At 48.8% G+C, this 57,671-nt stretch carries 53 protein-coding genes, 3 tRNA genes, 2 rRNA genes and 1 riboswitch; of the genes, 7 read left to right on the top strand and 51 right to left on the bottom strand.

The genetic code is table 11. From position 1 onward, the window contains the following. Positions 1-191: 191 nt before the first annotated feature. The 28 genes from DL94_RS0107900 to DL94_RS0107760 form a co-directional block, all read right to left on the bottom strand. Complete coding sequence (locus DL94_RS0107900; protein WP_028129694.1) at positions 192-1,532, bottom strand: restriction endonuclease subunit S; 1,341 nt, start codon at positions 1,530-1,532, stop codon at positions 192-194. A 176-nt stretch (positions 1,533-1,708) separates the two neighbouring features. Next, the gene (locus DL94_RS0107895; protein WP_028129693.1) at positions 1,709-2,050 is read right to left on the bottom strand and encodes a HepT-like ribonuclease domain-containing protein; all 342 of its coding nucleotides are present in this window, start codon (positions 2,048-2,050) and stop codon (positions 1,709-1,711) included. Further along, positions 2,047-2,358, bottom strand: coding sequence for a nucleotidyltransferase family protein (locus tag DL94_RS0107890; RefSeq protein ID WP_028129692.1), 312 nt, complete (start codon positions 2,356-2,358; stop codon positions 2,047-2,049). Before DL94_RS0107890 ends, DL94_RS0107895 begins: the two co-directional genes overlap by 4 nt. A gap of 33 nt (positions 2,359-2,391) precedes the next feature. Next, positions 2,392-3,816: a class I SAM-dependent DNA methyltransferase gene (locus DL94_RS0107885; RefSeq protein ID WP_028129691.1), complete on the bottom strand. Its 1,425-nt coding sequence runs from the start codon at positions 3,814-3,816 to the stop codon at positions 2,392-2,394. Next, positions 3,813-7,085 (bottom strand): type I restriction-modification system endonuclease, encoded by a 3,273-nt coding sequence (gene hsdR / locus DL94_RS0107880; protein WP_028129690.1) that lies wholly within the window; start codon positions 7,083-7,085, stop codon positions 3,813-3,815. Before hsdR ends, DL94_RS0107885 begins: the two co-directional genes overlap by 4 nt. 108 nt (positions 7,086-7,193) lie before the next feature. Next, positions 7,194-8,525 (bottom strand): NCS2 family permease, encoded by a 1,332-nt coding sequence (locus tag DL94_RS0107875; RefSeq protein ID WP_028129689.1) that lies wholly within the window; start codon positions 8,523-8,525, stop codon positions 7,194-7,196. Between the two features lie 75 nt (positions 8,526-8,600). Continuing rightward, positions 8,601-8,704, bottom strand: a riboswitch (purine riboswitch). Positions 8,705-8,867: 163 nt separating this feature from the next. Continuing rightward, positions 8,868-9,656 carry a hypothetical protein gene (locus tag DL94_RS0107870; RefSeq protein WP_028129688.1) on the bottom strand — a complete coding sequence of 263 codons (789 nt, stop codon included), beginning with the start codon at positions 9,654-9,656 and terminating at the stop codon, positions 8,868-8,870. Between the two features lie 56 nt (positions 9,657-9,712). Beyond that, positions 9,713-10,549, bottom strand: a complete 837-nt coding sequence (locus tag DL94_RS0107865) for a hypothetical protein (RefSeq protein WP_231464615.1) — start codon at positions 10,547-10,549, stop codon at positions 9,713-9,715. A gap of 63 nt (positions 10,550-10,612) precedes the next feature. Beyond that, entirely contained in the window at positions 10,613-11,017 is a 405-nt protein-coding gene (locus DL94_RS0107860) for a hypothetical protein (protein ID WP_028129686.1), read from the bottom strand. Positions 11,018-11,208: 191 nt separating this feature from the next. After that, positions 11,209-12,528 carry a glutamate-1-semialdehyde 2,1-aminomutase gene (gene hemL, locus DL94_RS0107855; RefSeq protein WP_028129685.1) on the bottom strand — a complete coding sequence of 440 codons (1,320 nt, stop codon included), beginning with the start codon at positions 12,526-12,528 and terminating at the stop codon, positions 11,209-11,211. After that, complete coding sequence (gene hemB, locus DL94_RS0107850; RefSeq protein WP_028129684.1) at positions 12,528-13,508, bottom strand: porphobilinogen synthase; 981 nt, start codon at positions 13,506-13,508, stop codon at positions 12,528-12,530. The genes hemL and hemB overlap by 1 nt, the downstream gene beginning before the upstream one ends. A 17-nt stretch (positions 13,509-13,525) precedes the next feature. Beyond that, positions 13,526-15,034, bottom strand: a complete 1,509-nt coding sequence (gene cobA / locus DL94_RS0107845) for a uroporphyrinogen-III C-methyltransferase (RefSeq protein ID WP_028129683.1) — start codon at positions 15,032-15,034, stop codon at positions 13,526-13,528. A gap of 20 nt (positions 15,035-15,054) precedes the next feature. Further along, the gene (gene hemC / locus DL94_RS0107840; protein ID WP_028129682.1) at positions 15,055-15,996 is read right to left on the bottom strand and encodes a hydroxymethylbilane synthase; all 942 of its coding nucleotides are present in this window, start codon (positions 15,994-15,996) and stop codon (positions 15,055-15,057) included. Then, positions 15,956-17,275, bottom strand: a complete 1,320-nt coding sequence (gene hemA / locus DL94_RS0107835) for a glutamyl-tRNA reductase (protein ID WP_028129681.1) — start codon at positions 17,273-17,275, stop codon at positions 15,956-15,958. The genes hemC and hemA overlap by 41 nt, the downstream gene beginning before the upstream one ends. After that, positions 17,229-17,906, bottom strand: a complete 678-nt coding sequence (locus tag DL94_RS0107830; RefSeq protein ID WP_028129680.1) for a precorrin-2 dehydrogenase/sirohydrochlorin ferrochelatase family protein — start codon at positions 17,904-17,906, stop codon at positions 17,229-17,231. Before DL94_RS0107830 ends, hemA begins: the two co-directional genes overlap by 47 nt. 140 nt (positions 17,907-18,046) lie before the next feature. Then, entirely contained in the window at positions 18,047-18,178 is a 132-nt protein-coding gene (locus DL94_RS16535; protein ID WP_255326880.1) for a hypothetical protein, read from the bottom strand. Between the two features lie 50 nt (positions 18,179-18,228). Next, entirely contained in the window at positions 18,229-18,900 is a 672-nt protein-coding gene (locus DL94_RS0107820) for a response regulator (protein WP_028129678.1), read from the bottom strand. A 28-nt stretch (positions 18,901-18,928) separates the two neighbouring features. Next, entirely contained in the window at positions 18,929-20,263 is a 1,335-nt protein-coding gene (locus DL94_RS0107815) for a type II secretion system protein GspD (RefSeq protein WP_028129677.1), read from the bottom strand. Next, entirely contained in the window at positions 20,260-20,826 is a 567-nt protein-coding gene (locus DL94_RS0107810) for a hypothetical protein (protein ID WP_028129676.1), read from the bottom strand. Before DL94_RS0107810 ends, DL94_RS0107815 begins: the two co-directional genes overlap by 4 nt. A gap of 132 nt (positions 20,827-20,958) precedes the next feature. Then, positions 20,959-22,206, bottom strand: coding sequence for a serine/threonine transporter SstT (gene sstT, locus DL94_RS0107805; RefSeq protein ID WP_028129675.1), 1,248 nt, complete (start codon positions 22,204-22,206; stop codon positions 20,959-20,961). Between the two features lie 195 nt (positions 22,207-22,401). Then, on the bottom strand, positions 22,402-23,259 hold the full coding sequence (gene rfbD, locus DL94_RS0107800) for a dTDP-4-dehydrorhamnose reductase (RefSeq protein ID WP_028129674.1): 858 nt from the start codon (positions 23,257-23,259) through the stop codon (positions 22,402-22,404). A 277-nt stretch (positions 23,260-23,536) separates the two neighbouring features. Then, the gene (locus tag DL94_RS0107795) at positions 23,537-25,189 is read right to left on the bottom strand and encodes an RNA-binding domain-containing protein (protein WP_028129673.1); all 1,653 of its coding nucleotides are present in this window, start codon (positions 25,187-25,189) and stop codon (positions 23,537-23,539) included. A 1,101-nt stretch (positions 25,190-26,290) separates the two neighbouring features. Continuing rightward, positions 26,291-27,694, bottom strand: coding sequence for a sensor histidine kinase (locus DL94_RS0107785; protein WP_028129672.1), 1,404 nt, complete (start codon positions 27,692-27,694; stop codon positions 26,291-26,293). 25 nt (positions 27,695-27,719) lie between these two features. Next, a complete protein-coding gene (locus DL94_RS0107780; RefSeq protein WP_028129671.1) occupies positions 27,720-28,412 on the bottom strand; it encodes a response regulator transcription factor in 693 nt (230 codons plus the stop codon). Between the two features lie 99 nt (positions 28,413-28,511). Next, entirely contained in the window at positions 28,512-29,399 is an 888-nt protein-coding gene (locus tag DL94_RS0107775) for a LysR family transcriptional regulator (protein WP_028129670.1), read from the bottom strand. A gap of 112 nt (positions 29,400-29,511) precedes the next feature. Beyond that, a complete protein-coding gene (locus DL94_RS0107770) occupies positions 29,512-30,852 on the bottom strand; it encodes an MATE family efflux transporter (RefSeq protein ID WP_028129669.1) in 1,341 nt (446 codons plus the stop codon). Beyond that, on the bottom strand, positions 30,852-32,051 hold the full coding sequence (locus DL94_RS0107765; protein ID WP_028129668.1) for a YecA family protein: 1,200 nt from the start codon (positions 32,049-32,051) through the stop codon (positions 30,852-30,854). Before DL94_RS0107765 ends, DL94_RS0107770 begins: the two co-directional genes overlap by 1 nt. A gap of 28 nt (positions 32,052-32,079) precedes the next feature. Then, entirely contained in the window at positions 32,080-33,237 is a 1,158-nt protein-coding gene (locus DL94_RS0107760; protein WP_028129667.1) for an N-acetylmuramoyl-L-alanine amidase, read from the bottom strand. Between the two features lie 192 nt (positions 33,238-33,429). Between DL94_RS0107760 and DL94_RS0107755 the strand changes: the two genes are divergently transcribed. Then, complete coding sequence (locus DL94_RS0107755; protein ID WP_028129666.1) at positions 33,430-34,134, top strand: hypothetical protein; 705 nt, start codon at positions 33,430-33,432, stop codon at positions 34,132-34,134. 61 nt (positions 34,135-34,195) lie between these two features. On the opposite strand, the gene nagB is transcribed toward DL94_RS0107755, so the two are convergent. The 7 genes from nagB to uvrC form a co-directional block, all read right to left on the bottom strand. Further along, the gene (nagB, locus tag DL94_RS0107750) at positions 34,196-34,957 is read right to left on the bottom strand and encodes a glucosamine-6-phosphate deaminase (RefSeq protein ID WP_028129665.1); all 762 of its coding nucleotides are present in this window, start codon (positions 34,955-34,957) and stop codon (positions 34,196-34,198) included. A 16-nt stretch (positions 34,958-34,973) separates the two neighbouring features. Further along, the gene (gene tadA, locus DL94_RS0107745) at positions 34,974-35,483 is read right to left on the bottom strand and encodes a tRNA adenosine(34) deaminase TadA (RefSeq protein WP_037371600.1); all 510 of its coding nucleotides are present in this window, start codon (positions 35,481-35,483) and stop codon (positions 34,974-34,976) included. Positions 35,484-35,654: 171 nt separating this feature from the next. Next, positions 35,655-35,942, bottom strand: a complete 288-nt coding sequence (locus tag DL94_RS0107740; protein WP_028129663.1) for a hypothetical protein — start codon at positions 35,940-35,942, stop codon at positions 35,655-35,657. Positions 35,943-36,077: 135 nt separating this feature from the next. Beyond that, positions 36,078-37,046: a malate dehydrogenase gene (locus tag DL94_RS0107735; RefSeq protein WP_028129662.1), complete on the bottom strand. Its 969-nt coding sequence runs from the start codon at positions 37,044-37,046 to the stop codon at positions 36,078-36,080. A gap of 269 nt (positions 37,047-37,315) precedes the next feature. Beyond that, positions 37,316-37,474 carry a rubredoxin gene (locus tag DL94_RS0107730; protein ID WP_026765787.1) on the bottom strand — a complete coding sequence of 53 codons (159 nt, stop codon included), beginning with the start codon at positions 37,472-37,474 and terminating at the stop codon, positions 37,316-37,318. A 215-nt stretch (positions 37,475-37,689) separates the two neighbouring features. After that, entirely contained in the window at positions 37,690-38,553 is an 864-nt protein-coding gene (locus tag DL94_RS0107725) for a PHP domain-containing protein (protein WP_028129661.1), read from the bottom strand. Positions 38,554-38,583: 30 nt separating this feature from the next. Further along, the gene (gene uvrC / locus DL94_RS0107720) at positions 38,584-40,410 is read right to left on the bottom strand and encodes an excinuclease ABC subunit UvrC (RefSeq protein ID WP_028129660.1); all 1,827 of its coding nucleotides are present in this window, start codon (positions 40,408-40,410) and stop codon (positions 38,584-38,586) included. Between the two features lie 274 nt (positions 40,411-40,684). Here uvrC and DL94_RS0107715 point away from each other — a divergent pair, with 274 nt between their 5' ends. Continuing rightward, positions 40,685-42,094: an acetyl-CoA carboxylase biotin carboxylase subunit gene (locus tag DL94_RS0107715; protein ID WP_028129659.1), complete on the top strand. Its 1,410-nt coding sequence runs from the start codon at positions 40,685-40,687 to the stop codon at positions 42,092-42,094. Positions 42,095-42,298: 204 nt separating this feature from the next. Further along, positions 42,299-42,448, top strand: coding sequence for a hypothetical protein (locus DL94_RS16050; protein WP_156031750.1), 150 nt, complete (start codon positions 42,299-42,301; stop codon positions 42,446-42,448). A 75-nt stretch (positions 42,449-42,523) separates the two neighbouring features. Here DL94_RS16050 and rpoN read toward each other — a convergent pair whose 3' ends face one another. The 6 genes from rpoN to DL94_RS15315 form a co-directional block, all read right to left on the bottom strand. Next, positions 42,524-43,888 carry an RNA polymerase factor sigma-54 gene (rpoN, locus tag DL94_RS0107705; RefSeq protein WP_028129658.1) on the bottom strand — a complete coding sequence of 455 codons (1,365 nt, stop codon included), beginning with the start codon at positions 43,886-43,888 and terminating at the stop codon, positions 42,524-42,526. Positions 43,889-43,922: 34 nt separating this feature from the next. After that, positions 43,923-45,200: a hexokinase family protein gene (locus DL94_RS0107700; RefSeq protein ID WP_028129657.1), complete on the bottom strand. Its 1,278-nt coding sequence runs from the start codon at positions 45,198-45,200 to the stop codon at positions 43,923-43,925. 93 nt (positions 45,201-45,293) lie between these two features. Next, complete coding sequence (locus DL94_RS0107695) at positions 45,294-46,193, bottom strand: radical SAM protein (protein WP_028129656.1); 900 nt, start codon at positions 46,191-46,193, stop codon at positions 45,294-45,296. A gap of 46 nt (positions 46,194-46,239) precedes the next feature. Next, positions 46,240-46,632, bottom strand: a complete 393-nt coding sequence (locus tag DL94_RS0107690) for an HI0074 family nucleotidyltransferase substrate-binding subunit (RefSeq protein ID WP_028129655.1) — start codon at positions 46,630-46,632, stop codon at positions 46,240-46,242. Next, a complete protein-coding gene (locus DL94_RS0107685; protein ID WP_156031747.1) occupies positions 46,623-46,913 on the bottom strand; it encodes a nucleotidyltransferase family protein in 291 nt (96 codons plus the stop codon). Before DL94_RS0107685 ends, DL94_RS0107690 begins: the two co-directional genes overlap by 10 nt. A gap of 215 nt (positions 46,914-47,128) precedes the next feature. Then, positions 47,129-48,247 carry an NINE protein gene (locus DL94_RS15315; protein WP_051586383.1) on the bottom strand — a complete coding sequence of 373 codons (1,119 nt, stop codon included), beginning with the start codon at positions 48,245-48,247 and terminating at the stop codon, positions 47,129-47,131. Positions 48,248-48,488: 241 nt separating this feature from the next. Between DL94_RS15315 and DL94_RS0107675 the strand changes: the two genes are divergently transcribed. Next, positions 48,489-48,848, top strand: coding sequence for a helix-turn-helix domain-containing protein (locus DL94_RS0107675; RefSeq protein WP_028129653.1), 360 nt, complete (start codon positions 48,489-48,491; stop codon positions 48,846-48,848). A gap of 39 nt (positions 48,849-48,887) precedes the next feature. Here the strand turns inward: DL94_RS0107675 and DL94_RS0107670 are convergent, their stop codons facing one another. The 5 genes from DL94_RS0107670 to DL94_RS0107645 all read right to left on the bottom strand — a co-directional run bounded on the left by DL94_RS0107670 (position 48,888) and on the right by DL94_RS0107645 (position 54,352). Next, positions 48,888-49,670, bottom strand: coding sequence for a Fic family protein (locus DL94_RS0107670; RefSeq protein ID WP_028129652.1), 783 nt, complete (start codon positions 49,668-49,670; stop codon positions 48,888-48,890). Between the two features lie 2 nt (positions 49,671-49,672). Then, on the bottom strand, positions 49,673-51,691 hold the full coding sequence (locus tag DL94_RS0107665) for an LTA synthase family protein (protein ID WP_028129651.1): 2,019 nt from the start codon (positions 51,689-51,691) through the stop codon (positions 49,673-49,675). Next, positions 51,688-52,455: a DeoR/GlpR family DNA-binding transcription regulator gene (locus DL94_RS0107660; protein ID WP_014423800.1), complete on the bottom strand. Its 768-nt coding sequence runs from the start codon at positions 52,453-52,455 to the stop codon at positions 51,688-51,690. The genes DL94_RS0107665 and DL94_RS0107660 overlap by 4 nt, the downstream gene beginning before the upstream one ends. Before the next feature lie 183 nt (positions 52,456-52,638). Continuing rightward, positions 52,639-53,679, bottom strand: a complete 1,041-nt coding sequence (locus DL94_RS0107650; RefSeq protein ID WP_051586382.1) for an HD domain-containing phosphohydrolase — start codon at positions 53,677-53,679, stop codon at positions 52,639-52,641. A gap of 139 nt (positions 53,680-53,818) precedes the next feature. Then, positions 53,819-54,352: a methyl-accepting chemotaxis protein gene (locus DL94_RS0107645; RefSeq protein ID WP_028129648.1), complete on the bottom strand. Its 534-nt coding sequence runs from the start codon at positions 54,350-54,352 to the stop codon at positions 53,819-53,821. Between the two features lie 217 nt (positions 54,353-54,569). Here DL94_RS0107645 and DL94_RS0107635 point away from each other — a divergent pair, with 217 nt between their 5' ends. The 3 genes from DL94_RS0107635 to DL94_RS0107625 are packed head-to-tail and all read left to right on the top strand — an operon-like array spanning position 54,570 to position 56,875. Further along, positions 54,570-55,646: a MupG family TIM beta-alpha barrel fold protein gene (locus DL94_RS0107635; protein ID WP_028129647.1), complete on the top strand. Its 1,077-nt coding sequence runs from the start codon at positions 54,570-54,572 to the stop codon at positions 55,644-55,646. A gap of 53 nt (positions 55,647-55,699) precedes the next feature. Further along, entirely contained in the window at positions 55,700-56,068 is a 369-nt protein-coding gene (locus DL94_RS0107630; protein WP_081798786.1) for an ArsR/SmtB family transcription factor, read from the top strand. A gap of 33 nt (positions 56,069-56,101) precedes the next feature. After that, positions 56,102-56,875 carry a C40 family peptidase gene (locus DL94_RS0107625; protein ID WP_028129645.1) on the top strand — a complete coding sequence of 258 codons (774 nt, stop codon included), beginning with the start codon at positions 56,102-56,104 and terminating at the stop codon, positions 56,873-56,875. Between the two features lie 87 nt (positions 56,876-56,962). Here DL94_RS0107625 and DL94_RS0107620 read toward each other — a convergent pair. The 5 genes from DL94_RS0107620 to DL94_RS0107600 form a co-directional block, all read right to left on the bottom strand. Continuing rightward, positions 56,963-57,053, bottom strand: a tRNA-Ser gene (locus DL94_RS0107620). A gap of 5 nt (positions 57,054-57,058) precedes the next feature. Continuing rightward, positions 57,059-57,134: transfer RNA gene (locus DL94_RS0107615), tRNA-Trp, on the bottom strand. A gap of 14 nt (positions 57,135-57,148) precedes the next feature. After that, positions 57,149-57,224, bottom strand: a tRNA-His gene (locus DL94_RS0107610). A gap of 23 nt (positions 57,225-57,247) precedes the next feature. Further along, positions 57,248-57,364, bottom strand: a 5S ribosomal RNA gene (gene rrf, locus DL94_RS0107605). Positions 57,365-57,432: 68 nt separating this feature from the next. Beyond that, a 23S ribosomal RNA gene (locus tag DL94_RS0107600) occupies positions 57,433-57,671 on the bottom strand; the annotation flags it as partial.

The raw sequence follows: 57,671 nt of genomic DNA, 5'->3' as shown, positions 1-57,671 counted from the left end.
AAGTCAAAACTCGCTATGCTCAAACAGTAGACTTTTCGACAGGATATTAAGGTGGGCAAAAGAGTTTTTTCTTTACGCTCCCTCGCCTGACGCTCCGCTTTGGCAAGCATTCCCGCTGGCGGCTAGTTGTCTGGCTGGATTTGACTTGTCAAGTTTTGACAGGTCAAGTTTGACTAGTCAAATTCTGCACTCTAGCTTGCTAGTATTTCTTGCAGCAACTCTTTGGCGCTGGCTTCGCTATGGTCATTTGTGCCCAGCTCGCCACGGAAGGCGCGGGCGAGGATGGATTTTTTGAGGGTGTCGATGGTAGTCAGGGCCTCTTCGCAAGCGGTGACCGTTGATTGTTCACGGGAGAGCAGATTGTCCAGCAGGCGGACGATTTCCTGTTGTTCCGGCATTGATATCTTAAATATGTTCATACCTAGTACAACTTTTCTTGAAATCCCTGGTATCAATCCCTGCCCACTATTTCTTATCTCATCATACTTATCCATCAAGAAATAAAGCACATATTTGTTAATTATACCCTCTTTTACTCTTAATGCCATTATCTGTCTAGCAATATGTGCCTGCTCAAAATCTGCAATAATTGTCTTTCCATACCCCGAGCCTTTACAAACTAACAAGATATCATCTCTTTTAGCTATCACAGTTGGCTTTTCTGTCCAACGATTGATAATCACGCCATCATCAAAATTGCTAGCTCCTGTTATATATGGAATACCTTTTTTTGCGTCATTATAGTCTGTTGGCTTAAAATCCTGCCCCGACAATAATTCTATAACATTTCCTAATGGTACTTTATCCCAGCTTCCATCACTCACTCCATTTTCCCGTCTCCACTTCTCCGTCAGCTTGCCTGTGAAAGCCTGATGAAGAATAGCGGCACGACGCAGGTCTGCTCCGTCAAGAACTTCCTGTATTTTCTCTTTGGCTTCGTCCAGCTTGGCAAAAAGGGATTCGATACGAGCGACTATGCGATATTGTTCGTTACATGGGGGCAATGGAACAGAAATATTTTCAATTCTAAACAAAGCCAATTTCGGTTGCGTGGTTGATATTGTAGCACCAATCATTTGATTTTGCGCATTATTACAAGTCAAATACCATAAAAGCATCTTTTGCGTAACGCCATTTATATTGGTTATCTTTGCAGCATTTTCGGTAAGATTAGCACCATCTAAAAACTCTGGAATTATTCCTACCTTACCTATGCTTCCTGCAATAGATATATATATGTCTGTTCGAGCAATAGTATAATTCTTGATTTTTTCAAACACTACATCATCAATGTACTTTATCGCAGAAACATCAATTCCCATGTCTTGAAAATCCGTCACCCTTATATATGGATGATTGGTTTTTTCATCCACTAAGCTATTTCCCTTTGGAACACGTTTTCCCCCCTTGACATTTGCCAAACGCCCCAACCTCACCCAGCACCAATTCTCCGGCACCTTATATGGCTGTTCCTCGACTGGCACCAGTGCCGCTTGTAATTTTTCTTCTATTGTCTGTTGTTTCTTTGCCATGATACTCGGCACCTTTCGTGTTTGTTGATATTATCCGCTTTCTTCCTTTGTTGAGCGGCGTGGAGAGACTGTTGCACGGGAGCGTTTGACTTTAGGCGTTAATAACTGCTTTTTGCCAGACGGCTAAGCGCAAGCACAAGTATCTGCCCCACGCCCAAGCACTTCGAAAAATATGGCTACTTCTCCACCAACTCTTCTAACTGTACTAGTAAAGCAGGTATATCGTCAAATACCACTTCCACAATCATTTTCCAGTTCGTACCATCATAATCATGGACTAAGCGATGCCTTAAACCGGAAATCATGGTCCAAGGTATATCATTATGCTCGGCTTTATATTCGGCTGATAAATTATATGCATGTTCACCGATGTTGTATAGTGGTGTTGTTACCAGCCACTGCAAAGAAAAATCCGTCAGCAGAGCTTCACGGGTAATGTTATTATCTCGCACATATTTAGTTAACTTGCTGGCATACTCATAAATCTTGTTAACCCGTTGTTGGTCAGAATGTTTCATGCCACTAACACCTTTTCCCTCATAATAGTTCTGTAAAAATCGCTATCCTGGTTAACTTCCCGAATTTCAAATATATCAACTTTTTTCTTGAGGACTTCTCGTAACTCCTCGCCTAAGGCCAATACACTAGTCAGCTTGAATCCTTCACCACCAAAAACCAAAAAATCCAAGTCACTATTCTCATCTGCCTCGCCCCGTGCATAAGAGCCAAACAGATATATTTCCTTAACATGATATTTTTCAGCTACCGGCTTAACCAGCGCCGTAATGTTTTCCAATGTGAAAACACGAGCATCTATATCAGCCATCTTACAATTCCTCCATATTCTATTTGCCTCTTATTATCTTAGGGATATTTCATACGCCTCCAACTGTTTCAGCTCTTTAGCCACCGCCCGCAACATATCTACGGCTTCTTCCAATGTATCGGCAGCATTCTCCGCAGCTTCCAATGGGTCAGGCAGGTCTTCGTAATCCACGATGCTGTCATCTTTGATGAGTCCCAGGTCAAGGCTGTCTCCCTTGGCCGCGATTTCTGCGCGGCTCACCACGCTCCAGCGTTCGTCCTCCACCTTGTTTCTGTCCTCGGCTTCGTAGGCCTTCATAAAGTCCGCGAAGTGCTCCTGCTTCAAGGGATTGGTCTTGCCGAAGGACGGCATATTGGTGCGCAGGTCGTAGAACCAAACTTCCTTGGTATTATCCTTATCCGTCGTCCCTCTGGTAAAGAACAGCACATTCGTTTTAACACCCTGCGCATAGAAAATACCTGTCGGCAGACGTAAAATGGTGTGAAGATTGCACTTGTGCATGAGGTTCGCACGGATTTTAGCCCCATCACCATCGGCAAAGAGCACATTATCCGGCAGGACTACCGCCGCCCGGCCATTTTTGTTAAGACTCTTGTAGATATGCTGCAAAAAGTTCAGCTGCTTGTTACTGGTAAGCACTTCCAAATCATCACGCGTAGCGCGTTCGCCGCCCTTCTTCGTCCCAAACGGCGGATTGGTCAGCACCACATCATAGCCGGTCTGAAACTTGCCCAAAGGCGAGAGGGTATCACCTAACGTAATCTTTCCCTCAATGTCGTGCAGCATGGCATTCATCAGTGCCAACCGATGCGTATCGTGTACCAGTTCACAACCGGTAAAAGCCTTTTCATATTCAAACTGTGACTGGTCACCATCAAGATCCATAAAACTGTTGGTATGTTCGTAAACATATTGGAAGGCAGCTATCATAAAGCCAAAAGTACCGCAGGCCGGATCATTACACTTCTCCCCTGCCTGTGGTTTGATAAGCTTCGTCATCACATCAATTAGCGGACGCGGCGTGAAATACTGTCCAGCACCAGATTTCTTCTCATTGGCGTTTTTCTCCAACAACCCTTCATAGAGATTACCCAAGCCTTCCTCTCTGGCACTATACCAGTCCAGTTCATCAATGGAAGTAATAAGCTTTTTGAGATTGGCCGGTTCGTCGATGCTGGTACTGGCTCCGTTATAGATTTCGCGAATGCGTCCCTGACATTCCGTACCCAGATACTCCAACAGTTTCTTATAGAATTTTTTTAGTTCCAGACCATCCTTTACGGCCAGGTCATTCCACCGGTACCCCTCGGGAATGCTGTTTTCCGCGCCTGTCTCTTTGGCCATTTTCAAAAACAAGATATAGGTAAGCTCTGTCACATACTGATGATAGGTAATACCATCATCACGCAGTACATCACAAAGTTTCCATAATTTGCCTACAATCTCCTGTGTTGTCACGCGCTTCTGCCTCCATCGTCATACATATAGTCATTTAGTTCTGCAATGATATTTCCCAGTTCACCATTCAGCAATTTATCCGCCTGCGCTGACCCGCCCCGTTTGCGCAAACGGGGATCCTCATCCAGCGAATCCCTGTTCAGTACGGGCTCATTGATAAGGTAATCCTGCATAAGCTTTATCCATGTTTCCTGCATTTTGTTGAAATTATGATTAGCTTTTAGCCGTTTTACGGCCTGCTCCACTTTCTCTCTGTGATTCATAAGCCGGGCACCAATACCATAACGACGGATAATACTGATGATATCCGCACCGGCTTCTTCGGCGTTAAGGGCTGTTATCGCTGAATCAAGCTGAGCAGGTGCATAGCCTTCACGGTCAAGCAGCATAGCAAGTTCTTTCAAACTCTGCCGGGTAAGTTCCGCCGGTTTGGTGCAGATGATGTTTAATGCCGCCACTTCATTTATATTTTCTTTAATATAGGCGGTAAACTCATCCAAATAATCTTCCGGGCGCTGTTGTCCTGTTCCGTAGGCTTTCCCATGATAAGTAATTTTATCCTTTTTATCAGATACGATAACCGGTCTTTGTGGCTGAACATAACTTTCCAGAAAACGAAACGCCGCTTTGTCTTTGATGAGTTGCGCTTTGGCATTTTCACATTCCTGCTCTGAAAGGCGCTTAACATAATCCGCATAAGTCTTACTGCCCGTCATTGCGGTGAACTGTTCTTCCTGTTCCTTTGTTAGTTTGCGGCCTTTACGCTGTATTTTAGCCAGCAGCTGCTCTATCTGATGGGTCAGGACAGCCTTATCATCATCTGCCGTTTCCATCAAAGTATCTATAAGTCCGGAAATCGTTGCCGCAGGATTCGCTACGACAGGTTTCATAGTACTGACCTTTTCCAAACTGGCAAAAGTACCTACGGGGTCATAAATTTCAAAATGGTCTTTGCCTATCTCCGGGCATAGACGCGTAGCACGCCCCAACATCTGCTCAAACAAGATACGCGATTTGACTCGCCGCATAAATACCAGACGGCAGATAGACGGAATGTCAATACCTGTTGTCAACAGGTCAACGGTTACAATTATGCTGGGATAATGGTTATTTTTCGTACAGCGGATAACTTCCTGTATTTTCTTTTGATTTCCGTTTTCGATACTGCCTGTTATCTTCTTAATAGCATCTTGATCAATATCCATAGCTGCGTAAATTTCGCGTAATATATCCACAATCATATCAGCATGAGCATCATTTACCGCATAAATCAGGGTCTTGCCCCCATTTTCATCTGTGGGGTCTATATCTTTGGCTATTTCTGCCAATACCTTGCGGTTAAAATCAGGTACGATTATTTGACGGTTGAAACTTTCTACATCAAAATCCAGCTCATCTTCCAAGGCCTCACTGTTGGTAATTTCTCCCGTGGCCGGGTCATAAACAGCTATGCTGTCACCCTTGGCATAATGAATACCGCTTTCACTCAGACTAGTCTTGATAATATGCGGTGCGTCATAATCCACCAGAAAACCATCAATTACTGCTTCCCTGTAGGTGTATTTAAACACAGGCTCACCAAAGATTTGGGTAGTATGCAAAGCCGGCGTTGCCGTAAGCGCAATTTTTACCGCTGTAAAATACTCTATAACAGCGCGATATTTGCTTTGGAAATCGCGTTGATCGCGGTAGACAATCTCGGCCTCATCCATCATTTTATCCAAGGTATAACCACGATGTGCTTCATCTACGATAATCAGATCGTAATCGGACACGGCAGGCTTTTCCTCATCATCATTATAAAGAATGCGCTGTATCATGCCCTGCACGGTTGCGACCTGTACTCTCGTCTCTTTGTCGATAAGTTTTTCGTCCAGTCCTTTTATATTATAGATTTGGCTTAAGGACATGAGCTCCTCAAGTTTCACATCCTTGAATACATCATGCGCCTGTGTTCCTAAAGAATTGCGGTCAACAAGGAACAATATACGCTGAAAACGGCCTGTTTTCAAAAAACGGTAAATCATGCCCAGCACGGTACGGGTCTTGCCTGTACCTGTAGCCATGGCCAGCAAAATCCGCTGACTACCATTCAATATAGCTGTTTCCGCCGCTCTAATAGCGGCCACCTGATAAGGACGCAGGTTGAGGCCATCCGGGTCCTGCAGCAGTGCATAGGGCATGGCCTTTAATTTTTCATCACCAGCCCCAATATCACGGGCCATAAGCTCCATCAGCCCCAAGGGACTAAACCAGCCACGCAGGGGTTCTGGTCTGTTGGTCTTGTTCCGCAGGTCAAGGAACCATATACCTGATTTCGTCCGCAGCTGTTCCAAATAAGGCTTGCCATTGGTAGCAAAAGTGAACGGCACCTGATACTTTCCCCACTTGCCTGCAATATATTCCTTATGCTCGGCCTTGATATATTGGGGATATTCCTTGCACTGCCCATCAATAACAGCAGCTACGTCTTTGTGCTCGGCCTTGGCCTCGATGATAGCCACCAGCTTTAAGTCAATAAACAGCGCATAATCTGCAAAGCCCCCTTTGCCACTTGCAGAATCCGTGGGCCATTCCGCAATGGCTATACATCTCCCCTTTTGCGGTCTTATTCCTTTGCTATAGCGCAGTTTCTCCGTATCAGCTTCCCAACCCACCTGCCGTAACTGTTCATCAATGAGCACACGGGTTTCTGCCTCGGATTTATACCGCCTGTTCGCAGCCTTTTGCGCGTATTTCTGTCTGTCGGCTTTCTTTACCCGTGGAGCTTGGGCTGCCTTTTCCGCCGCTTGCTGCATGAGGATTTTTTCTAACTCTGACTCAGCGACGACATCTGTCCTAACTGGCTCGAGATTCTCTGCCGGCATGACAAAAGGGCGATTTTTGTATGTGTAATCGCCATAGGTCTGCATAAACCATTCCGCCAAACTGTAAGTAATCCCCAGGTAGTTACGGGCTTCGGCCACTGATTCATAGCCTTCATGCCCCGCCAAATTACGTACTTTCCGCAAAGCATGAAATAATGCCGCCATATCACTATCCAGCAATTCTTCATGCCGTAATTTATTGATACGATTTACAGCTTTATCCTCTCGGGGTAATTCAATCCCATCATAATCAAACATCAGTTTAATCATGGTTTCCCCCATCATGCCCAATTTAAATAAGCAAGAATTGGAGTCGCTGTATAAATACTTTTCTGCCAACCGCCCCAAATGAGCCAATACCGGGAATTTTTCCGCCAAAAAATCAAAATTGGAATATGCCATCACGTCTGCCCCTTCCCCAGTTTTTGCTTATCGTTATTGTAACATATACCACTAAAAAGCTCAAAAAGCCTTCCCGAATATTCTCAGGAAGGCTTTCGTTTCTTTTTTTTAGGAACGCATAAACAGGTTAACCATAAAAGCAATGCTGACGAGCCACATAATGGGGCTTACTTCCTTCGGTTTGCCGGAGAGGGTTTTCATGAACGCAAAGCTGATGAAACCGAAAGCAAAACCGTTGGCGATGGACGAGGTCAGCGGCATCATGATGATAGTCAGGAAGGCCGGCAGGCCATCGGTGAAGTCGGCAAAGTTTACCTTGCCCACTTCCGACATCATCAGCGCACCGACAAGAATCAGCGGCGGTGCCGTGGCATATCCCGGCACGAGGCCAATCAGCGGTGCAAAGAGCAGGGAGATAAGGAACAGCACGGCCACGGTCACTGCCGTAAGGCCCGTCTTACCACCGGCGGCGATACCGGCAGCACTTTCAATGTAGGAAGTTACCGTGGAAGTACCGAAGATAGCGGAGAAAATCGTCCCGACAGCGTCAGTGTTCAAAGCTCTGTCGAGGTTCTCAATCTCGCCATCTTTTTTCACCAGTTTGGCCTTAGCAGTAAGACCGATAAGCGTACCCATGTTATCGAACAGTTCCACCACCGTAAAGGTGAAGATAATGGAGAGAATACCGTAGTTCCAAGCACCCATAATATCCAGCTTGCCAAAGGTTTCTCCCATGTGCGGCAGACTGGTGCTGATAACATCATTAAAGCCCTGGGGCACCGGGGAATAACCCAGCACCATGGACAAAATTGTCGTAGCGATGATACCAATCAGGATAGAGCCCTGCACATCGCGGGCCATCAGCACACCGGTAAGTACCAGACCAAACAGGGACATAGCCGTTTCCGGTTTCGTCACATGGCCAAGCGTAATGAACGTGGCCGGGTCACTGACAATGAGGCCTGTGCCCTTCAAACCAATAAAAGCGATAAACAGGCCGATACCCACACCAATTGCCACGCGCAGATTCTGAGGCACAGCGTTGATAATCGCCTGCCGTACATGACTGATAGTCAAAAGTAAAAACAGCAAACCAGAGAAGAATACCGCACCTAACGCTACCGTCCAATGCAGTCCCAGCACGCCGCAGACGTAATAGGCAAAGAATGCATTTAACCCCATACCCGGAGCCAATGCCACCGGATAGTTAGCAAATACGCCCATCATCATAGTCGAGAGCGCCGCAATCCAAATAGTGGACGCAATAGCTGCCTCTTTGGGCACACCGGCGTCGGCCAAAATGTTCGGATTTACGAACATGATGTAGGCCAAAGCGATAAACGTGGTAAAACCAGCGATGACCTCTGTTTTCACCGTGGTTTCCTTTTCCCGGAGTTTAAAGAACCGCTCCAGGAAAGACTGACTTGCTTGCACTTGCATAAAAAATAAAAGCCTCCTCTTTCTTAAACAGGCAATCATAGATGCCGTCAAGAAAAAAGAAGCCTTTTATACCCATAAATGCTCCGTTCTTCTTGTAGGCTATGACAATTTACGGTTGCCTGGTAGAAACGCCCATTCCATATCAATGGGCTTATACAAGAATATAACGGTAACAGAATAGCAGAGATTAGGACATATGTCAATTTGTTAGATTATTTAGGCTCATCGGACAATGCGCAGGCATTTTCCCCGTCATTTCTGCCTTGCTTTTACTGCCTGAATCAGCCCCTAACAAGATATTATCCTGCCAGGGGCTGGTCCTGCTGCCTAAGATTTTCCAGGTTAAGTTTTTGCCTCCATCGCGGTACTTTGGGCAAATACGTTAAAGGAATCATTCAGTTCCTTATATGCCTTGCCACTTTTTAGCGCGTACCATAGTGCCCCTGCTTTTATCCATTTGATTTGCGCCGTCTGCTCGACGCTGTCCGGGAATCGCTCCCTGGCAAGCTGTGCATAGCGGTCTGCACTGATTCTCTGCGCGCTTTCTGTCTCAGCTGTCCGCCAGCGGGGCAGGTAATAATACTGCTTGACACTGCCATCATAGCCGGACAGCTGCCAGGTCGAATAGCCCAGCTCCTCAACCTGCAGAACACCATTCAGCCAAACAGCATAACGGGTATGCACGGCCTCGAACTCGCCATGCATGATGGTTTCGGTAAAGAGATAGACATAACGCTTTTCCCGGGCATCATACAACACAGTGAATTGCCCCGTTTCCTCACCGGTCAAAATTTCCGGCATATGCGAGCCGCCCACCAAATGAATGCCCCCATGGCACGTCCATTTTCCTTCGTTGAATTCTTCACATCGCAGCTCTTGTGTTCCGTCAAAACTGCCTTCCTTCGCCAGCAATATCTCCAGATTGCCGTCATGGTTTAAATCAGTCACTGCGTAATGCCACTTGTTCCATTCCTTATCCTGCGCTGGCTGGACAAACCAGCCTTTTTCACCATTTGCCGTCCGCGCCATAATATCCAGCTGCTCCTGCACCTGCAGAGGGGCTGCTGATACCACACCTGCACAAAGCCATGCTGCCAAAAGCAGAACATAAAGCCGCTTTAACACCATCATCTCCCTGCACCTCCACGAAATGCTTTTCATCAGCCACACAGGCATAAAGCTGCTTATCAGGGTAGTTTGATAAACTCTACACCATTATCCGTGTTTTCCTTTTTGTCCTGCCATATCATTTTCCCCGCACGCAGTACAAAGATAGCACGCCCATCATTGTAGGCCATGGTATCCTTGCTCACGCCTTCTTCCGAATAGACATAGTCCGTACGTGTGCCATTGCCGTTGCTGAAAAGAATCGCCGCATAATTATCATAGGTGCAGTGATAAACCCAGCGGCTGCCCTCGGCCGCACTGCTGGCCCACTGAATTTCTACCCGATAGCCGTCACCTTCCCGGCTGATTACAGCATTGCAGCGTCCACAACTCCAGATACCAACATAATCATCCGCCTTGATACCCAGACCTGTTCCGGCATAGCCATTTTCAGCATAGCGCACAAAATGCATGGCACCATCATGCCCTGAGAAAAGGTCTGTCTGAACCGCCGCTTTGTTATCTTTGGCAAAGGCCGCCCATTGTTCATTAGCACTCGTGTACGCTGAATACCAGGGCGAGGCTGTGTTCTTATCCTCAAGAACTACACCGCCGCTTTCCAAAAACGAATACCAATATGATTTGGAACCGTCCGGATGTTCTTCCGCCGTTACCTTTACTTTGCCAAAGGCTTTGCGCTCTTTGCAGGTCATTTCATAACTGCCATCGGCATAGATAACCAGGGTACGTGCGTCAGCCGCGCCTGCCTCGCGCCAGGTTCCGGCAATGGGCTGAATACTGTACTCACTGACCGCCGCATTGCGTGTCTGCGCCATAGCAGTATTTGCGGCCGCCATAGCAGATTCCGTATCCACGGCGCCACTGAGGAAACACGTTGCCGCTCCTATTACCAGCACAGACCGCAACGTCCTGTGTCTTAATTTATTTATGTACATTTGCAGCCACCTCCTGCTACTGACTCAGCCTGCCGCCTTTTCCCAATGTGTACTGGTATGCCAGCGGTGACGATATTTGCCGTGGTATTCGGGGATATCCGGATTCTGAATGTAGCAGGTGTATGCTACATATTCATTGGCAGGAACAAAGATATCGTTCACATAGTGGCGAATGCCGGTATCTGCCCACATCAGTTGGCCGTTGTCAGCAATCAGTTTAAGGTCAATGTCCGTCCACTTGACATAAGCCCCCTGATCGCCGCTGTTTTCAAAGTAGCCGACAACTTCCACCTCGCCTGCCTGATGCATATAGACATGCTCAATGGTGAACTTGATAACCGGCCTTGCCTGAGCCGCCGACGGCATTAACGCCGTGCAGAGCAAGACTAGAACTAAGAACGCAAACAACTTCGCTGCATACGACCTCATGATTTACCCTCCTCCGTTTTAATGTCCTCCTTTACATATCCTGTCACGCTATTCTAATTCAGCCTGACAGCCCATCTACTTTATATTATACAATACCACCATTAAATTTCAAACTATTTTGATTTTTCATCTTATACATTTTCTTCCCCATAAAAAAGAAGGCCTGACCAACAGACCTTCCTTATCATATTTTATTTTCCCATAGCCGCTACAGCTGCAAATGCTTTTTCTGCCGCTGCAATGGTTCTGTCTATATCCTCGTCCGTATGGGCACCGCTCATAAAGAGGGTTTCAAACTGGGACGGGGCAAGGTAAATGCCCTGTTCGAGCATGGTCTTGAACCAGACCTTGAATTTTTCCTGGTCGGCATTGCAGGAGTCCTCGTAGTTCAGTACATCTTTTTCACTGAAGAAGATACCGAACATGGAGCCAGCCTGATGGGCCTGAATGGCCACGCCTGCGGCTTTGGCTTTTTCCTGCCAGCCGAGGAGCAGTTTCTTCGTTTTTAAGGTCAGTTCACGGCTGTAATCAGCTTTACCTTCTTCCGGTTCAGCGGTGATTATCTGCAGCGTAGCGAGTCCTGCCGTCATGGCCAGCGGATTGCCAGAAAGCGTGCCAGCCTGATATACCGGGCCGGACGGTGACACCTGCGCCATGATATCCTTGCGGCCGCCATAAGCAGCTACAGGCAGGCCGCCGCCGATTATTTTGCCCAGGCAGGTCAAATCCGGCGTAATGCCATAGGCTGCCTGTGCGCCGCCCAGGGACGCGCGGAAACCGCACATAACCTCATCAAAAATCAACAGCGCACCGTGTTTTTCCGTAAGGTCACGGAGTTTTCTAAGATAGCCCTGTTTTGGCAGAACGAGCCCCATGTTGCCAGCCACCGGCTCCACGATGACCGCAGCCACTTCGTCTCCGACTTCTTCCATCACTTTCGTAATGGCCTCTTCGTCATTGTAGGGTACGGAAATCGTATCCTGTGCCGTGCCCTTCGTCACGCCCGGCGAACTCGGCACGCCGAAGGTGGCCATACCGGAACCGGCATTGACGAGCAGGCTGTCGCTGTGACCGTGGTAGCAGCCGATGAATTTGACAATCTTTTCCCGGCCCGTATAGCCACGGGCCAGACGCAAGGCACTCATAGTGGCCTCGGTGCCGGAGTTGACCATGCGGATGGTTTCGATGGACGGATAAACCTCCATCACGAGCTTGGCCAGTTCCGATTCAATGCAGGTCGGTGCGCCGTAGCTGGTGCCACGGGTTGCTGCCTCCTGCAGAGCTTTTACAACTTTCGGATGAGCGTGTCCCACGACCATCGGCCCCCAGGAACCAACATAGTCAATGTATTCATTGCCGTCAATATCATAAATCTTATCGCCTAAAGCATGGTCGATAAACGGCGGATTGCAGTCCACGCTCTTATAGGAACGCACGGGGCTGTTGACCCCGCCGGGCATAAGTTCTTTGGCCTCAGCAAAGGCAGCGGCGGATTTTGCAAGATTCAGCATCAGTTCTCCTCCTTCAGCCAACGGGCCACGTCCATAGCATGGTAAGTGATGATGATATCTGCCCCGGCACGTTTCATGGACAGCAGCGTTTCCATGACAATGCGCTTTTCATCAATCCAGCCGTTTTTCGCAGCCGCTTTGACCATCGCATATTCACCGCTGACGTTGTAAACAGCCACCGGATGATGAATATGGTCACGCACCTGACGCACAATATCCAAATAAGCCAGTGCCGGTTTTACCATGATGATATCCGCACCTTCGGCAATATCGAGGTCCACTTCTTTGATAGCCTCGTGGGCATTAGCCGGATCCATCTGATACTGACGGCGGTCACCGAAGGCCGGTGCGCTGTCAGCGGCATCACGGAAAGGCCCATAGTAGCCTGAGGCGTATTTGACTGCATAGCTCATAATGGAGACATTCTGGAATCCATTTTCATCCAAAGCCTCGCGGATAGCCGCCACACGGCCGTCCATCATATCAGACGGCGCGATGATATCCACACCGCACTGTGCCTGCGACACGGCCACCTTCTGCAAAAGTTTCAGCGTCTTGTCATTGTCCACATAATGGCCTTCGAGATGGCCGCAGTGGCCGTGGTCGGTGTATTCGCACATGCAGACGTCACCGACAATCATGAGTTCCGGCACTTCAGCCTTGATGGCTTTAATGGCGCGCTGTACAGGGCTTGTCATATCCCAGGCACTGCTGCCATCAGCGTCCTTGTATTCGGGAATGCCGAAAACTTCCACGGACGGAATGCCCAGTTCCCAGCATTCCTTTGCCGTCTTGACGGCCTCATCCACAGACAGATGGAAACAGCCCGGCATTGAGGGAATTTCCTCGCGGACGCCCTCACCTGGCACGACAAACAGCGGATAGACGAAGTCCTTCACCGACAGGCTGGTTTCCCTGACCATGGCACGCATGGCCGGGCTGATACGCATACGGCGCGGACGGAGTTTCTGTTCATACATGGCTATAACATCTCCTATTATTTGCAGATGGCCTCCACCAGACCATCAATGGTATATTCTTTGGCAATAATATCCGGCTCAATACCCAGGGATTTAGCAGTATCAGCCGTAACAGGGCCAATGCAGGCCGTTTTTACACCGTTCAGCAAATCTGCCGAACCGATAATATTTACGAGATTTTTGACTGTGGACGAACTCGTGAACGTCACCATATCAATGCGCCCTTCGTTAAGTTCTGACGTCAAGGCCTCGCCATCGGCAGCCGCGCACACAGTGCGATAGGCAGAAACTACATCCACCTCGGCGCCCATTTCCCGAAGTTTTTCCGGCAAAATTTCCCGGGCCTCCTCGGCTCTGGGTAAAAGAATTTTCGCATGCGGCGGCAGCTTGCCCTTCATAGCCTCGATAATGCCTTCAGCGCGGTATTCCCCGGGAACAACATCAGCAACCAGTCCGTATTTTTTCAGCTCGGCCGCCGTAGCCGAACCGATGGCGGCTATTTTGGCATACCCCAGGGCACGGGCGTCCTTGCCAGCCTGCAACAGACGTGCAAAGAAATGTTTTACGCCATTGGCACTGGTGAACATCACCCAGTGATAATCCTGCAGCTGGCCGATGGCCTGGTCAAGCGCCGCATACAAATCAACAGGGTCAGTTATGGTAATAGCCGGCACTTCGATTACCTCGGCCCCCAGATTTTCCAGCTTAGCCGTAAGTTTTGAGGCCTGGCTGCGCGCTCTCGTCACGAGAATCCGCTTGCCGAACAGGGGACGCTGGGCGAGATTATCAAACCACTGCAGACTGTCACGCAGTTTCACGACTTCGCCGACGATAAAGATAGCCGGCGGTTTAATACCGTTTTTCGCTACATCTTCGGCTGCCTTGCCCACCGTGGTAATCAACGTGCGCTGTTCCGGCTTAGTACCCCAGCGGATTACGGCCGCCGGTGTATCGGCACTGCGGCCGTTCTCCATCAGCTTGCTCGTGATATGCGGCAGATTGGCCACGCCCATCAGGAACACGAGCGTATCCACACCCATAGCGAGGTGTTCCCAGCGCATATTGCTTTCCCCTTTGGTCGGGTCCTCATGACCTGTCACCACGGCAAAAGAAGTAGCTACCGCCCGGTGGGTTACAGGTATGCCGGCATAGGCAGGAACAGAAATTGCCGAGGTTATACCCGGCACGATTTCAAAGGGCAGATTGTTTTGCCGCAGGAGCAGTCCTTCTTCGCCGCCGCGTCCAAACACAAAGGGGTCGCCGCCCTTAAGGCGTACCACGCACTTGCCCTCTTTGGCTTTATCCACCAGGAGCTGGTTGATATCTTCCTGTTTCATGGTGTGATTGCTGGAGGCTTTGCCCACATAGATGTACTCAGCCTCAGCCGGCGCCCAGCGCAAAATGCGGTCATCAGCCAGACGGTCATAAACAACTACGTCCGCCATTTTCAGGCAATCCACAGCCTTCAAGCTGATGAGCCGGTAATCTCCCGGGCCTGCGCCTACTAAATAAACCATTCCTGCCATATATTGTCATCCCTTTTCTATTAGTTCTGCAATAAACCGATTTCCTGTAAAATTTCCTCGCCGCCAGCTGCCAGCAGTTTTTCTGCCAGTTCCACGCCTAAGGCCTCAGCCTCACAGGCCTTGCCGCTGATTTTATCACGGTAGAGCCGCTGGCCGTCCAGCGAGGCAATCACAGCCTCCACGACGATATGCTCCGGCTGGGTGTCAGGCACAGCATAAACTCCTACCGGCACCTGACAACCGCCTTCAACCCGGCCTAAAAAGGCGCGTTCTGCCCGGGTGCACTGCACTGTAGCCTCGTCATTGAGGAAGGCCAGCAATTCCCGCATATCCGTATCGTCTTCCCGGGTTTCAATGGCCAATGCGCCCTGTCCGACAGCCGGCAGAACCATTGCCCGTGGCAGCACCTCGGTAATGCGGTCGCCAAAGCCCAAGCGTTTCAGACCGGCTACTGCTAAAATGATGGCCGCAAAGTTTTCACTTTCCAGTTTGGCCAGACGCGTATTCACATTGCCCCGTAAATCACAGATATTTAAATCCGGCCGAACATGCAAAAGCTGCGCCTTTCGGCGCAGACTGGAAGTTCCTACTTTTGCTCCCTGAGGTAAATTCTCCAGGGTTTTAAACTCGGGGCTAACCACTGCGTCACCGGGGTCAAAGCGTTTGGTCACTGCCGTCAGGCACAAGCCTGCCGGCAGTTCCGTGGGCATATCCTTCAGGCTGTGTACAGCCAGGTCAATGCCGCCTGAGAGCATATCCATTTCGAGCTCCTTGGTAAAGAGCCCCTTACCGCCGATTTTGGCCAAGGGGGCGTCGAGAATCTTATCCCCCTTGGTGGTCATTTTCTTTAGTTCCACCTTAAGGCCCGGATACTGCTCTTCCAAGCGGCTCTGTATGTATTCAGCCTGCCATAAGGCCAGCTTACTGCTCCGCGTACCGATAACGATTGTGTCTTTCTTCACTGGTAGCCGTCTCTCCTATCATGTCTAATTTGAATAATTTCCGCATAGCATCGATATAAAACTGTTCATTTTCCGTACCAGCGGAGGCGTTGAGTTTCATCATGGGCATGCGCAGAATCTTGCGCACAATCATGCGGCTCATGTGTTCCACCTGCCGCCATTCATCATCTGTAAGGTCCGGCAGTTTGGAGCTGGCCCGTTTGACCTCACGCTGGCGAATGCGCTCGCAGCGGTCAGATAACAGAGCCATCAGGGGACGGAACGACAGGTACTGGAACTTATCCTCAATGGACGCCACTTCCTCGGCCACAATTATTTCCGCCTGTCTGGCCTCCTGCCGGCGTTCCTCGATGTGTTCATCTACCACTTCTTCCAAAGCGTCGATATTATAAAGTGTCACGCCCTTGATATCGCCCACTTCCGGGTCCACATCGCGCGGTACGGCAATGTCAATCAAAAACAGGGGACGTCCCTTACGTTTGGACATCAGCTGCCGCGTTTCCCAAGACTTGATGACATAATGCGGCGCCCCCGTAGAAGTGACAATCACATCTACGTCAACGGCCCGTTTCATCGCCTCGTCAAAGGGAACAGCCTCGCCATTAAACTGCTCAGCCAACAGCTGCGCCCGTTCAATATGACGGTTGGCTACATAGATTTTCTTAACGCCCCGGGAAATTAAATGCTGCGCCGTGAGTTCGGCCATCTTTCCGGCACCAAAAATCAGCGCACTGGCCTCATGCAGTTCGCCCAAAGCCTCCCGGGCCAGCTCCACAGCGGCGTAGCTGACCGATACGGAATTAAACTGAATTCTCGTTTCCGTACGCACGCGCTTGCCCGTGGCAATCGCCCGATGAAACAGCGTATTAAGTACCGTACTGGTAGTACCGGCCTCCCGGCCCATGGCATAGGCCTCCTTGACCTGGGAAAGAATCTGTCCTTCGCCCAGTACCAAAGAATCAAGGCTTGACGCTACCCGGAACAAATGCTCAATGCATTCTTCATTGACGTAAGTATAAAGATATTCGTCAATATCTTCTTCATTCCCCGTCAGGTCAAACAGGAACTGTTTCAAAGTGGCTAAATCCCTTTGTGCATCGTCCACCACTGCATACATTTCACTGCGATTGCAGGTGGAGAGTACAACCGCCTCTAAAATCCCCTCATAGGCTCCCAGATTAGCCAGGCCATTTTTCACTGCCGCTTTCGGAATGGAAAACCTTTCCCGGACATCAACAGGTGCCGTCTTGTGGTTTAATCCCAGCATTAGTAATTCCATTTCTTATCTCTTCCTCCGCCTGGTCCAAATGACCATCTCTCACCAAATCTATAATACCATCGCTAAGAGCCAGCCGCCACAAGCGTTCATGTTCCCTGCTGCCGCCAGGAATCCCCTTTACCTCCTGCCGCAAGGCTGCCAGCCGTACCAAAAATTCACCAAAATACACCGGGTATTCCCTCTCCAGCCGCTCACGCAGGAGTTTGGCAAAGGCAGGACTCACACCGCCGGTAGAAACCGTCAGCAGCAAATCCCCCCGCTCAATATGGGAAGGTACCGTAAAATCCGTCTGCTCCGGCAAAGACGCCGCATTGACCAGAGCCCCCAGCTGCCGTGCCTCGCTAAGAGCCGCCTGATTGGCCGCTTTATCATCTGCCGTACAAAACACCAAAAGCGGTGCCAGCGCCTGCAGCATACCCTGCTGGTACGATTCCTGCAGCCATTTTATCCGCCCGGCGGCAACCAGCTTTTGCAGGCTGTCGGCAATTTGCGGTGCAATAACCGTCACCTGGGCACCGGCAGCCAGCAAGCCGGCAGCTTTACGGGCTGCCACCTGTCCACCGCCGATGATGGCACATTTCCTGCCTTCCAGTTCCAAATTCAGCGGATAAAGCACCTTATCACCTTCCACTTTGCCGTTTGTGAACACCTCTCAATTACGAATCGAATTCATAATTTTATACTGCTTTTATTATACCCTATACAGCCATGAAAAAAAAGCAGAAATCAACAATTTTTCGACTTCTGCTTTTGGAGATTTATACAAGAAAATCAGGCGAAGTATTTCTCTTCTTCCAGCATATTATTCTCCCTGGCCATAATGCACACCGAAACCCACAGGGTAAGGAAAAGACTGCCGGACATATTGATTTCATACACGCGCATCAGCATCAAAGTTACCAAAGAAAAGAAAATGCAGTTCCCGGCCTTATGGGGCTTTGCAGCCGCACAATTCAATCCAAAGATATGATTTTATTTTTCAGCACATAAACCAAAGCCTGTGTCCGGTCCTCCACCTTCAGTTTCCGCAGAACCCTGGTCATGTGATTTTTGACCGTTTTTTCACTCAGGCCCAACGCCTTGGCGATATCCTGATTGGAATAGCCCTTGGCCACACATTCCAGCACATCCATCTCCCGGGCTGTAAGTCGTTCACCGCGGCTTTCATCCAGCATTTCCTTGGCCCGCGTTTCCACATCATCAGTTACGGAGGTACTGCCAAACAAGCGTTCCGCAAGCTGCGGATAAACAAAGGGATTACCGTCATTTACCATGTGAATGGCCTTCACCAGCACCGCCGGCTCTACATCTTTCAGCAGATAGCCCAGCGCACCATTTTTCAGCATTTCCAGCACATAATTGTCACTGTCGTGGATAGTGAGGGCAATGATTTTCGTTTCACACTCAGCCTTCTTTAACTGGGTTACAACCTCCAGACCGCTGAGTCCCGGCATATTGATATCGAGCAGCAGAATATCCGGTTGCAGCATCAAGGTCCGGGCCACGGCCTCCTGACCGTCCTCAGCCTCACCGATGACCTCAAAACCGTCCTCAAAGTTCAGTACACGCTTTATCCCTTGCCGCAGCAGCGTATGGTCATCTGCTATCAGTATCTTTATCGCCATGATTACAGCCCTCCATATTCATTCATAACTATGTTTTAGGCAGCACGTGAGCTTTGAGGAAAATCATGACCTCCGACTCCGTGTGACTATGTTGTACATGTTTAAAAAACGCGCCTAATATAGGGATATCCCCTAAAAAGGGTATCTTGCTCATGGTACGTGAATCCTCACTGCCAATGAGGCCGCCGATAACCATGGTTTCCCCGTCCTGCAGACGCACGGTTGTATCAGCACTGCGCTTTTGAAAACGATACGCCTTCAAATCCGTGACAAACTCCGGCGTGCTGACCTCGGTATGCACCTGTGCCGTTATTTCGCCATTGGCATTTACGCGCGGTGTACACCGCAGGATAATTCCGGCCTGACGGTATGTCACCGTCGTGGTCGTGGTGGAATCCGTTACCGACTGAGTAGGCACCGGCACATCACCGCCAATGTTAATCACAGCCTCATGCCCCTGAATGGTGGTGATATTAGGGCGGGCCAATATATCCGCCTTGCCATCTGACAACAGGGCATTCAGCTTGGCACCAAAGTAAAATTCAAAGGGATATCCTTCCGGCCCGCGGCCGAATTGAATAATTCCGGGAATATTACCCGTTTTCCCTTTATATGAGCGTTTGGTATCGTAATCAATGCGCTCATTGCTTTTACCCGCATTATGATAAGTCTTGCTGTGTTCCGGGTAATTGGGCAGCTTGGACCATTCCCATTCTATGCCCAGGTCCTTGGCGGCGTTCTTGGATAATGCCACTACTTTGGCCTCCAGCAACACCTGCTCAGCAGGCACGTCCAGCCGTCTAAGAACCGTATCCAGTTCACGGGCCTCAGCCTCCGTCCCGTAAAAGACCACCGATTCCGTGGCATCGTCCACAATAACGCGCTGCCTTTCTGCATTACTGCTGTCAGCCGCTTTAACCTGCGCAGACTTGCCATTAGTTTTATCTTTCGTCAGATTATCTGATTTTCCTGCCAACGATAAAGATAAATTTGCCACTCTGGCCAAATCATGGGGATTAGCATAGCGTGACTTATAGACATGCACCCGGCGGTTGCGGCCGTTCTTGGCCGGTGATGTTACCACATAGACATTATCATAGCGTTCGAGCAGCAGGCCCTGCGAGGCAGCCACCAGCTCCATAATACGCTGCGGTTCCTCCTCAATCCGCAGGGTAACTTTGCCCAGAGCAGCATCGCCTAAAATCAGATTATAACCTCCCAGCCGGGCAGCTGACATAAGTACGGCCCCGGCGTCGGCGTCCTGTACGTTCATATGTACCGGCTCAGCACCGCACCAGGCAGCACTCCCCCAAAGCCAGCCTAACAAACAACTGCCGATAATTCTCTGCCAAAGACGTATCATTTTTCCCCAGCCCCTTCCCTATCGGATGTTATCGCTAAATTACGCTCCTGTCCGTCACGGCAGGCCACCACTGAGGACGTGCCAATGGCTGTAATCTGCCAGCCCTGCACCATCTCACCAGCTGCTACCGCCGCCGTCGTGCCGCCCACACGCACCAGAGCCAGCCGCCCACCGGCTCCCTCAGCGATTCCACACAGGACAATATCATCAACGGCCTTAGATTTTGCCGGCTGTGCCTGTACCGACTGTGCTGACGGCGCGGCCTTGGCTGTATCTTTCCCACCTGACAGCACAGGTTCTTCCGGCCCAGCTGCCAGCCTTCCGGCCTCCGCCTCTGTTTCATGCAGCAGGGAAAAGGGATTGCGCAGCGGCTTGCTGTTATCTGCCTCAGCCAGTCCCTTAACCTCTGCCGGCCCTTGTCCGGCTTTATTCCTTTCAGGTTCTTTTTGCAGCACAACAGGAGGCTCTGGCGTATCATTAACACACCAAGCCCCTGTTAGCAGCAACAGCAAAAGTACCACTCCAGCCAACGGCTTACGCCAGTTCCGCTGCTGTAAATCCATACTACCGCCTTCTTTGTCCATGTGTGATGGAAATATTTTAATATATTATACTCTATATGATAGTATTTTTCCACCCTCAACAGCAACAGGCCGCTGTCCCTAAGGACAGCGGCCTGAATTAACTATTAGCTATCAATTTTTCGCTACCAAATCTTCAGCTGTCAATGTGCCTTCTTTGGCCTTTTGAGTCAGTTCCGCCGTAGCGGTAAAGAGCACATCACTGGAACTGTTGAGCGCCGTTTCACAGGAATCCTGCAGCACGCCGATGATGAAACCGACGCCTACCACCTGCATGGCAATATCATTGCTGATACCGAAAGAGGAGCAGGCCACCGGAATGAGCAGCAGGGAACCGCCAGCTACGCCGGAGGCACCGCAGGCACCTACCGTGGCGATAATGCACAGCAGCAGCGCCGTGGGCAGGTCTACGTTAATCCCCAGGGTATGGGCACATGCCAGGGACAGCACCGCAATGGTGATAGCCGCCCCACTCATATTGATGGTAGCCCCAAGGGGAATGGAAATCGAATACGTATCCTTGTTGAGATGCAGACGCTCGCAGAGGTCCATATTCACAGGGATATTAGCAGCCGAGCTGCGTGTAAAGAAGGCATAAATACCGCTTTCCCGTAAAGTCGTGAGTACCAGTGGATAAGGATTGCGGCGGATATGCAGGAACACAATCAGCGGATTCATGATGAGCGCCACTGAGAAGAAAGCCCCCAGCAGCACAGCCAGCAGATGGAAATAACCCATGATAGCATCTGCGCCATTAGTACCAATAGCGTCCGCCACCAGCCCCATAATCCCGAAGGGAGCCAGACGGATTACCCACTGTACGAGCTTGGTTACAGCCTTGGCAAAATCCTGCAAAGCTGCTTTGGTCGTATCTGAGGCACTATGCAAAGCCACACCGGTCAGCACACCCCAGGCCAGAATGCCGATGTAATTGGCACTGGCTATGGCATGAATGGGGTTATCCACTACATTCAGCACCAAGTTATGCAATACTTCCAAAATTCCGCTCGGCGGCGTGAGTTTTGCATCAGCCAGCTGCAGGTGCAGCGTGGTGGGGAACGCAAAAGAATATGCTACAGCCACCAGTGATGCCAGGAAAGTTGCAATGACATACAACTTCACAATCGGGCGCATGGACGCGCTGGCATCAGCATTTTTCTGTGCCATGGCGTTCATAACCAAAACAAAGACTAAGATAGGGGCTACCCCTTTTAAGGCTCTGACAAACAAATCACCAAAAATAGCTACCAGAGGCACCATTTGCGGTGCTGCCAAAGCTATGATAATGCCGATTACTAAACCGACCGCGATTAGCTTGATGAGCGCAGTTTCCTGATACTTTCTGCCAATCTTTCTGAACACGCTAATCATCCTCCCTAAATATTTTGTAATAAGTGCGTTCATCTATAAGATACATGTGTTAGTATATATCAAACATTACACTTTTGCAAGGTCTTAGGTGTAAAAATGTTTATTTACGGTGAACTTTTGCTATTATATAAAAAGAGCCGCGTACACATTTACCAGACATGTACACGACTCGCGAACACCACCAAGTCATAAGTTGTCAACACTTTGCAATTCTATCAAATACCGGCCCACAGCATCCTGCCAGCGCGGCAAAAGAGAAAAGCCAGCCGCCGTCAGCGACGCCTTGCTCAGCCGGGAATTTTTCGGCCGCTGCGCCTTGGTGGGATAAGCACTTGACGGTACCGGGGTAACTGTGACCTCTTTTCCGGCCTGACGGAATACTTCCTCCGCCAGCTCCGCCCAGGAGCATACGCCTTCATTGGTGGCATGATAAATACCATATTTTTCCGTAGCGGCCATATCGGCCAGTAAAATAGCCAAGTCCCTGGTATATGTCGGAGAACCCACCTGGTCGTCCACCACCGTCAGTTCCTTGTGGCTGGCCGCCAGCTTTAACATCGTCCGAATGAAGTTTTTGCCATTGATGCCAAACACCCAGGAAATACGTACAATGAAGTATTTCGTGAGCAGTTCCTGCACAGCCTGTTCCCCGGCCAGTTTTGACCGGCCATAAACATTTACAGGGCCTTTGGTATCAGCCACTTCATAATCAGCTTCCCCTTCCCCGGGGAATACGTAATCCGTACTGATATAAATAAGTTTCGCATCTATATCCTGGCAAGCCTGCGCAATGTACCGGGTTCCGTCCGCATTGACAGCCATGCACACATCCTGCTCGTCCTCAGCCTTATCTACAGCCGTATAGGCTGCCGCATGAATCACTACGTCCGGCCTGTATTCTGCAAGATAATTTTTTACGGCCGTTTCATCTGTAAGGGAAAAATCCCGGCTGGACACGCCCCGGACTTCTATGCCCCGGCTCATAAACTCGTTTACACAATCGTGTCCCAGCTGACCGGTCACACCCGTGACCAAAACCTTCATAGACCTATCATCCTTTCCTGTAGTCACCAGTTTCTTTTTTCCAATATTGGTGTTAATTCTACACAAATTAACAAAATCCTGCTGTATAAGAAAAAAGCCTCTCTATAATGGAAGTTGGTTATCACTATCAGCATAGCCATTGCCCATGGAGTGACGGATTACTGGCAGGCAACATAATATTTCAACAGCAAAAAGCCTGGTACGTTCAAATGGTACCAGGCTTTTTGCTACTATATATAGCCACGCATCATAAAACTTCCTACCTGTTGTTTACAGTTCACTCGACAATCCTGTACCTAGCATATTTCCCCCCATTTAACAATGTAATCTTATTTTCATTTTTTAGCTGTTTAAGCAACGAATATGCTTGTGCTGGAGATATTTTGAACAAATCGATAACATCCTGTTTCGTAATGATACCCTGTTGGGTCTTTGCCAACTTCATAATCAGTTCCGGACGTCTGATACTGTCAATATCAGTCTGCCGAACGTACTTTATCGATTCATTTTTTTCCCGATAAACATTCTTCCCTAAAATGAACGAACGATTTTTGCCATTTCCAGATGCCTCTAACAAACCAGTCTCAATCATGTTTTCCACAGCAGCTCTTACTTTATTTTCACTAAGATTGGTAACTTCTATGATTCTATCCAGACTGCATCTTCTTTCACCATTGAGCAGTGACAAAATCATCAAGGTATAGATAGACAACGGTTTTTGTTGGCGTCTTTGTTCATCCGCAATAAGTTTAGCAAACGGCAGATTTGCTTTTGCCCGCTGAATAAACAGCTTTACCGTACGGCTTGTCGATTCCGTATAATCAGGCCATGGTCTGCCAAATATAATCGAACCTTCATAAATACGGTCAATCCCGCGTCCGGTTTTTTCCGCCAAACCAATTCGTTTCATGGCATCTGCCAGCGCCGGATTTCTGCCATGCGGTTCCACAGTCAACAGGTTTTTCAAATTTACACCATCAATGAACCCACCTGGATTGCTGATGACCATGCCTTCATCATCAATCAATACGCGCACACTGCCGAGCATAGTATAGTCTCTATGGCAGAAAGCATTCACCAAACCTTCTCGATAGGCAGCCCAGTCAAACTCTGGAATGGGAATTCGAAAGAGGCCATATTCCGTTTCTCTCTCAGGATTCCATGCTTTTAAGTACGTCTCATAGTTTTCAAACAGCTCCAAAAGTGGTTTTGAACTCTCCTCATTGATACGAACTGCCGTCCCCTCCAGGACTTGAAAGGTTGACCTTGCTGTTGGCATCAGTTCCGCGATGCGCTCTTCTTTGCCAATCAGCAGCATACCGGTCATGGTCGGAACATATTTTCCGGCTACCTCTGTAACCAGACGAAGGGCAATATCCAACTCATCATCCGGCAACGTGAGAAGTGCCTTTTCACCGCCCTGTCTATTCTGGATTATCCTTCGCAAGCGAATTCTTTGATTCGGATCCAAGTCATCGAGCACTGCACCTGCCAACGGTTGTGCGGAAAAGTCCAATAATCCCAGTTCAGACAGCCTGGAAGGAATTTCATAGGAATACATCGGAATCACTTCTGGTGACCCATCTAGCTTGAGACGACGACGCAGGATTTTCCCTGAAGAAGTGGACACAACCCCCCGGCTCCGGGGAATTTCTATCTTTAAAACTTCCTTTTCTTCCTTTATCACTTCTGCCCTGACCGATATAGGCGGAACGGTACTATTGGCAATCAATGCAGTTACGCCAACAGCATCTTTATGTTTTTTTTGAATACCTGTAATCGTTCCGTCATCTTCCACGCCAAGAAACAGCACACCACCAACGGTATTGGTCATGCCAACAATTTCTTCAACTAAATCACGGTCAGGATAGGATTTCACATCACTTTTGAATTCTATTTCCAGAGTTTCTTTTGTCGGTATAGTTCTCATGCCCTCACCTCCAACTCTCTATATCTAATATAGATTATAACTCATTTAACTCAATTAGTCGAGTTAAAATATGGAAACGAAACGACTACACGAGTTAAAAACGAGTTAAAGATGAGTTAAAACGAGTTAAATTAACGTAAGCAGGCGGTTGACTGGTCAACTTGACCGGTCATCTAATTTGGAAAGGGCGTTACCCACCCTTATCCCGAATCAATAAGACGCTAACAAGTCAGGCAGGGGCGGACTGACGCCTCCGCATACAGACCGCCCCCACGCACAGCCCGTTACAGGCAACGGGTGTCCGCTGGCTTGGGTGGACAGCTGGGCCGTCCACGCCAACACAGACACGAAAGAGGATTTCCCGCAAAAACCGCGAACATACTATACATAAAAATGTAGGAAATCGGGATATTTAAGGGGGAGTTTACATTACCCGCCGCACCATCAAGCACCCGGATAATTTCATTCCATATAGTTCCCGGGAGGCAGCAGTTAATGACGGGTATGTGGCCTGCAAGGTTTGCCATCCTTAGAATTTTTGCGTAAAATTTCTTGCTAGTATATAACGGAAATGGTATAATTAACCTACAAACGAAAAAGAGGGGTAGACCACGAGTTTACACCGGTAGGAGAGTCTTCGGGATGGTGACCTGTGAGACTCTTTTATTTTTGCCTACAAAAAGATACGACTTGAATGACCAGATTGGAGATGAGTTTTGCCGTGAGGTCATCCCTCTGTGAGACAGTAGATACACGAATGTAACCGTATACAGTACCATTGTTGTTCTTTTTCATAAGCAATTCCTCCATTCAAAACTATGTTAGTAACAAGTTCATTTTAGAGGAATCCCTGATTGCAAAGGAATTTTATAAATCGCAAATGGGGCGGCGTTGACTGGTCAATCTGGCTGGTCAACGCCGCCCATCCTTATGACAGAAACTGTTCATTCACAATCCGCAGATACATGTGCATAAATCCATAATTAACATGAGTTTGCCTAATGCAACTAAAAAACCTCACAACAGAGTAAGGCTTGTCCTAACTCTGTTGTGAGGCTTTTAGCTATCTTATGAATATCTATACTATCTTTCCATAATTGATTATATGACAGGAATCTGTAAATGTATGGTTGTTCCTTTGCCCAAGGCACTGGTCATGGAAATTTTTATATCATGCTGCTCGGCAATCCAGCTGGCAATGGACAGGCCCAAGCCTGTACCACTGACACCGCCTTCGGCTTTGGTACGGGAAGAATCCACCCGATAAAAGCGTTCAAAAACCTTTTGCTGGTTTTCCGGTGCAATCCCGAGGCCATCATCTGACAGGTCAACCTGCATGAATTTGCCATCCGCCACCCGCCGGGAGGATACGGTAATATGTCCGCCCTTAGGCGTGTATTTAGTGCTGTTATCCAGAAAAATTCTGAGCATCTGCCGCATGGTCACCACGTCACCGTAAATCATGCCGTCATCGTTAGCCAGCAATTCCACATGATGGTCTTTGGTCACCAGTTCCATCTTCTTCATAACATCGGCAATAAGCTCGCTGAGTTCAATGCTTTCCTTGTGCAGCACCTGACGTTTTTGGTCAGCTCTGGCCAGGAACAGCAATTTTTCAATCAGCTGCTGCATGTTTTCCGCCTCGGAACGGATAGAGCTTATCCCCTCATCCAGAATAGCCGGGTCAGAACGCCCCCAGCGGGACAGCAAATCCGAATACCCCAGAATAACCGTAACCGGGGTACGCAATTCGTGCGAGGCGTCAGAAACGAAACGCTGCTGCTGCTTAAAGCCGTCCTCGAGCCTGTCCAGCATGTGGTTGAAGGTCTCCGCCAATTCTGTGAGCTCATCATGCGCCGGTGGCACGACAATGCGCCGGTCCATTTTTTCCACTTCGATTTTGCGCGCCGTAGAGGTCATTTCCCGAATGGGCTGCAAAATGCGGCGGCTGACAAAGAACCCGGCAATCAACGCCAGGAAGAATCCCAGAATCGTCATCAAAAAGAGTATCTTTTGCAGGGTTTCCAAGAAATGACGTTCCGCCGTGATGGTCTTAAAGAAATGCATCCTGTAAATCTGACCGCGGTACTCTACATCCATCCGGGCATGATACAGGGTAGCATTGCGAAACTCCACCACACTCATGTTCTTATTGGCCCAAAAAGGCGGATTTTTCACCGTATGTTCTTCAATACGGCTCAGCGGCGGATAGTGGCTGTCGTTTTCATAAACCACTTTGCCGGCATTATCGGTAATCCGCAGTACCACCCCCGGCAGTACCATATCATCCCGGCCAAAATCACTGCCGATAATCCTGCCCTGCTCCAGGCTGTCAAGTACGCGGTTCATGCTGATTTCCAGCTCCACCTCGGCCTGATGATAAAATGAAAAGTAGACGCCCAGGCCCGTCAGGGTACTGGTGAGAATCAGCACCAGCAGCAGTACCGCCGCATAAAAGCAGGTAATCTTGGTAGAAATCTGTGCATAACGCAAACGGTTGAACATGAGTCGGGGATGGCGCAGCCAGGCTTTAATCCCTAACAACATATCCTACGCCCCGTATCGTATGAATGTATTTTTCCTCAAACTTATCATCGATTTTGGCCCGCAGGTAACGAATATACACATCCACCACATTAGTATCACCGTTATAATCATATCCCCAGACAGACTGGAGAATCTGTTCACGGCTCAAAACATTGCGCTTGTTCCGCAGGAGGTATTCCAGCAGCGCGTATTCCTTCTTGGTCAGGGTGACATTTTCGCCCTTAACCCGTACTTCGTAAAGGCTCGGGTACATGACCAGGTCCTTGACCGACAGGCGTTCCCCTACGTTTACGTCATCGTTTTTCTCCTTGTAATGGAGACGCAGAGCACGGCGAATCCGGGCCAGCAGTTCCTGCATGGCAAACGGCTTGGTGATGTAGTCATCGGCGCCGATATCCAGCCCCTTTACCTTATCCTCGACATCATCGCGGGCGGTCAGCATAATGATGGGCACATCGGACACTTCGCGTACCAGACGGCAGATTTCAATGCCATCCATTTCCGGCAGCATTAAATCCAGCAGCACCAGCTGAAAATCCCCCTGGACAATGCGGTCCAAAGCGCGGCGGCCATTACTTTCCGTAGCCGTATTATAGCCCTCGTGTTCCAGCTCAATCTGCAAAAAACGCGCAATGCGCTGTTCATCTTCTACAATAAAAATTTTCGGGTTCGCCATCAACAATCCCTCCTGCTATTTTTAGGCACTTACATATATAATATAACGAACGGCAAGATTTGAAAAGTCTTGCCGTTCATTTCTAATCAAAACATAATATTAACCTTTTTCGCCTAAATACATCTCCCGGAACAGCCGGATAAGGTGCTCACTGGAAGACGATAAGGTGCGGTTTTTCAGCCAGGCGATAACCGTGTGGGTACTCATTTCCGGCTCCACCAGCTTTTTGTAAATGAGGTTGCCGTCTGTAAGCAGCGTTTTGGAGGACACCGGCAGTAAAGCCATGCCCACGCCCATCTTGGTCAGCAGCAAATCCTGCACGATACTGTCGCTGACACAGATTATATGTGGTTCAAAGCCCAGCTTGCGGCAATTAGCGATGAAGACCGACTGCCAGCGCAGGGGAATGATGATGGGCTTGTCCTTTAACTCCAACAGGTTTACCTTATCCTTCTGGCTGCCGATTTCCTGCTCCTTGTTCATAATGAGCACCAGGGGCTCATTGGGCAGCACAATGGACTCGTAGACCTTGGAATCCACCTGCGTACGGGTAATGCCGATTTCAATAACCCGGTTGTCAAGCAGTTCCAGAATGCGTGCTCCCTCGGCCTCCCAAATCTGATAGGTAACATGGGGATAGCGTGAATGAAACTCCGAGATTAGTTCCGGCAGCAGCATGGCCCCGGAAGTGGTAATCGTCCCCAGGCGGATAGAGCCGGCCACGCCCGAGCCGATTTCCGTAATCTCCCGGACAGTGCCGTCCACCATGCCTAAAATATGTTCCACCCGGGAATACATCACCCGGCCGGCATCAGTCAGGCGAATGCGGCGGCTGCCCCGTTCAAAAAGCTGCACCCCCAGCGAATTTTCCAGGCGTTTCATCTGCCGTGACAGGGCAGGCTGGGCAATGTCCAGCCTTTGTGCTGCATGACTGATGTTGCCCTCCTCGACAATGGCATAAAATGCCCGCATATCCTTAATATCCATATCCTGCCTCTTTCTTGCTATACAAAAATTTCATACTTTCTATAACGAAACTGGTTATATAAGGATATTATACTTTTTTTATTATAAAAGGGCAATATTTTTCATTTCATAATTATAGTTTCTGCTCAACCTTCAGCAGACGCAGCTGGAGCAGAACCGCACCAATCAGCACGCCGGCGATAAGTCCAATCCAATAGCCATAAGCCCCCAAGGTGGTGAACCGGGCCAGCCCCCAGCCTAAGGGCAGGCCGATAAGCCAAAAGGAAAGAATCGCCAGCAGCAGGGTGACATGCACGTCCTTAAAGCCACGCAATGCGCCCTGCAGCGGAGCGTTGATACTGTCGGCAAACTGCATGAATACCGCATAAGCTAGGAACCCGGCCAGAACAGGCTGCACCTCGGGGCTCGTGGTGTAAAAGGCGGCGATTTCGTCCCGAAACTGAACCAGCACCAGCGCCAAAATCCCCACCGTACCAAAGGTCAGATAGCGGCTAAGCTTTATATACTGCCGGGCGTCGTTCAGGCGCTTAGCCCCGACCTCAAAGCCCACCAGTATGGTCAAGGTCATGCTCACGGCCAGGGGCAGCATATAGACAATGGTCGTAAAATTCATCGCGGCCTGATGTGCGGCCACAACCGTCGTGCCATAAGCTGTCATAAACAGCCCCACCGCTCCGAAAATACTCTGCTCACAAAACATCGTCGCCCCGATAGGCAGGCCAACCCCCAGCTGCTTTTTCCATTCAGTGAGATTTATCCCCGGCAAATGACGGAATACATGATAACTGCGGAACGGCTCTAAACGGGTAACCACCAGAATATTGAGCAGCAGGTTCAAGGTCAGCGTTACCGCCGAACCGATACCGGCGCCAATGCCGCCAAAAGCCGGCACACCGCACAGGCCGTACATAAATATGTAATTCAAGGTGATATTGGTAGGCACGGTACACATGGTCACACACATGGTAATCCGGGTATAGCCATGCGCGTCAATGAAATTGCGGAGTACGGCGGAAATAAATATGGGGATAATGCCGATAGACAACGCCATCAGATAATGACTGGTGATATACGCCACCTTCGGCTCCAGATTAAGCAGCGGCAAAAGCTGTGGCACCGTCAGCCACCCGAGCGCTACAAAGCCCACGCCCAAGGCCAGAGCCCAGTAAAAGCCCTGCTTGACAATAAAGCCGATTTTCTCCTGTTTGGACGCCCCATATAACTGGGAAATCGTCGGTGTCAGCCCGGAGATAATCCCCAGAAAACTGCCGAAAAACGGCATGAAAAGATTAACCCCCACGGCCACACCTGCCAAGTCCTCCTGACTGATATGACCGGCCATCACCGTATTAAAAAACCCGGTTGCCATCAGGGACAACTGGGTTATAAAGATGGGCAAAAGCACCACAAAAAACTGTCGTGCTTTTGCCTTATAGCCATGAGCCTCTCTCATTAGTTTTCATCCTTTGAAAGACAGCAGTTCTTATATTTCTTGCCACTGCCGCAGGGACAGGGGTCATTGCGGCCTACCTTCTGGCGGCGCACTTCCTCGAAGGGAATCACCTGGCCCATACCGCTTTTGGCAAACAGTTCACTCGGCGTATGACCTTTAAGCGGCCACAGATGGGTTTCATTGTTGAAGGCAATCAGCAGGGGAACTACGGCCCGGGCCTTGGCATCGTCCTTCATCATGCCCAGCTGCTCCAAGTATTCCGCAGCCTCCTGCATACTGCCGCCGTTCTGCAGCAGTATATAAATCTCACCAACGATATCAGCCGCCTTCAGCACATCACAGTCATGCGCCGTCATAAAGAACTGTGCCAGCGCCTTATACGCATTGGTATCGTCAATATGGTTCTCCGTACCGGCCTCAAAAAGCTGCGTGTACGTAAACGGTGCAAAATCCAGATTGCTGTGCTTAAGCTGTTCCCGTTCCAGCGCGTCCTCGTCAATGAGGGTATAATACTTAACACCCTGCGGCAGCGCAACAATGGTATTGGTCCAGCAGGAGGCATTCAGCATAACGCCGACAAAATCCTTAAAGGACAAATCCTCACGCTGGTTGGGTTCCAAATGACCGGCCACCAAAGTGTAGAGGGCCTCATAATCCATATAGCCATAGAAGAACAGTGCACCGGCAGCCAGGCGGGTTATTTCCGTATTCATCGTAGCCAGGGCCTCAAACGTGGGCGAATTGATTTTTTTGAACTCGTCACGAATTTCCTCAGGCATATACCAGACGAGCTTATCGCCGTCCTTGGCACAGGAAATCATGCCCAGTCCGCGCAAATAATCCAGCCGCACATCATCATCGCGCAATTCCGTGCTCTGCCCCTTGTTGATAAGGAAATGCTGGAAACATTCATACTCCTCCAACAGGATAGAAGGCAGCCAAAGACGGGCAAAATTCAGCACTTCCGGCACCAGGCGTTCCACCAGTTCTGCCTTTTTCAGCGAGCTGGTACCGGAAACATTGAGATTAAAGCGGATATCATCAAGTTCCGCTTTAGTCATAGCCGTCAGCATATCCTTAAGCGTATTTTGCGCCGGCATCTTATGACGATACAGCGCCTTTTTACGCTCCTCCATATCTGCGGCCATCATCTGGGCCAGTGTTTCAGCCTGAGTCATCTGGGTATTCTGTTCTTCCATGGGTATCTGTTAAATCCTCACTTTCAAATTAGCCGAAATAATCGGCGATACCATCGGCAATGCCCTGGGCGGCTTTCTTAATACCGTCCTCACTGTTCATCAGCTGTTCCTCATTCTTGTTGGAAATGAAAGCCAGTTCCACAAGAGTTGCAGGCATATCCGTGTGTTTTACTACATAAAAATTCGAGCTTTGCGTACCGCGGCTCTGCGTGCCGAGCTGGTCAATAACCCCGGCCCGAATCTTGTCAGCCAGAATGCGGGAACGCTTGTTGCCGAGGGAATAATAATAACCGGTAGTTCCCTTGGCCGCGTCATTGGTAAAGGAATCCATGTGAATGGAAACAAATATATCAGCGTTCTTTTGATTGGCCACATCACAGCGGGCCTGCAGCTCCTCAATATCTGTGGCCTTGCTCCGCTTGGGCGAGACCTCTTTATCCGTCGACCTGGTCATATAGACCGTCGCCCCTTCCTGTGTCAGCAGGCGGCGCAGCTCGTTGCCGACGCGGAGCGTAATGCTCTTTTCCATAACGCCCGTGGGGCCGATAGCGCCCGAATCGCTGCCACCGTGACCGGGGTCAATGACGATTACCCGGCCTTTTAAACCGGTAATGCCGTTAATCGCCGTATCCACATCTTCATCGGCACTGCCGCCGCCAGCCCGGGGCATGGGCTTTTCCTGCTCGGGCTGTGGTTCTATCGGCTCTGTAGTCTTTTTTGACCAGTCAATCTTAACATCGTCAGAATCTTCCAGATTGCCAAAGTCCATAACCACCCGTCCGGGCACGGAACCACTGTTCAGGGTAAATACCTGATAATTGTTTTGCCCCACCTTGGTTTCTACCACCACACGCACGGTTTTAGGGTCAAACTGGGCAATCTTTACCTTGCCCACAAAGGTATTGTCTATGTCGATGGACCTTTTCACCTCAGGTGACAGCCAGGCGTTGGCAATATCCACCACCACCCTGTCGGGACTTGACAGTACCATTTTTTTGTAGGTGACTTCCCGGGTGGCGTCTATGACGATACGTGTCTTATCACCATCACTGCTCTCGCGCAGCCCCGTCACTTCCGCCATGCCATTTATCCGTTCGCCAAAATCACTCTCCGCCGCTGCGGCCGTAGCAAGTGGCAACAGCAAACAGAGGGCTGCCATATATGCTAAAAATAATATCCTTCGCATAGAACCCCTCCATTACAGGACACATATTGTTTATTATAACGCAATAATTCAAGTTTTGCCATAGCTAAAATCATCATAACACCATAGTATTACAGGAAGATTAAAGCTGCTGCAGTTGACGTGTCAATACTTATTATATAGAATAAAATCTGTACAAAAACAATCTGCGGATTTTTATGATAGGAGATAGTTATGACACAAGATGAATTTCATAAACTTGTCCATGTGGTAATGGATTCCCCGGCCAAGCCGCCGGAAAACCTGTTTGCCGGTGGTATGGATAGCTGGCGCGCCCGGGCCCGTCTGGCTCATTTCCTCGCGATGGAAGGTATTGATAAAAATGACGAGGCGCTGGAACTGTTCCATAGCGTGGTTGAGGCTGAGCCCAACGAAGATATCGCGGAGGAAGTGGAAGAAAAGGTCTTTGCCCTGCAGCGTCTCAGCAGTCTGGAACGCTCTTTAGGCCAGCACGATGACGCCCTGCGTCATATCAATATGGCCATTGAACTGGCCGAATCCACGGATTTCCTCTACAAGTACATTCTGCGCGGCGAGTTATGGGCTGACCGCTGGAACCTCATGCACCAGATGGACATGACTGCTGACGCGGAAACAGAGGCTGACGAACGTATCGCCGCCTACAAGGATATTCCCATCGAACACAACAGCTACCTCTACTACGGCTACCGTTTCAAAGCCCAGCTCTCCGCTGAACGCGGCGTCACCCTGGTGGCCAAGGACTATATGCACATGGCCCTGCATTCCATGGAAATTCCTGCCAGCTATCAGGCCGGCCTTGACAAAGCCTTTGCCGCTACCCATGACAACGCCTCCTGGATATTGACACAGGTGGATAAGGCAACCCCGAACCCCGACAACCTGCATTGGGATATTTGACAAGTCAATATTAAACAGCCCTGAGTAAGATTCTTACGCGGAATTTTACTCAGGGCTGTAATTATTTATGCGTGATACTGATACCGGGAATCTGCTCCGGCAGGAGAGCTGCTGCCTCTTCATCAACGATAACCGCCACATCACGATGCAGCTGCAGGATAGACGCCGGCGCCTCCGGTGTCACATCACCGCAGACGGCCTTGTACACCGCTGCTGCCTTATTGCTGCCATTGGCCAGCAAAATTACATGTTCAGCCATCATAATGGTCTTTATCCCCATACTGATAGCATAGCGCGGCACTTCATCAGCACTGGCAAAGAACCGGGAATTGGCCTGTATGGTTTCCTCGTCGAGCTCCACCTTATGCGTGGTTGCGGCAAATTTTACGTCCGGCTCATTAAAGCCGATATGGGCATTCTGACCGATACCAAGCACCTGCAAATCAATGCCGCCCCTGGCCTCTATCAGCTTTTCATAGCGCTTTCCTTCTGCTGTCATATCTGCCGCCATGCCGTTGGGCAAAAATACATTTTCCGGGCGGATATTGATATGACGGAAGAAATTTTCCTGCATAAAGTAATGATAACTCTGGGGATTTTCCGGACTCATGCCGATGTATTCATCGAGATTGAAGGTCGTCACCTCGGAAAAATCCAGACCTACACTCTTATGCACGGCAGCCAGCCGCTGGTACATGGACACAGGTGTGCTGCCTGTCGCCAGTCCCAGCACGCTGTTGGGTTTCAGATAAATCTGCCCGGCGACAATATTAGCCGCCTCCAGCCCCATCTTTTCATAGGAATCCGTGATGATAATCCGCATTTTCCTGCCTCCCCTCTCACTCCTGCGCTGCCTGTTTTGCCTGTTTCTTCTGGGCACGCCGTTCCTTAAAGAAACGTTTCATAATACCAGCACATTCTGCCTGCAGAACGCCGGCGGTGATTTCCGGCCGGTGGTTCAGATGTTCATTGCCGGGGATATTAAATACCGACTCACAGGCACCGGCCCGGCTGTCAGTACTGCCATAGACCACCCTGTCCACCCGGCTCATGACGATAGCGCCGGCACACATAGGACATGGTTCAATGGTAACATAGAGCGTCAGCCCCGACAACCGCCAGCGTCCCAAGTCCTTACAGGCCTTTTGAATGGCAATGAGTTCCGCATGAGCGGTAGCGTCATGCCATATTTCGCGCATATTATGGCCACGGGTGACAATCTCCCCGGTGGCATTATCCACGAGCACCGCCCCAATAGGCACCTCTGCCAGGTCATACGCCAGCTGCGCCTCCTGCAGGGCCTCCTGCATATAATATTCATCATCTTTTAACGTCTGTTCCTCAGGCATAAGCTGCGCTTTCCTCTCTTCTCTATCAGTAAACTATAGCGTAATCTTACCTTAACAGCAGCATTGTCGTCAAATAAAAATGCCGTAACCAGCCAACAATCCCTACAGCCTGGTTACGGCAAAATCATTATAAGACTTTCCTGTTTAGTCCCCATATAGAATAATCCCCCATTATCCGGTAACATTTATCTTCCCTTCAACTTCGCTGAGGTCAACATATTCCCGGTAAAATAACGACTGCGTTGGCCGTGTAGACAGTTCCAGCCGATAAGCATTCGGTACGCCTATACCTGCCTCATTGGCAGGACGCACCTCTTTTTCCATTTCTTTCGTCAGCGCGTTTGCAAATGACTGTTTATTTTTCTTGTCATCATTATAGCCTTCCTTACGCTCAAAAGAACGGTTTATCCCTGAATCCACGCCTTTTACCCGGGCGACACGCTCAATCCGGTCTAACATGACAAACACCTCCCTTGCCACAGGCCGCCCTTCTTAAGAGGTATATCGTCATATTTTGGACAGAACTTAATAGGGCGCGAAAAAAAATACCCCCCGTTGACTTTTTACGGTCAACGGGGGCCATGTTAAATATGCTTATTTCAAAGCATCGCCGAGTTTGGAGTTGGTGTTGCGGGCAGCAGCTACGCTTTCATCAAACTTAGCTTTTTCGTCGCCTTCCAACTTGTATTCAACGATTTTTTCCATGCCGTTCTTACCGAGGATAACGGGTACGCCGATGCAGAGGTCTTTTTCGCCGTATTCGCCATCGAGGTATACGCAGCAGGGCATGAGTTTCTTGGCATCGAGAGCGATAGCCTCAACCATAGCGGCTGCAGCAGCGCCCGGAGCATACCAGGCAGAAGTACCGAGCAGGCCGGTCAGCGTTGCACCGCCAACCTTCGTCTGAGCTACAGCGTCATCAAGCTGTTCTTTGCTGAGCAGCTGCGTAACAGGAATGCCGCGATAAGTAGCCAGGCTCGTCAGAGGAACCATGGTCTTGTCGCTGTGACCGCCGATAACCGTGCCATCGATGTCGGTCGGCGTTGCCGGATAGCCAGCATCCTGCAGAGCCTTGGACAGGAAATAACGGAAACGGCTGCTGTCGAGCATACCGCCCTGGCCGAGTACACGGTTGCGCGGCAGCTTGGAATCTTTCAGAGTCAGGAACGTCATAGCGTCCATCGGGTTGGAGATGATGATGAAGATAGCGTTCGGAGAATACTTCAGCGCCTGGTCAACAACACCTTTGACGATTTTTGCATTTACGCCGATGAGTTCTTCACGCGTCATGCCCGGTTTACGCGGCATACCGGAAGTAACAACCACAACATCGGAACCTTCCGTCGGTGCATAACCGTTTTCGTCACCGATTTCAGCCGTAACGCCCGTTACCGTGGTGTCAAAGTTCAGAAGATGTGCCGTCTGCATGATGTCCATAGCCTTACCTTCGGCAAAGCCCTTCTTAATGTCCACCAGCATAACTTCGCTGCAGAAATTCTTTACTGCCAGCACATTTGCTACGGTAGCGCCTACGTTACCTGCACCAACAACTGTTACCTTCATAATCAAATGCCTCCTTAAGAATTAGAAAGCGATTGCCAAAAGTCTGTAAATTCAATAAAGGAAACCGCTTTCGGAATGGCTATAACTATGAATCACGCTTATGATTCACTACGTGATAATTATAACAAAGCAATATAAAAAAATCAATAAAAAGCGACAAATATTTTTATTATTTTTTATCATATCATAAATTTGTTTAATAGTCTTATGACCTGCTAACAAGAAAAATGACCGGTCAAATTGACCGGTCATTTTACATGACAACTATGCTATTGTTCTTCAAACATATCCTTGCCTACGCCGCACAGAGGGCAGACAAAATCCTCCGGCAAATCCGCAAAAGCCACGCCCGGTGCCAAATCATACTCACTGTCACCCTTGGCCTCATCATAAATCCAGCCACAAACCGTACAAACCCAAGTCTTCATCAAAAGCCCTCCTAACACCACAAACCAATAAATAAATATATATCGTAACCCCGCGCTCATGGATGAGCGCTCGCGGACGTAAATCACGTGATGTGATTTCAGTCCGCTGTTTTCTTTTGGGTACTTTTCTTTGCGCCAAAGAAAAGTACCACAACACTCTGTTACTAGTTAGGAACTTCTAGCTGATTCAGTCTAAATCCTGCCAATGAAAAAAATTACTTGTTGAGCCGTGACTTAACTTCCTGAAAAAACTCATACGGCACGGCCATATTGCCGTCTAAACCGCTCCCCATCTCAATCCCGGGCCGGTTCGTTCCATGGAAATCCGTGCCGCCCGTAGGCATTAAATCATATTTGGCAATCATCTGTGCCGCAAATTCTGCATCATCAGCGGTATAGTTGGGATAATATCTTTCCATGCCATCAAGCCCCAGTTGGTGCAGCTCCACAATTGCCTGTTCCTGCTGCTGGCGGTTATCCAGTTCCCCCAGACCAATTTTCTTATGGAAATGCGCGAGCGACGTCACGCCGCCGGCCTGTTTGATAATCGGCAGCGCCTCCTCAGCGGTGATGTTCACATTTAGTCCCATCGCCACCACGGCCGGGTCAAGATAATTGTCCCATAAAGGCTGGGCGCGGTCATACATTTTCAGCGATACCAGATAACGCATTACCGCATACCTGTCAAGCAGCCCCTTATAGGCAAACTGCTCCACCTGATCCATGGTAATAGCCACACCCTTACGGCGGACATATTCCACAATCTCGGGAATCTTCCCCTCTTTGACCGAACGAATCTTTTTATACAGGCGCTGAAACTCCGGGTGCTGTGCGTCAAAGCCCAAACATACAATATGCAGCTTATGCCCCTTGAACTCTACCGTCATTTCCATGCCGGGAATAAACTCTATCCCCACAGCCGCTGCTGCCGCCTGCGCCTCGTCGTTGCCGGCAATCACATCATGGTCTGTAAGGGCAAAAGCCGACAGCCCCTGCGCTTTGGCATGAGCAGCCAATTCCCCGGGCATAAAACTGCCATCGGATACCAAAGAATGTACATGTAAATCAATTTTTTTCATTATATATCACACAACCCTGCTATATTAAAATCACTTTCCCCGCAACTCTGCCTGAGCCGCAAAGAAATTAAACACTGCCTCGGCCGCCGGCCGGTTCATGCCCGGTGCCTGCGCCAGTTCCTCCACACCGGCAGCTTTTATCCTGCCGATACTGCCAAAATGATTCCAAAGTGCCTGCCGCCGTTTTGGGCCAATGCCGACAATATGGTCTAGCACTGATACCAGATTGCGCTTGCCGCGCAGTTTACGGTGGTAAGTAATGGCAAATCTATGCGCCTCATCGCGAATCCGTTGGATAAGATAAAGCGCCTGACTATGCCGCGGCAGTACCACCGGCTCCGGATTGCCCTCCGTAAACACGAGTTCAAACTGCTTGGCCAGGCCCACCACCGGCACGTTTTTATGTCCGGCCACCTTGCGGATAATCTCCAGCGCCGACGATAACTGCCCCTTGCCGCCATCGATAATAATCAGGTCAGGCAGTTCTTCCTCCGGCAAATCCACATAACGGCGCGTCGTAACTTCCCGCATCGACAGGAAATCGTCCGGCTTGCCCTCCGTGCTTTGAATCTTAAAGCGCCGATAGTCTGACTTCTTGGGCAGGCCGCCTTCAAACACCACCATGGACGCCACTGTTTCACTGCCCTGATTATGGGAAATATCAAAGCACTCCATGCGGTCAGGGGCCTTGGCGAGGCCTAAATAACGCCCCAGTTCCTCCACCGCACCCAAAGTCTGGTCATTAGCCTGTTTTATACGCGCCGCCTCATCATGCAGATATTTTTCCGCATTGGACGCGGCCATCTCCACAATATCTTTTTTCGTACCGCGCTGGGGAACGATAAGCTGTACCTTGGCTTTTTGTTTCTTCTCTGACAGCCAGCGTTCCAACAAAGCCTGCTCCGTCTCCGGGACAGGCAGCGGCAGTAATACTTCCCGAGGGATAAATGTGGCGCGGTGATAATACTGCTGCAAAAAGGCCGCCAGCAGTTCGCCGTCACTTTCGTCCTCACTGCCCTGCATTAAGAAATGTTCCCGGCCAATCATTTTGCCGGCCCGGATAAAGAATATCTGCACCACGACACCGATTTCCGAACGGGCCAGCCCCACCGCGTCCTGGTCGCCGGCACCTGTGACGATATTCTGCTTTTCCGCCACTTTTTGTACAGCCTGCAGCTGGTCGCGTAGTCTGGCAGCCACCTCAAAATTATAGCTTGCCGCCGCCTGCTCCATACGAAACTGCAATTCCTTTTCCACATCTTCGGTGCGGCCTTCCAAAAACAGCAGCACCGCCCGAATCATGGCCGCATAATCGCTTTTTGCCACCTTGCCGGCACAGGGAGCCAGACACCGCTTGATATGATATTCCAGGCACGGCCGCTCCTGCAGGTGCTTGCAGGTACGCAACGGGAACAGCCGCCGCAAAAGTTTGAGGCTTTCATGTACCGCCGTGGCATTGGTATAAGGGCCAAAATACCGCGCTCCGTCTTTTAAGATACGGCGCGTAATAAACACCCGGGGAAAATCCTCCTGCAGGGTAACCTTCACATACGGATAGCTTTTATCGTCCTTCAGGCTGATATTATACCGCGGCCGGTGCTTTTTTATCAGATTGCACTCTAAAATCAGCGCCTCTACTTCCGAGGCCGTCATGATTATCTCAAAGTCAGCGATATGGGAAACCATCGCCCTTACCTTGGGCGTATGATTCTTGCCGGACTGAAAATACTGCCGTACCCGGTTTTTCAGCACAATAGCTTTACCAACATATATAATCCGCCCCTCGGCGTTCTTCATTATATAAACTCCCGGCTTATCCGGCAGCAGTTTTAACTTTTCCGCAACGATGTCCGTCATATAATCTTCCTCATAGCGGTACCTGACAACAACTTACTTTATGATATCACACTATACCTCATAAAAGTGAAAATTTCTTGTATACAACATTCATTATTCTTTTAAAGAATAATCCTCATAGCCTCACATTATCATTGACCGTAAAATGAAATTGTGCTACAATTCATGACATAGTTGTTTTAGCAGCAGGTTCTAATACCTGTTGATGTACAACTTGATGCAACAATCGCGAATAATATCAATCTAGTTGTAACTTTTTTTAGGAGGTAATCCTATGTTCAAACGCATTCTTATTGCTAACCGTGGCGAAATCGCCGTCCGCATCATTCGTGCCTGCCAGGAGCTGGACATTGAAACCGTAGCTGTCTACTCTGAGGCTGACGCCAATGCCCTGCATGTACGTCTGGCTGATATGGCTGTCAATGTCGGCCCGGCTGACGCTCTGGAAAGCTATCTCAATAAAGACGCTATTTTACGTGCCGCCCGTGAAACCCACGCCGACGCTATTCACCCCGGCTATGGTTTCCTCTCCGAGGACGCCGATTTTGCTGAACAGGTAACGAACGCCGGCATTACCTGGATTGGCCCCATGCCGGAAACCATTCGTCTGGTAGGCGACAAAGATATCGCCCGTGCCTCCATTGCTCCCTCCGGCATTCCGATGGCTAAGGGCAGCGACCCTCTCACCGACAACGAGGAGGCCCTCAAGGTAGCTGAGGAAGTCGGCTATCCTGTAATCCTTAAGCCCGTTTCCGGTGGCGGTGGCAAAGGCATGTGCGTAGCCCGTGACGAAAATGACCTGAAAAATATCTTAACCCTGCTGGTTGATATCACCAAGACGAAATACTACTTTGAACATTATATTGAACGTTCCCGTCATATCGAAGTGCAGATTGTGGCCGATAACTACGGTGAAGTCCTGCACCTCGGCGAGCGTGAATGCTCCCTCCAGCGCCGCAACCAGAAACTGCTCGAAGAATCGCCGTCCATCGCTCTGACACAGGATATGCGCGACCGCGTCGGCCATCTGGCTGTAAAGGCTGCCAAGAGCGTTCATTACTCCAACATCGGTACGGTTGAGTTCCTGCTCGACCTCTCCAATAATGAGTTCTACTTCATGGAAATCAATCCGCGCATTCAGGTAGAACATGGCATTACCGAGGCCGTAACCGGCATTGACCTCGTACGCACACAGATTCGCATTGCTGCCGGTGAGGCTTTGGAAATCACTCAGAGCGATGTAAAATTTGCCGGTCATGCCATCGAGTGCCGTATCAACGCTGAGGACCCGGAAAACAACTTCATGCCCTGCCCGGGACAGATTTCCTTCCTGCATGAACCCAGCGGCCCGCGTGTCCGCTTTGACTCCGGCGTAACGGCAGGTCTGTCCATCGAGCCGTACTACGATTCCATGATTGCCAAAATCATCGTGCATGGCCGCACTCGCGGTGACGCCATCAAAATCATGGAACGCGCACTCAAGGAATTCCGCATTGACGGCGTAAAGACCACCGTATCCCTCCACAAAAATATCCTCAAGGATACCTACTTCCGCACGGGCAACATTGATACCCAGTTCATTAAAAAACGTATCGACGTTTACGAGGCTGCTCCTAAAGACACCAAAGATATGAATGAAGAAGAGCTGGCCAATACTATCAGCGAAAGCATGTATCTGGCATAAAAAAATATACCAGGCCTGATAGCCCCGTGACACCTTGCAGACCAAGGCGTCACGGGGCTATATAATATTTATTTATATGCTATCAGGATTTTCTATAAGCAATTTTTATAAAACCCCTTGCATTTTTCTTAGTACCTGCTATAATATATTTCTGTTAGCAGGTACTAAGATGTACCAACAAATTCAAGGAGGTGTTTTCAGACCATGCGTGATTGCGAAAAGATTCTCGACCAGAAATTAGGCAGTCGTGAGTTCGCTGAGGCTTTTGAGGCTACTTCTATGGAGTATGACTTTATCGACCGCATTGCCACTGCTTGTGCAAAACTTTCCAAGGCTGAGAAAAGCGAAAACTAATTTGCTTTCATATATCGTAAGACAAAAAAGCTGACATGTCATTTTTGACATGTCAGCTTTTTTGCATATAAAAGTTTAATAGCGCTTGCGCTTTACCGATGAAGGATAGCCCAGGGCCTCCCTGTATTTCATAACCGTACGCCGGGACAGCGTCATTTTTCTGGCCTTTAACAACTCGCAGAGTTTCTGGTCACTCAGGGGCTTTTGGGGATTTTCCCCTTCGATAAGCTCCTTGATAACGGCCTTGGCCTGACCAGCGATAAAGTCCTCGCCCTCGTCATTTTTCGCCAGGTTGGCAGTAAAAAATTTCCGCAGAGCGATAACCCCGCCGGGCAATTCCACATATTTATTGGCCACAGCCCGGCTGACCGTTGATTCATGGACGCCGATAGCCTCCGCCACATCTTTCATAGTCAGAGGGTGCAGTTTTTTCATTCCCTGCGCCAAAAAGTCCTGCTGGACACGCAGGATTTCCTCCACCACTTTTTTTATGGTACTGCGGCGCTGCTCAATGCTGTTGATAAGCCACGTGGCAGCATTAAGACGTTTGCTGATATACTTCTGCGTTTCCTGGTCATAATCCTCAGCCTGTTTATACATCGGCGATATCTTAAGCTGGGGAATGTAGGTATCATTCAGGCTCACCTGATAGCCCTGCAGCGTCTTTTCCACCACCACATCAGGCGTGATGTAATTGGCCGTCTCACTGCTGTAGGCACTGCCAGGCTTAGGGTCGAGCTTGCGGACAATATCCACAGCCAGCTGCACTTCTGCCGGCTTGCAGCCCTCACTGGCGGCAATTTCTTTTACGCGCGCCTCGGCTACAGCCTCCAGATGTTTGTCGATAATGGCAGCCACCAGCCCATCGTAAATTCCCTGACTTTGGGCCTGCAGGCGCAGGCATTCAGCCAGATTTCTGGCCCCAACGCCAACAGGTTCAAAGCCCTGGACTATGTGCAGCACCTGCTCCACCCGTTCTTCTGTCACCTGCATGGCCGCAGCGATTTCCGCGGTAGTCAGTGTCAGATAACCCCAGTCATCAATGGAACCGATGATAAATGTGGCAACGGCCAGCTCCTCGTCACTAGCGCAGGCAAATTCAGCCTGCTCCAGCAATTCCCGTTCCAGGGTAATATCCACCGAGGCATTGGATTCGAGCATATTGTCACGCTCATAAAAACCGCCCGTGGAAACGTTGCCGTCACCTTCCAGATATTCAGCCAGCGCCGCCACGTTTTCCGCCCGCAGTACTTCACCCTGCGAAGCCGTAACCCCGTCACTGTACTCCATTTCCAAGGCCGGATTTTCCATATATTCTTTTTCAATCTCCGCTTTCAAGTCCTGCGCTGACAGCTGCAATATCTGAATTGCCTGCTGCAGTTTCATCGACATGACCAGATGCTGGGAGAGATTTAAGTTTAATGATTGTTCCTGTTGCATGGAAATGTTCCTTCACGCGGCCCGTAGATAATATTTAATTCTGGGACATAGCCGCAGCGATGGCAGCCCCCAGGCCGCTGCCGCCGTTTTCCAGAACCGTATCAATAGCAGCTGCGTCCTCGCCGAGCAGTTCAGACAAGGCGCGCATGATGTTTTCTTTGGCCAGCGGCATTTTTTCGTATACAGAACCATCGATGGCAATGTGCTGTTTCTGCACCTTGTCACTGCCGGCCAGCTGCCAGATAATGCCAACAAACGTTGCCGTAACCAGACGGGCCGAACGGATTACCAGCGCCCCGGCCAGTTCCTGTACCTTGGCACAGTCATCAGCCGTCAGTTCATGGCCGGTCTTGGCCTTGACAATCTCAGCTACTTTATCGGCCTCACTGATGATAGCACTCATATCAATGCTGGTAAAGCCGTAGGCTTTGCCCTTTTCGCCGAGCAGTTCCGCCAGGGCCATACCAAAGAGTTCGCCCATATAACGGCCGGATACCATTTTTTCCAGACGCTGTTCCCCCGGCTTTTCCGAGGCGGCGTCAAATTCCTTGTCAAAACGGTTGGGAACGAGTTTCATAAAGCCGCCCGATTCCATGTTGATAATCATGGGAGCGTCAGCGCTTTCAGCATAGGGTTCCAGATAGCAGGTGTTATGGCCTGTTGCGTAAATCGAACCAATATAAGTATCCGGCTGCTTGTAGGCAGCGGCCAGCAGAACAGCTACCGTATCATTGATAACGGCCGTCGGCTCGACATTATCAATGCCCTGACGGTGCAGTGCCTCTTTCAGCAGGTCATTAACCACTTTGCCCTCAACGCCCGGCGTAGCAAATTCCTTCGTCCAGATGATGAGCTTGGCGTCGTAAAGATTGCTCTGCTCCGAGGGGAACGAGAACGTATGCCCCAGCAGGTATTTCTTCTCATGGTCACCGTCAATAGCCTCATCAACCAGAGCGGCTATGAAATCAAACATTTCCTCAGCCGTGGATTCAGCACCGATATAGTCGTAAACGCCCTCAACTTTTAAGGGTTTGGCCACTTTTTTCAGAATTTCAAACTTGCCCTGTCCCATGAGCTTAATGCGTAAAACACGCAGGTTCGTGCCGCCAAAGTCCAGTGCCAGGTATTCACCGGTCTCCTTGCCGGTGGGCAGGCCCACATAGGATTTCAACATCCTCAGGGATGATAAATCCGGGTCCTTTAAGCCCAAACGCAAGTCATAACGAAAATCAGCAGCAATCTCATGCAGCTGCTCACTGTCCACCGTGAACTCCTGCATAATCTCAGCAAATAAATCCTTAGAAAATGGCATTTCTCTATCCCCTTTTGCTATTATTTGATAAACACTCTTATTATTATAAAGGTTTTTACCTTATTTTCCTAGTACATATTTTGTAACAACATTTCATTTCGCTACACCTGCCCCGTTGAAGTCAGGCACAAATTCCGCCGAGGCACTGCGCCGCTCCTGTATATAGGCATTTTCCATACCCAGCTGCAGGGCGTAATCGACGACAGAATCGTATTCAAAGGTAGTCAGCCGCCGGTTGAGCGGCTTATGCTCTGCGGCTTTGTACATCGGGGTGTACTGATTCATCAGACTAACCTGAACAGTCTTGCCGAAAGTTTCCCACAGCCATTTTACAATGTCCATGCTTTCATGGCGATGTCCCGGCAAAACCATGTGACGCACTAACACCCCCCGCCGCAGCTGCCCGTCCGCGGCAAATTGCACAGGCCCCACCTGCTCCACCATGCGCGTGATGGCGGCACTGGCGGCCGCAAAATAATCCGAAGCTGCCGAATACTCCTTGCCGCTGGCTGCGCTCATATACTTCATATCCGGCAGGTAAATATCAACATAGCCCTTTAAGGCCTCTATGGTTTCCACATTTTCATACGCACTGGAGTTATAAACCACCGGCAACGTCAGGCCACGCGCCTTGGCCATATCCAAGGCCGTAATTATCTGCGGCACATAGTGCGTCGGCGTGACCAAATCCAAAGTCGCCGCCCCCCGGGCCTGCTGTTCCAGAAAAATCTCTGCCAGCCGCTCCGTTGTGACTTCCACGCCCTGACCGCCATGACTTATAGCATGATTCTGACAGTAAATACAGCGCAGGCTGCAATAGGAGAAAAATACCGTACCTGCCCCCTTGGCGCCCACCAGGCAGGGTTCTTCCCATTGGTGCAGGGAAACCAGTGCGATACGCACCTTTTCCCCCGCACCGCAAAAGCCCACGCGCTTTGTGCGATTAACTCCGCAACGGCGTGGGCAGAGATTACAATTCGTAATATCCAGCATTTTGCGTTATCTTCCTTTTAAGTCTGTTTGCATTGAAAGGTCTTGCCTAGGCGTTTACCATTTTCCTATACCACTCTTGCAGTAAAGATTCGTAAACATATATGCGCTCTGCCAACTCTTTTGCCATATCCTCATCATAAGTATGGGCAGTCAAATTTCGGTCATCCACCATCTTTAATGCCTGCTCTGTTTCTTCGTCACTAAAAATTCCTACCTCTCGCAGGCTGCGAATCACCTTCTTGGGCGAGGACGCATCCAAACCTTCACGGTCATACAAATAATCCTTGCCGCATTTCCACATGATTTCAAAACAAAATTCAAAACGCTGAATCAACCCGTCACGCTCGATTTCGCTTAGATTATCCTTGCTCACCACTTCATGCAGACGAGCCAATGCTCTGGCCGCCCCTTGAAAGCGCTTGCTGTCTGTCAGTTCCATCTAATGCCATCCCTTCTGATTTCTTCACGCAATGACTCTGCGGCCCTGCTCATATCTACAATATCCACACGGTAAGGAATGGTCGATTCTTCCAGCTGCTCCCGCAAGTCAGCAATTTTCCGCTCATTAGGAGCACCCAAAAATTCTACCGCCACATCCACATCCGAACCATGACGCGCGGTACCCCTTGCCCATGAGCCAAAAAGATATACATTTACATCTTCATCAGCCAGCATTGACAGTACAAACCGGCGTATGCGGTCAATATAAATATTCTCCACCAAAAGAACGCTCCTTAGACACTAAGTATTAAGCATTTTGCGCTGTCTTCCTTTTGACATTTGACCGGCTTTTACCATATCACACCGTAATTGCTTACGGGAAAGCCGTCTCACCAACCGTACCTTCATTATATCATGGAAAACAATTTTCTCAAATATTAGCTGCAAGAAACGCGTGTATTCCCATCCACACAGGGAATACACGCGTTTCTTACTTAAGGTATAGTAGCAATTATACGTTCTACATCTCCAGCATTATTAAACCACACAAGTTTGTGATTTAGTTGCCTATTCATCGGATGAATAGAATACATCGCTACACTATCATCCAGCGAAGGATTATTTTGTACTTTTGTAAAACGTACTTCCAAGTCATGTACTTTTCCACTATATTTTTTATTCATCTCTCTTGAAATTGCCGTTAAATTTTCATCGCTGAAATCAGTGACGTATACAAAGTATGTCATCATAGTATTTCCACCATAGCGCTTAACTATTTTATAATTTAAATTATCATCTTTCTGTTGCTTTTGGAATTTCCCCTTAATAGATGTATTGAATCTAGTAGACTCATTAACATTTCCTTTTCCAATAAATGTCTTTGTTTGCCCCGGCTGTAAATCTTTTACATCATATAGCCCATCCATTACTCCCATTCCTTTGGCATATACGTGTACTATACCATCAAAAGGATATTGTGCCTTATTATGTACATTAACTAAAAATTTTCTTTTTCCCTCAATGACTACATCATCTAAATTTATTTCAATATCTATTTTTTTTAAATCTTCATCAACACTTTCATTCTCTACCTGTACCTTTTCTTCACCATTTTTTCTATCTTCAATGTTTGTTTGGCTTTCAGTATTTTGTTTTTCTACCTTTGGCTTGGTACTGCTAATAATGAATATATTAGTTCCTAATATCCATAATGCACATATAATAGCTATAGCGTAATGCACAATAGAAGGATTTTTACGTGGCGTTCTATGACGATAATTTTTCTTCATAGAACCATTACTATATAAAGGAAATCCGTCTGTATCCTTAAACTTCTCATAATACAATTGTATTAAATCATACATTGTTCCAATAAAGAAAAAGCCAAAAGTAAAAATGTATATAAATCCCCATATATATCTTCCAACATAAATACGTTGCAATCCTGCCACCCCAAAAAATCCTAGTAGAGTTAATAAAATTGCTACAGTTCTATTCTTAGAAGAGACATAATATATTTTTTCCTTGCTATCTAATTCAAAAACACTTTTCCCACAATACGGACAAAATTTAGACTGTTCCGTTACTTCTTTTCCACAATTCTTACAAAACATGCTTATTCCCCCTATTATCTAATATCTAATATAATTACCAAACCCATCCCAACATATATTTTGCTATTCATCTTTTTCATATTTCCATTATATGTTTATTAAATGATACAGTCAATACTTAGAGTATTTAATACACGTCTTTGTTATTGATTTTTTGTCACATATAATAAGAAATGACAAGTCAAATGCGACTTATTTCCTAACAATACGCTACAAGTGAAATGAAAGAGTGAATTTCTCCATGAATATCACAGCTTACAGGCTGCGTACTCTACGCGAGGCAAAGGGTCTGTCACAACGAGAAGTTGCCGAGCGCATAGGCATGACGCGAACTGCTTACAACAAATACGAGCGTGGCACCAGCCGCCCAGTACGCAAACTTGACGAACTGACTGCACTATTTGGTGTTACCACCGACTATCTTCTAGGCAAAGATGCAACTTCTTTCGAAAACCATATATCCGGACTTGCCGCCCACGATTACGACCAAATACAAAAATATCTGGGGCTGAGTGCAGAGAATAAGATACTCGCCGATATAATTCTGGATGCGCTTCACGAGCGTGAACGAAAAGCCTCTTCTGATAACACAGTAAAATAAAAAGCAGGATAGTTGCTCCCCGGCAACCATCCTGCTTTTTTATTCTGCATTAAACTCCGCAATACTCTTATTGAGGAACTCCACCATCGCGTCCATCATAAATTCCACAAACACGGTGCTGTCATCATTATTCTGACTAACCGCCAAAGCTTCAATATACTTAGCCTTGTTTTCCTTCTTCAAGATACTCGGCAGAAGTCCTTGTTCCATCTGAATCATATTCATAAGCAAACGACTGGTACGTCCATTGCCGTCCACCCACGGGTGAATGGAGACCAGCCTATAATGTGCTTCAAAGGATAATGCATAGATGTCTGCAGCATTGGTAAATATTTTTTGCCGTTCGCTATTCAGCCATTTACAAAAATCCTCCAGTCTTTGCGGCACCTTTTGATAGCTTAAATACGATTTCCCCCCTCTGCCAGCACTTACGTTTACCAGGCGCAAATCTCCTGACGAGGAATCAAAACTGCCAATAGCTGTTGCATAACTACTGCCCGTGTTTCGCATAACCAATGCAGAAAGGTGTTTTAAAAAATCCACCGTTATGAGTGGTTTGGCCGCCAGCTGACTGTTCACATAATCATACGCTCTTTTCAAATCAAGATTCATTAACTGCTCCGTCAAATTATGACCGCCAGGAACAATTCCCTCATCAAACATGAGTGTATTTTCTATTTCCGAAACAGTAGAGCCTTCAATAGCCGTGGAATGCGTGATAATCGAATACAGGTACAGCTTCTGATAATCAAATTGTTCTGCTATGCCCAGACGGTTAAATTCAGCCAAGGCTGTATTCAGCTTTTCATAGATTGAACTCATAATTATCTTCCTTTTTCATCCAATATCTTTTGGTCTAAAACAGGGCCGTACTTAGGGCGCCACCAGGAGATGGCGCGGATGGCGTTGATATAGTCCTGCAGGGCCTGGTTATCGATGGCAGGTGTTTCCCCGCCACTCAGGGATTCCGGCACCAGCGGTATGGTATCGGCTTTGCCGATAGCCTTGCGCGTAATCCAAAAGCCGTAATTAACGCCCTTATTGCTCGTGGTGGTCAGACTCTGTCCTAAGGCCATATAAGCATGTCCCTGCGGAGCAATGAGCTCCATCACTGTGGGGAATATATCAATCTGACTGCCGGCGCTGTCGGCCAGCAGAGTTCCTTTATGAATATTTTGCCCTGTCACAATAAAAGGAATCCCGTAACGGGCATACATATCCGGCTGCTTTTCGATATTATAACGGTCAGCATGGTCACCGACAATAATAAACAGACTGTCGGGATATTTTTCTTTAACTTCCCGGACAAATTTCACCAGTTCACGCTGGGCATACCAGTAATGCCCCAGTTCTCTTAGCAGTTCTTCATCCTGCTGTGCAGCAGGCGGCAGAGCCGACCGGGTTCGCTCCTGGTCAAAGCCCTTGGCCAGAACGTCCACATCATAGGGACTATGGTTAGAGGCATTTAGTATGACATTAAAGCTCGGTCCCTCTGTCAGTCGTGCCAGCACATTGGCGTACAGACATTCGTCCTCACAGCCCCAGACGCTCCCTGGCACATCACCGAAGTCACCGCGGCTATAAAAATGCGCAAAGCCCTGTGCCGTGGTAAAAGCGCCAATGCGTTCCCAGGTAGCCGGGCCGGCATAGAAAAAGTTGGTGTCATAGCCCAGTTTGGCAATCTGTGGTGCACTGGCAGTGGGATAAGGTGCCGCAAAGGATTCCGGCATGGTGGTCAGGTAAAGGTTGGCATCCGCCAGTCCCGTTACCGCCCCCGTCACTGCCGACACGGTACTGGCCCCATTGGGCAGGAAAGCCGGACAATAATCCGTATTTTCCTCCGCCAACAAGGCGCGCAGGTCCTCCGCAATGGGTATATCCTTATATTCAGCCAGCAGCGGCCAGTTGGCCAGACTTTCTGACAGAATTACAAAAACATGCCGGGGCGGTTTGTCCGTCCCCTGCACCACGCTTTTCTGCAGATAATCATCGAGATTATCTGAATCAGCCTGTTTGCCACTGAGCTGCGTGGCCAGCAGTTTGATATCCTCCACCGTAAAGTCCAGCCCATTACAGGCCAGCATACGGCTGTTGAGATTATAAGCCCGGTAAATGGCCTGCGGATTGTCCAAAATGGCCTCGTTTAAAAACTCGTCCCTGGTCACCCCGGCATTTTCCCAGTCCACGGCTGTCTGCCAGCCCAGACTGCCGCCAAAAATCCCCAGTAAGACAGCAATATAAACGACACCGATAAAGGCAGCACGCACCACTAATTTTGCCGCCAGCGGCCATTGGGCAATGGGCAGCAGGGGCAGCCGCCAGGCCAGCAGACTCCGCAGTATGCGCCAGAGTGCATAGGCCAGCAGCATGGCGCCGGCAAACCGCAGTGGCAGGCCATACTGGTCAACCATCGTCCAGAACAAAGCCCCCCAGTCCTCATTCATTCCCGTGAATATCATCTGATTAAAATTCATGCGGTAAATGCGGTAATAGGGGAAACTGGCCATGTACAGCACGGTTAAAACAGGCAGCAGCAGGCCATTTATTCCGAGCCACAAATATTTTTCCACCTTGGGCCAAAGATAATGCGCCAGCAGGGCCGGTACAAAGCTCAGCAGGGTAATGGCCCCGGCCGTCTGCATACTCAAGCGGCTGCCACGCCATAACGCCAGCATGATATCGGCCCCTGTTGTCTGCGGCCCCCAATAATCCTGGAGCCAGAAAATAAAAAAGAGCCGGAAAAGGGAAAGGACTGCCAGGTAAAAAACATATACCTTCAGTCCTTCCACGATTATCCTATGAAAATTTTCCCAGCTCAAACACGTCGGGAAATTTATACTCATGGCAGAATGATTTCCACGCCGTAAGAATCAGCGGCCTCCTGAATATCCTGTGCCGGCAGAGTGTCAGTAATCAAGCCGGACAAGGTATCAAGCGTAGTATAGTTATAGTTGCCGTCCGTACTGAGCTTGCGAGCCTCAGCCACTACATAGGCCTTCTTGCTGTGACGAATGATAGCGGCCTTATTGATACCGTCATCAATATCGTAGGTAGACACACTGTTTTCTTTGACGTCTACGCCTACAGCACCCACAAAGGCAATATCCGGTTTCAGACGGGAAATAAAGTCCAGCGTCATGCCGCCCCAGAAACCATCGCGGCTTTTGTTGATTTTACCACCGGCAAAGACCACACGGATTTTCGGATTGCGGGCCAGTACTACGAGAATATCAATCATGTTGGTAACAACAGTGATATCCTGGTCCATTTTGACGAGCAGTTCGGCAATAGCCAGATTGCTGGTAGAAATATCCAGGAATACCATATCGCGCTCATGAATGAGTTTCACTGCGGCCTGGGCAATGCGCTGCTTGGCCTCTACATCGGTGTTGCGATGCTTGCTGACCTCCAGCATATGGCTGTTTTCACGAATGCGTACAGCACCGCCATAGGTACGTTTGAGTTTGCCTTTTTTCTCCAGCGCACCTAAGTCCTTACGAATACAGTCCTCAGTAACCTTGAATTTTTCACTGAGCTCACGCACACGTACCTTGCCATCGCGAGCCAGCATATTCAGTATGATTTCCTGACGTTCTTCTAAAAACATCTGTTATTCACTCCCATATCAAAAATTCCCTTACACCACTTGGGGAAAGCAGCAGGGTATTGTTCTGTCTTGTTTATTATAGCGCAAATGAATATTTTTTTCCATAGTAAAAATAAGCGAAAACAATAAAAGACAGGATAGCGGTCTGCCATAACTATCCTGTCTTTAAATTCAGCCACATGCTCAACGCTCATGCAGTATATACTCTTCATCTTCGTCAATTATTTGCAACATTATATCCGCGAACTGCGGATCAAACTGCGTGCCCCGCCCCTTGGCAATTTCACTGCGCACCACATCCTGCGGCAGCACATCACGGTAGCTGCGCCGCGACGTCATGGCATCATAGGCGTCAGCCACGGCAATAACCCGGGCATAAACCGGAATCTGGCTGCCGGCAAAACCATCTGGATAGCCCTTGCCATCATAACGTTCATGATGGGAACGCGCCCCAATGGCCAGTTCCGGGAACTCCGCAACAAGGTCCAAAATTTGTGAGCCGATAACGGTATGCTGCTGGATTTTTCCATACTCCTCATCATTAAGCCGGGTAGTTTTATTGATAATGTATTCCGGCACCCCGATTTTGCCGATGTCATGCAGCAGCCCCATAAAATAAACACGGCGCTGCTCCTCCTCCAGCCAGCCCAGCTTAAAGGCAATGTGACGCGCATAGCGGGCCACACGCTGAGAATGGCCTCTGGTATAGGCATCCTTGGCATCGATGGTTTTCGCCAGCGCCATTACCGTTTGTTCGAACAGCCGTTCGCTGGCAGCTAAACGGTCCTCTGCCAATTGTGTCTGACGCTGTACCTCCTCTTTAAGATTACGGTGCAGATACTCCAGCTCAAGAACCTGTTCAACCTTTTTTACCACGATAATCGGCACAAAGGGTTTGCGGATAATATCAAAGCCTCCGGCCATAGCTACAGCAGCTTCCATTTTCTGAGTAAGGTCATCCGTCACAATGATGGCAGGCATATCCTTATAGCGCACATCACCATGTACCTTGCGTAAGATATCAAATCCATCGGTATCGGGAAGTTTATCTGCCAACAGCAGCAAATCAACATGATGCTCATTTAAATAGGACATCACTTCGCTGCCGAAGGAAACTTCACAAAATTGCACACGCGGCTCCAATATTCTTTTAAGTTTTAGGCGGTCGATTTCGTTGCCATCCACGACCAGCACTATTGTCTGTCGCATTTGAGATATTTGCATACAATTTTCGTCCTTGCCAGCTAAAAACTATATCAACTATTTTTTGCCATCGATATACTGCAAAAATATACTCCCTGTAATGCAAACAAACCTCACCCAAGCTGCAAAGACATTTGGATGAGGTTTTATGCGAGATTACTTAATTCAGATTTTCTATATATTTTTTCAAGTCTTCTGCTGCTTTGGTAACGCGTGACAGATTTGCTGTGATTTCTTCTGTGGATGCTGCCTGTTCCTCGCTGATAGAACCAGTCGTCTCAATGGTCTTGGAAATCCCCTCAACCGCCTTATTCATTTCGTTCAGTGTGGACTGAATCTTTTCCGTAGCTTCACGGGACTGTTCAGCCAGTTTACGAACTTCTTCAGCAACGACGGCAAAGCCGCGTCCCTGTTCACCAGCACGAGCTGCTTCAATTGCAGCATTCAAGCCAAGCAGGTTTGTCTGACCGGCAATGTTCGTGATAAAATCAATAACCTTGATTGTATCAGCGTTTTTCTCCTGAAGGAGCTTGGCCTGCTCAACCGATTCCTGACCGGCTTTTGCCAGTGCCATTGCACTCTTGGCCACCTGCTCTACAGCCTCATACACCGTCTGTGTAGACGTAGCAATTTCTTCAATTGCTGAAGTCAGCTGCGTGTTGATTTCTTCCCTGCTCTTAATATCCTCTGCCATTTATATTCCTCCCCATCTTAAAATAACAATCATAAATTCGGAAGCCAATGTGTACCCCTGTAATGTCTTGCTCTTTTCTAATTCCACATTCATATCTAAAAACCTTCTTTTATCGAAAAAATTTTTCCACTAATCTGCAAAAGGATTATTATTTACTCAGCACGAATAAATATAGTAGGTTCCGTGAGATAATACACAACAAGGAAGGTATGGGCTTATGGAAAATGGGATAATAATAAATTTAGGCTGGGAGCAGGGAGAAAAACAAGCCAGCCTGCTCAGGCAGGGAGCGGCGGCAGGGATTAAGCGCCTCCTCATCACCTATAGCAGGCTGACCTGTGCCAGCGAAAATATCAAAGACCTGCTCTACCCGCTTTTACATCAGGCCAAAGCTCTGGGCATGGAAATAATTCTGGATGTTACCCCCATGCTCCTTGAACGGCTGGGCCTGCAGGAGTTATCATCCTCCGCTTTTAGAATGCTGGGCGTTCAGGGATTACGTCTCAGCGATGAATTTGCTGTGCAGGATATCATCCGCTTTTCTCATAATCATCAGGGGCTGCGCCTGCTGCTCAATGCCTCTACCATGACCAGCAGCGTACTCAGCCAGCTATTGGCAAAACGCATCAATCTCCAACAGGTGGAGGCCATGCATGATTTTTACCCCCGTCCTGGTACAGGACTCAGCGAAGAATTTCTCGTGCGGAAAAATATACTGATTCATCGTGCCGGCATGCGTGTAGGAGCGTTTGTTGCTGCCCAGACACCGTCTGATACAGATGACTTTTCCACAGTTACATTGGAAGAACATCGTCAGGAAGAGGCTGATGTGGCCGCCCGTCATCTGGTGGCTTTAGGCATTGACTTTGTTTTTCTCGGTGGCAATGCACCGCAGGCAGGTGACTTAAAAGCCATTGGCCAGTTACGGGAAAGTCAGGTCACCATGCGTGCACAGTGGCTGACCAATAATATATTTTTGCGCGATTTGCTGAATAATACTTTTACAGCACGTTCCGACGAGGCCCGTGACGCCATTCGCGCCCAGGAAGGACAGATGCTGCTGGCGGCCACACAAAGCATTGTCGCCCCGGATAACCGCATAGTCCGCCCTATCGGTGCCATTACCATCGATAATCTCACAGCCGGTGATTTCATGGGTGAAATCCAACTTATACGTCATCCCCAGGCTGCTGACAGCCATGTCAATGTAGCTGCGATGGTCGATGAGGCCGAAGTAAACCTCCTGCAGTACATCACCCCCGGTCGGAAATTTTCCTTTATCTTCCATGAATAATTACGATTCTCTTGTGGTATAATATCCTTACGGATTATTTTAGGGAGGATTACATGGAAACAAACAATAGTGCTGAATTATGCGACATTCATCATACACATCCTGAAAAACTAAAACATTGTGCCCTGCACACCTTAGATGACGAAACCAGCCTGAATCTGGCTGACCTGTTTAAGATACTTGGCGATAAAACCCGGATAAAACTCCTGTCCCTGCTTGTTGCAGAGGAAGAACTATGCGTATGTGATATCGCAGAATCCCTGAACATGGGACAGTCGGCCATATCACATCAGCTCCGGGTTCTGCGTGCCGCCAGACTTGTAAAGTTTCGCAAATCCGGCAAAGAGGCTTTTTATTCCCTCGATGATGACCACGTTGTCAAACTCATGCGTCAGGGATTAGAGCATGTACAGGAAAAATAATTTTCTGGATAAATAAACGAAAGGATTAACCGCATGAACACTCGGCTAAAAAAGATAGGCATTTCCGTAGTTACTGCCATGTGGATAGGCAGCACTGCAGTTTTTGCCTCCCCTACCCTGCAAACCGGCTCCCACGGTCATGATGTGCTGCTGTTGCAAAAAAAATTGCAGGCTGTAGGCTACACCATTTCCTCCGTTGACGGTATTTACGGTCTGGAAACCGAACGTGCCGTAGCAGAATTTCAGCGCGACAATAAAATAAAAATAACGGGAATTGTCAATAACGCGACCTGGCGGGCACTCAAAAAGGCAAAAAAAGTGGAATGGGGCAGCAATGTCCCTAAACCAGCTACTCAGCCTGCCACTAAGCCCGGCAGCGATGTGCTGACCAGCCGTGGCCCTCTGGCTCCCAACAATCAGCCCATATTGGCGCAAAACAAGGTAAATGCCCTGTTAAAGACCGCACGGTCCTATATCGGTGTGCCCTATCAGTTCGGTGGCGCCACCCCCAAAGCCTTTGACTGCTCCGGCTATCTGCAGTATGTATTTGCCAAAAATGGCATCAATATTCCGCGTACAGCCGATGAGCAGTATAAGCTCGGCCTGCGCACTAAAAACAGCCGCCAGCTTGTTCCCGGCGACCTGGTCTTTTTCACCACCTATGAGGCTGGTGCATCTCATTGCGGCATATACTTAGGCAATGATGAATTCATCCACGCCAGCTCAAGCAAAGGCGTCCGCGTTGACACCTTAAACGACTCCTATTGGGCACCACGCTACTTAGGTGGCAAACATATCGTGAAATAACAGAGCCTTTCAGGCTCTATTTTTTTGCAATTATACATTTTATATAACAAAAAAGCCATTGCCTCAGCAATGACTTTAAAGTGCAAGTGGCGGAGTGGAGAGGATTCGAACCTCCGCACCGGTTACCCAGCCTAACGATTTAGCAAACCGTCCTCTTCAGCCTCTTGAGTACCACTCCGTATATGGCAGGGGCAGTAAGAATCGAACTCACAACCTACGGTTTTGGAGACCGTTGCTCTACCAATTGAGCTATACCCCTACATATTAAAAAAATGGGGCGACTTATGGGGATCGAACCCATGCATGCTGGAGCCACAATCCAGTGTGTTAACCGCTTCACCAAAGCCGCCATGAAATACCCCAAAGGGCACAAACTGGCAACGCCCTATCCTCCCAGTCCGTCTCCAGACAAGTACTTTCGGCGTATGAGTGCTTAACTACTGTGTTCGGTATGGGAACAGGTGGAACCACTCAGCTATCGTCACCAGATATTTTATTGAATGTTATGCACATTCAAAACTATACAGAAGAAATTGCGATGTTGAACATTTTAGCTAAAAGTTAAGCCCTCGATTTATTAGTATTGGTCCGCTGCATGCCTTACGGCACTTCCACTCCCAACCTATCTACCTTGTCTTCTTCAAGGAATCTTACTGGATTACTCCATGAGATACTTCATCTCGGGACAGGCTTCACGCTTAGATGCTTTCAGCGTTTATCCCTTCCGGACGCAGCTACCCAGCTATGCTTCTGGCGAAACAACTGGTACACCGGCGGTCCGTCCACTCCGGTCCTC

Origin of the sequence: Selenomonas sp. AE3005 (assembly GCF_000686945.1) — a bacterium.
Classification (GTDB): Bacteria; Bacillota; Negativicutes; order Selenomonadales; family Selenomonadaceae; genus Selenomonas_A.
Note: the sequence above shows the minus strand (reverse complement) of the source record. Positions and strands in the feature narration are given on the sequence as shown.

Excerpts from the sequence above, each read along its gene's own strand:
- DL94_RS0107725 (WP_028129661.1), bottom strand. The coding sequence starts at position 38,553 with ATGAAAAAAATTGATTTACATGTACATTCTTTGGTATCCGATGGCAGT.
- DL94_RS0107765 (WP_028129668.1), bottom strand. The coding sequence starts at position 32,051 with ATGGAAGAACAGAATACCCAGATGACTCAGGCTGAAACACTGGCCCAG.
- DL94_RS0107900 (WP_028129694.1), bottom strand. The coding sequence starts at position 1,532 with ATGGCAAAGAAACAACAGACAATAGAAGAAAAATTACAAGCGGCACTG.
- DL94_RS0107890 (WP_028129692.1), bottom strand. The coding sequence starts at position 2,358 with ATGGCTGATATAGATGCTCGTGTTTTCACATTGGAAAACATTACGGCG.
- DL94_RS0107730 (WP_026765787.1), bottom strand. The coding sequence starts at position 37,474 with ATGAAGACTTGGGTTTGTACGGTTTGTGGCTGGATTTATGATGAGGCC.
- DL94_RS0107650 (WP_051586382.1), bottom strand. The coding sequence starts at position 53,679 with ATGCAAATATCTCAAATGCGACAGACAATAGTGCTGGTCGTGGATGGC.
- DL94_RS0107785 (WP_028129672.1), bottom strand. The coding sequence starts at position 27,694 with ATGTTCAACCGTTTGCGTTATGCACAGATTTCTACCAAGATTACCTGC.
- cobA (WP_028129683.1), bottom strand. The coding sequence starts at position 15,034 with ATGGCAGGAATGGTTTATTTAGTAGGCGCAGGCCCGGGAGATTACCGG.
- DL94_RS0107630 (WP_081798786.1), top strand. The coding sequence starts at position 55,700 with ATGGAAACAAACAATAGTGCTGAATTATGCGACATTCATCATACACAT.
- DL94_RS0107770 (WP_028129669.1), bottom strand. The coding sequence starts at position 30,852 with ATGAGAGAGGCTCATGGCTATAAGGCAAAAGCACGACAGTTTTTTGTG.
- DL94_RS0107810 (WP_028129676.1), bottom strand. The coding sequence starts at position 20,826 with ATGGATTTACAGCAGCGGAACTGGCGTAAGCCGTTGGCTGGAGTGGTA.
- DL94_RS0107695 (WP_028129656.1), bottom strand. The coding sequence starts at position 46,193 with ATGCTGGATATTACGAATTGTAATCTCTGCCCACGCCGTTGCGGAGTT.
- DL94_RS0107665 (WP_028129651.1), bottom strand. The coding sequence starts at position 51,691 with ATGAGTATAAATTTCCCGACGTGTTTGAGCTGGGAAAATTTTCATAGG.
- DL94_RS0107820 (WP_028129678.1), bottom strand. The coding sequence starts at position 18,900 with ATGGCGATAAAGATACTGATAGCAGATGACCATACGCTGCTGCGGCAA.
- hsdR (WP_028129690.1), bottom strand. The coding sequence starts at position 7,085 with ATGGCATATTCCAATTTTGATTTTTTGGCGGAAAAATTCCCGGTATTG.
- DL94_RS0107645 (WP_028129648.1), bottom strand. The coding sequence starts at position 54,352 with ATGGCAGAGGATATTAAGAGCAGGGAAGAAATCAACACGCAGCTGACT.
- DL94_RS0107795 (WP_028129673.1), bottom strand. The coding sequence starts at position 25,189 with ATGAGAACTATACCGACAAAAGAAACTCTGGAAATAGAATTCAAAAGT.
- DL94_RS0107675 (WP_028129653.1), top strand. The coding sequence starts at position 48,489 with ATGAATATCACAGCTTACAGGCTGCGTACTCTACGCGAGGCAAAGGGT.
- DL94_RS0107740 (WP_028129663.1), bottom strand. The coding sequence starts at position 35,942 with ATGTTAGACCGGATTGAGCGTGTCGCCCGGGTAAAAGGCGTGGATTCA.
- DL94_RS0107670 (WP_028129652.1), bottom strand. The coding sequence starts at position 49,670 with ATGAGTTCAATCTATGAAAAGCTGAATACAGCCTTGGCTGAATTTAAC.
- DL94_RS0107635 (WP_028129647.1), top strand. The coding sequence starts at position 54,570 with ATGGAAAATGGGATAATAATAAATTTAGGCTGGGAGCAGGGAGAAAAA.
- DL94_RS0107895 (WP_028129693.1), bottom strand. The coding sequence starts at position 2,050 with ATGAAACATTCTGACCAACAACGGGTTAACAAGATTTATGAGTATGCC.
- DL94_RS0107860 (WP_028129686.1), bottom strand. The coding sequence starts at position 11,017 with ATGAGGTCGTATGCAGCGAAGTTGTTTGCGTTCTTAGTTCTAGTCTTG.
- DL94_RS16050 (WP_156031750.1), top strand. The coding sequence starts at position 42,299 with ATGCGTGATTGCGAAAAGATTCTCGACCAGAAATTAGGCAGTCGTGAG.
- tadA (WP_037371600.1), bottom strand. The coding sequence starts at position 35,483 with ATGCCTGAGGAACAGACGTTAAAAGATGATGAATATTATATGCAGGAG.
- DL94_RS0107755 (WP_028129666.1), top strand. The coding sequence starts at position 33,430 with ATGACACAAGATGAATTTCATAAACTTGTCCATGTGGTAATGGATTCC.
- DL94_RS0107760 (WP_028129667.1), bottom strand. The coding sequence starts at position 33,237 with ATGCGAAGGATATTATTTTTAGCATATATGGCAGCCCTCTGTTTGCTG.
- DL94_RS0107625 (WP_028129645.1), top strand. The coding sequence starts at position 56,102 with ATGAACACTCGGCTAAAAAAGATAGGCATTTCCGTAGTTACTGCCATG.
- nagB (WP_028129665.1), bottom strand. The coding sequence starts at position 34,957 with ATGCGGATTATCATCACGGATTCCTATGAAAAGATGGGGCTGGAGGCG.
- hemL (WP_028129685.1), bottom strand. The coding sequence starts at position 12,528 with ATGCTGAATCTTGCAAAATCCGCCGCTGCCTTTGCTGAGGCCAAAGAA.
- DL94_RS0107875 (WP_028129689.1), bottom strand. The coding sequence starts at position 8,525 with ATGCAAGTGCAAGCAAGTCAGTCTTTCCTGGAGCGGTTCTTTAAACTC.
- DL94_RS0107715 (WP_028129659.1), top strand. The coding sequence starts at position 40,685 with ATGTTCAAACGCATTCTTATTGCTAACCGTGGCGAAATCGCCGTCCGC.
- DL94_RS0107735 (WP_028129662.1), bottom strand. The coding sequence starts at position 37,046 with ATGAAGGTAACAGTTGTTGGTGCAGGTAACGTAGGCGCTACCGTAGCA.
- uvrC (WP_028129660.1), bottom strand. The coding sequence starts at position 40,410 with ATGACGGACATCGTTGCGGAAAAGTTAAAACTGCTGCCGGATAAGCCG.
- DL94_RS15315 (WP_051586383.1), bottom strand. The coding sequence starts at position 48,247 with ATGTTTTGTAAGAATTGTGGAAAAGAAGTAACGGAACAGTCTAAATTT.
- DL94_RS0107815 (WP_028129677.1), bottom strand. The coding sequence starts at position 20,263 with ATGATACGTCTTTGGCAGAGAATTATCGGCAGTTGTTTGTTAGGCTGG.
- DL94_RS0107780 (WP_028129671.1), bottom strand. The coding sequence starts at position 28,412 with ATGGCGAACCCGAAAATTTTTATTGTAGAAGATGAACAGCGCATTGCG.
- rfbD (WP_028129674.1), bottom strand. The coding sequence starts at position 23,259 with ATGAAGGTTTTGGTCACGGGTGTGACCGGTCAGCTGGGACACGATTGT.
- DL94_RS0107660 (WP_014423800.1), bottom strand. The coding sequence starts at position 52,455 with ATGTTTTTAGAAGAACGTCAGGAAATCATACTGAATATGCTGGCTCGC.
- DL94_RS0107690 (WP_028129655.1), bottom strand. The coding sequence starts at position 46,632 with ATGGAACTGACAGACAGCAAGCGCTTTCAAGGGGCGGCCAGAGCATTG.
- DL94_RS0107870 (WP_028129688.1), bottom strand. The coding sequence starts at position 9,656 with ATGATGGTGTTAAAGCGGCTTTATGTTCTGCTTTTGGCAGCATGGCTT.
- hemB (WP_028129684.1), bottom strand. The coding sequence starts at position 13,508 with ATGTATGAACAGAAACTCCGTCCGCGCCGTATGCGTATCAGCCCGGCC.
- hemA (WP_028129681.1), bottom strand. The coding sequence starts at position 17,275 with ATGGAATTACTAATGCTGGGATTAAACCACAAGACGGCACCTGTTGAT.
- DL94_RS0107775 (WP_028129670.1), bottom strand. The coding sequence starts at position 29,399 with ATGGATATTAAGGATATGCGGGCATTTTATGCCATTGTCGAGGAGGGC.
- DL94_RS0107700 (WP_028129657.1), bottom strand. The coding sequence starts at position 45,200 with ATGCCATTTTCTAAGGATTTATTTGCTGAGATTATGCAGGAGTTCACG.
- rpoN (WP_028129658.1), bottom strand. The coding sequence starts at position 43,888 with ATGCAACAGGAACAATCATTAAACTTAAATCTCTCCCAGCATCTGGTC.